A 56,551-nucleotide genomic window follows, 5' to 3' on the forward strand; every position below is an offset into this window, starting at 1 on the left:
GATCGTTTTCAACAAATCTGCGACGGGACGAAACTTTTCTGAAAAGCCGCCAAACCCCGGCCCTGCAGGGGTTGCTGCCGTCACCTCGCCGTCACCCCCGCCGAGAACCGCGTTTTCATGACCGCCTCAGAGGCGATTTCGTCAGCGATTTCAAGCTGAAGGAATGCGCATCCCGTGCGTATTCCCCGTGCATTCTGCGCGTCCAGAAGGCAGCATTACGCCCGTGCCATCGGACCCTCTCGGCCGTGGGGGCCCGCTGAACACAGCGGGCCCCCACTCCTTCACGCATTCTTACTGGCCCGTAGGTCGCTTCGGCCGCCTGTCTCTCTCTACAGCCAGCCGCCGCCCTATCAGACCAGCTTTGCGTCGAGCGAGATCTCGATCGCGCCGAGCGCCTTCGACAGCGGGCAGCTGTCCTTGGCGGCCGCGGCCAGCTTCTGGAACGCCGCGTCGTCGAGCCCGGGAACGTCGGCTTCCAACGTCAGCTTGCTCGAGCTGATGGCAAAGCCCCCACCGGCGGGGTCGACGGTCACGACGCCCTTGGCGGTAAGCGTCGTCGCCGGCGTGCCGTGCTTGGCCAGCATGTGAGAGAGCTGCATGGCGAAGCAGCCGGCATGGGCGGCGGCGAGGAGTTCCTCGGGATTGGTCCCCGACTTCCCCGACTCATCCTCGAAGCGGCCCTTGAAGGAGTAGCCGTGGTGCTCGAGGGCGCCCGACTGGGTGGTGATCTCGCCCTTTCCGTCGGACAGGGCGCCTTGCCAGATGGCGGTTGCGTGACGTTTCATGGCGGTGATCCTTTCAGGGCGGCCGAAGCCGCTGTCTCGCCCGGCAGATCCGGGCATGGCCTCTCAGCTAGGGGCCGGACGGACGATTCCGAGGGGCGCCCGCCTTCGCCGCGCCCGGCGGCCCGGGACCAGCTTGCCGTCGCCGTTCTCTCCGGTAACCTCCTGGAGACGACGATCGGCGATGCTGCCGGAAGGCCGGCGCGTGCCGGTGCCGCCCGCCCCCGGAGATCTGCCGCATGTCCCTCCTCGTCTTCGCCTCCCCGGCCGTGCTCGCGGAGAAGGCCGGCTGGCTGACGGTGCTGGCGGACGAGCGTCGGTCGGCCGAGAACACGCTCGAGGCCTATGAGCGCGATGTCCGACAGTTCCTGTCCTTCCTCACCGCCTATCACGGGCGCCCGGCGCAGCTTGCCGACCTCGAAGACCTCCGGCCTGCCGACCTCCGCGCCTTCCTCGCCACCCGGCGGCGCGACGGCGCGGGCGCCAAGACGATGGGCCGGGCCCTTGCGGGACTTCGCTCCTTCCTGCGCCATCTCGAGCGCAAGGGCCTCGCCTCCACCGCCGGCGCCAAGGCGATGCGCGCGCCGAAACAGGCGAAGAACCTGCCGCGGCCGCTCAGCGTGCCCGACGCCTTGTCGGTCGCGGAAGACGGCGGCGCGCTCGGCACCTTGCCCTGGATCTCCGCCCGCAATGTCGCGGTGCTGACGCTCCTCTACGGCTGCGGGCTGCGCATCTCCGAGGCGCTGGATCTGCCGGGCGATGCGCTCGGCGATCCCGGCGCCCGCTCGATGCCGGTGAGCGGCAAGGGCGGCAAGACGCGGCTGGTGCCGCTGCTGCCGGCGGTGCTCGCCGCCGCCGCCGAATACCGCCGCCTCTGTCCCTATGCGCTCTCCGCCGAGGCGCCGCTGTTCCGCGGCCACCGCGGCGGGCCGCTCCGCCCGCAGATCATCCAGCGCGAGATGCAGAAGCTGCGCGGCGCGCTCGGCCTGCCGGACACGGCGACGCCGCATGCGCTGCGCCATTCCTTCGCGACGCACCTCCTGGCCGCCGGTGGGGACCTGCGAACCATCCAGGACCTCCTCGGCCATGCCAGCCTCTCGACCACCCAGCACTATACCGCGGTCGACCGGGCGCGGCTGATGACGGTCTACGAGAGCGCCCATCCGCGCGCGCGCCGCGGCTGAGCTCTCAGGCGCTGGCGGACGGGACGGTCGCGTCGATCCCGCGGTTGCCTTTGCTCGGCCTCCCACCTCCCACTCCTCCCACGCCTTCCCGCGGTCGCTTTCGCGCGGTAGGTCTCAGGCGAATGGCGCCCTTTCCAAGACGTCCCGCCGATGGAGCCCGACATGTCCGCTTGCCCTCCCCCGTCGGCGCAGGCCGCCCTGTCGACGCTCTGGCGGGCGCTGGTGCCCGCGGCGTTCGCAGTGCTCCTCCTCGCCGGGACACCCGCATCGGCGGCGCCGGACGGCGATCCCGCCTGCACGGCGACGAGCCTCCTGCCGGGCTTTCGCGCCTCGGGCGTCTATGACGAACAGGCGAGGATCGCCGCCGCGGTACCGAACGGCGAGGGCCGGGTCTACCGGCTGATGAAGGACGGCATCGCCGACTCGACGCTGTTCGGCACCATGCATCTCAGCGACCCCCGCATCCTCGCCCTCCCGGCCCCGGCGAAGGCCGGCTTCGATGCGGCGGGAACGCTGGTGATCGAGACCACCGACATCCTCGGCGGCGCGGCGGCGCAGCTCGCGATGCTCGCGCGCACCGATCTCATCAACCTGCCGGCCGGCAAGACGCTCGGCGACTACATCAGCCCGGCCCAGCGGGTGACGTTGACCGCCGCCCTCGACACGGCCGGGATCCCGCTGCAGGCCATCGAGACGCTGCAGCCCTGGTTCTTCGCCGCCGGCATCATGATGCCCGCCTGCGAGACCGCGCGGCTGGCGGCGGGCGGTGCGCCGCTCGACCTCAGCCTGGCTGAACAGGCGAAGGCCGCCGGCAAGCCGGTGCTCGGGCTGGAAAAGGCGAGCGAGCAGCTGGAGGCGATGGCCTCGCTGCCGATCGGGCTGCAGGTCGACAACCTCCTCGCGACGCTCGCGGTGAAGGACCAGCTGCCGGCGATCTTCGAGACCATGACCGAGCTCTATCTCGCCGGTCACATCGCCCTCATCACGCCGCTGTCGGACGCCGCGATGCCGGAAGGCAGCATGACGGCCGAGATGATCGCCGGCAACACGGCGTTCGAGGAGCGCATCGTCACCCGGCGCAACCATGTGATGGCCGAGCGGCTGCAGCCGATCCTCGCCAAGGGCGGCGCGATGGTGGCGGTGGGGGCCTTGCACCTGCCGGGCGAGCAAGGCCTCGTCGCGCTGCTGCGGCAGGCCGGCTTCACCGTCGAGCGGCTCGACTGACCTGCAACGCCCCGTAGCGCAGAGGATTGCCGGGAGCCCTAAAGAAGCGCGCGGCGCGTGCACCAGATCGTGACCCGGTGCCGATTGCGCTGCGGCAGCACGCGTTCATACTCGCTGGCGTAACGGCAACAGGAGAGACGCGATGAAATCCCTCGTATCCGCCGCTCTGGCCCTCGGCCTCACGGCAAGCCTTGCCGGCGCGGCCTTCGCCGACTGCCCCGGGCACAACACGGCCTCGACCGCCAAGCCCGTCACCACCGCCTCGAGCAGCGTAGCGACCCCGGACAAGGGCTGAGCGAAAGCGCACGGCGCTCTACGGCCAATCGCCAGACGCCGACCACCCCCGAAACGTGAAAAGGCCCGGGATCGCCTCCCGGGCCTTTTTCGCTATCAGCGGAACCCCAGAGGGTTCAGGCGTGGATCGGCTTGCCGGAGAAGGCGGCGAAGGCCGCCTCGCGCACCGCTTCCGACAGCGTCGGGTGGGCATGGCTGGTGCGTGCGAGATCCTCGGACGAGCCGCCGAACTCCATCAGCACCGCCGCCTCGTGGATCATGTCGCCGGCGCTGAAGCCGAGGATGTGGACGCCCAGCACCTTGTCGGTGGCCTTGTCGGCGAGCACCTTCACGAAGCCGTCGGTGTGCTGCATGGCGCGGGCGCGGCCATTGGCGGTGAAGGAGAACTTGCCGACCTTGTAGTCGACGCCGTCGGCCTTCAGCTCCTCCTCGGTGCGCCCGATCGAGGCGACTTCCGGCGCCGTGTAGACCACGGCCGGGATGACGCCGTAGTTCACGTGGCCGGCCTGGCCGACGAGAATCTCGGCGAGCGCGACGCCCTCGTCCTCGGCCTTGTGCGCCAGCATCGGCCCCTTCACCACGTCGCCGATGGCATAGATGCCGGGCACGTTGGTGCGGAAATGCGCGTCGATCTCGACGCGGCCCGCCTTGTCCACAGCGACGCCGACCGCCTCGAGGCCAAGCCCCTCGGTGAACGGCTTGCGACCGGTCGCCACCAGCACGACGTCGGCCTCGATCGTCTCGGCCGCGCCGCCGGCTACCGGCTCGAAGGTCACGCGGGCGCCGTTCCCGGTCTTCTCGACGGCGGTGACCTTCGCCCCCATCCTGAAGGCCATGCCCTGCTTGGCCAGGAGCTTCTGAAACTGGTTGGAGATTTCGCCGTCCATCGAGCCGAGGAGCTTGCCGAGATACTCGACCACCGTCACCTCCGCGCCGAGCCGCGACCAGACCGAGCCGAGCTCGACGCCGATCACGCCGCCGCCGACGACGACCATCTTCGCCGGCACCTTTTCGAGCGCGATGGCATGGTCGGAGGAGACGATGGTCGTGGTGTCGAAGGCGACGTCGACGCCGGGAATGCCCGCGACCGTCGAGCCCGTGGCGATGCAGATCGCCTTGGTGGCGAGGGTCTGCTTCGCGCCGTCCTCGGCGGTCACCTCGACGCTGCCGGCATCGACGATGCGCCCGGTGCCGAAGATGCCGTCGATCTTGTTCTTCTTGAACAGGAAGGCGATGCCGTCGACATTGGCCTTTACCGTCTTGTCCTTGTGGCTGAGCATGGTCGGCAGGTCGAGCACCGGCGAGACCTGGATGCCGAGCGAGGCGAAGGAGTGGCCGGCCTCCTCGAACATCTCCGAGGCGTGCAGCAAGGCCTTCGACGGAATGCAGCCGACGTTGAGGCAGGTGCCGCCATAGGTCTTGCGCTTCTCGACGACCGCGACCTTCAGGCCGAGCTGGGCCGCCTTGATCGCCGCGACGTAGCCGCCGGGGCCCGAGCCGATGACGACGAGGTCGTAGAGGGTGTCAGACATGATGTTCTCTTCAGTTCGCGATGATGGACGGGATATGGGGAGCTCAGAGGAGTTCCGCGAGGACGAGGAGGATGCCGACGGCCGAGGCGACCCAGGCGAGGCTGCGGATATAGGGAATTCCGGCGAGATAGAGCGGGATATAGCCGAGCCGCGCGACGAGCCAGAGCCAGACGCCGAATTCCGACCAGCCGCCGGTGCGCCCGGAGAAGACGACGACGAGCACCGCGGCGATGAAGGCCGGGTAGGTCTCGTTGAAGTTCGACAGCGCCCGCTCGGCGCGGCCCGCCAGCGGGCTGAGTTTCGGCATCTCGCCGTCGCGCGGCCCGGCGTTCCAGGCGCTGCCGCGCTCGCGCGTCGCCAGCATGCCCTGCAGGCCGATGTGGACGAAGAGCAGCAGCACCGAGAGCGCGAGGATCACGAGTTCGATCGGCAGGGGCGTGGTCATGGCAGGATCCTTCGGGTGAGGCGGGCCGGCAGTGCCGTGTGGCGTGTCATTCTAGCCCGTCCGCGGCGCATTTTCCGCGCGCGTCGGCAAACGACGCCGTCGTCTCCGACAGCTTGCCCTTGACGATGCCGAGCGGCTGGAACGGCGGCAGGGCCTGGACCGCTGGCTGGACGAGGCGGAGCTCGTAGCAGCCGGTGAAGACGGTCGCCTTCCCCGCGGTCGAGACCGACTCCACCACCACCGGCAGTGCGTAGAAGATCGAGCCGGCCGCGCCGTCGCCGGTGGCCTTGCCCGGGCGAACGCGAACGCGGGCGGTATCGGCATAACCCATGGCGAAGGCCTCCAGCGGCGCCACTTCGGCATTGGCCTGGAAATAGGAATGCGCCCGCAGGAATTCCTTGCGCGTGACGGCGTTGTAGAGCGATTCGACGACGGACGCGGCGGTCGAGCGGTCGTCGCGGTAGTCCGGTTCGTCCTGGGCCAAGGCCGGCACGGCGGCGCCGAGGATGAGCGCGGCCGCAGTGATCCGCTGAAGGCTCTGCAACAAGGCCGCTCTTCGGTCGCTGCGCATCCGTCTTCCCTTCATTGCCCCGACCGTCAGTTGCGCTGCGCGGCCACCGCTTGCCCCTCTCATGGCAGCACCGCGCGGCCGCCGGAGACGTCGAGGATCGCGCCGGTCGAATAGGAGGCGTCGTCGGAGAGCAGCCAGATCACCGCCTTGGCGACCTCCTCGGCCGTTCCCGGCCGTTTCATCGGCAGCTGCGGCGTCAACTCGGCCACGCGGTCGGGCGTGCCGCCGGAAACATGGATGTCGGTTTCGATGATGCCCGGCCGCACCGCGTTGACCCGCACCCCGTCCGCCGCGAGCTCACGGGCGAGCCCGACCGTGAACGTGTCGATCGCGCCCTTGGCGGCGGCATAGTCGACGAAGTGGCCGGGAGCACCGAGCTTGGCGGCGGCCGAGGAGAGGTTGACGATCGCGCCGCCCTTCCCGCCCCGCGACAGCGACATGCGCCGTGCCGCCTCGCGGGCGCAGAGGAAACTGCCGATGACGTTGATCCGGAACATCCGCTCCAGCCGTGCCAGCGGCATGTCGGCGACCGCTGAAGGAAGGTCGACGACGCCGGCATTGTTGACCAGCGCCGTGAGCGGCCCGAGCGCATCGGCCGCGGCGAAGATCGCCAGCACGTCGGCCTCGACCCCGACATCGCCCGCGACCGCCACGGCCCGCCCGCCCGCCGCCTCGATCTCGGCGACCACGGTATCGGCGGCGTCCCGGCGGCTCGCATAGTTCACCACGACGGCATAGCCGGCAGCACCCGCAAGCCGGCAGACCGCCGCGCCGATGCCCCGCGAACCGCCGGTGACGATGAGGACGCCCCGGTCATCCACTCGGTCAACCATGCATCTTCTCCGTCGCAAGCTTCAGCCCGAGGCCTATGAAGACAAAGCCGGTGACGCGCATGATCCAGCGCCCGGCCCGCAGGAAACGATCGCGAACGGCGGGGATGGTGAAGAACAGCGAGACGCCAATGAACCAGAGCACCAAGGCGCTTGCCATCACCAGTCCGTAGCCCGCCTTCACCGCGATCGGCGTCTGAAGGCTGATCAGCGACGAGAACAGCGACAGGAAGAACACGACGGCCTTCGGGTTCAGCGCATTTGTCACGAAGCCCATCGCGAAGGCTCTGACATCGGAGATCGGCTCGCGCGCCTCTGCACCCCCGTCGACGGCGGCGATCGGCTGGTTCGCATCCTTCAGCGAGCGATAGCCGAGGTAGAGGAGGTAGGCGGCGCCGCACCATTTCACGACGTTGAAGGCGATAATCGACTGCGAGACGATGAGGCCGATCCCGAGGATCGTGTAGGTCACATGGAACAGCAGCGAGGCGCCTAGGCCGAAGCTCGTGAGGATCGCCGCCCGCCGCCCGTGGGTGATCGACTGGCGCATGACGAGTGCGAGGTCGGCGCCGGGCACCACGATGACCACGGAGAACACGGCCATCAGCGTGGCGAGTTCGACGATATAGGGGCTCAACGCGGTTCCTTCAGCTCACAGGCGGGCCAGCTCACAGGCGGGCGAGATCACCGGCGGACCAGCTTACAGGTGGACCAGCTCGCAGGCGGACGATGCCCATGCTCGCCGCCACCCCCAGGCGAAAAGGCCGGCCAGACGAAAATCGGGCCGCGGTCCACTGGACCACGGCCCGATGGGGCGATCAGAGGTCGAGGACGAGCCGCTCGGGATCTTCCAGGCTGTCCTTGACGCGGACGAGGAAGGTCACCGCCTCCTTGCCGTCGACGATGCGGTGGTCGTAGCTAAGCGCCAGGTACATCATCGGCCGGATCACCACCTGGCCGTTGATGGCCACCGGGCGCTCCTGGATCTTGTGCATGCCGAGGATACCCGACTGCGGCGCGTTGAGGATCGGCGTCGACATCAGCGAGCCGTAGACGCCGCCGTTCGAGATGGTGAACGTGCCGCCCTGCATGTCGGAGACGCCGAGCTTGCCGTCGCGGGCCATCAGGCCGAGGCGGCCGATTTCCTTCTCGATCTCGGCGATCGTCATCTGGTCGGCATCGCGCACCACCGGCACGACGAGGCCCTTCTCGGTGCCGACGGCGACGCCGATGTGGGCGTACTGCTTGTAGATGAGATCGGTGCCGTCGATCTCGGCGTTGACGGCCGGGATTTCCTTCAGCGCATGGCAGACCGCCTTGGTGAAGAAGCCCATGAAGCCGAGCTTCACGCCGTGCTTCTTCTCGAACAGGTCCTTGTACTTCTTGCGCAGCTCCATCACCGCGGTCATGTCGACCTCGTTGAAGGTGGTGAGCATGGCCGCCGTGTCCTGCGCGTCCTTCAGGCGGCGCGCGATGGTCTGGCGGAGGCGGGTCATCTTCACCCGCTCCTCCCGGCTCTCCTCGCTCGCCGAAGAGGCGGCACGCGGCGCGGCGGGGGCCTTCTCGGCGGCAGCGGCCGGGCCGCGGGCGATGGCGGCGAGGACGTCGCCCTTCAGCACCTGGCCGCGCTTGCCCGAGCCGTCGACCTCGGTGAGGTTGTTCTCGGTCATCAGCTTCTGCGCCGACGGGGCGGCCGGCATGCCGCCGGCGGCCGGAGCGGCAGGGGCGGGCGATGCGGCAGGGGCCGCCGGAGCCGATACGGCAGGGGCTGCGGCCGGGGCGGCAGCGGCCGCAGCGGCAGGCTTGGCCTCGGCGGGCGCGGGCGCGGCGCCGGTGCCCTCGCCGATCGAGCCGAGCACGCCGCCGACGGCGACGGTCTCGCCCTCGGCGACCGCGATGTTCTCGAGAATGCCGGCGGCGGGCGCCGGCACTTCGATCGTCACCTTGTCGGTTTCGAGCTCGGCGATCGTCTCGTCCTGCGCCACGCTGTCGCCGACCTTCTTGAACCACTGGCCGATCGTGGCCTCGGTGACGGACTCGCCCAGCGTCGGGACTTTGATTTCGGTGCTCATCGGTGTTCGATCTCTCGAGATTTTGGCGGGAGGGTTCCGCGGTAGACGGTGAGGGAGAGCGGCGCCCGGCTCAGTTGCCGAGCGCGTCTTCCAGGAAGGCTTCGAGCTGCGATAGGTGCTTCGACATCGTGCCGGCGGCTGGCGACGCGGCCGCCGGGCGACCGGCATAGCGTGCCCGGCGCTTGTCGGCGCCGATGTGCTCCAGCACCCATTCGAGGTACGGGTCGACGAAGGACCAGGCGCCCATGTTCTTGGGCTCCTCCTGGCACCAGACGATCTCCGCTTGCTTGAAACGCGAGAGCTCGCCGATCAGCGCCTTGGCCGGGAACGGGTAGAGCTGCTCGAGCCGGAGCAGGTAGATGTCGTCGATGCCGCGCTTCTCGCGCTCCTCGAACAGGTCGTAGTAGACCTTGCCCGTGGAGATCACGACGCGCCGCATCTTGGCGTCCTTGACGAGCTTGATCGGCCCGTCCTTCTTCATCTCCGCATCGTCCCAGAGCAGGCGGTGGAACGAGGTCTCGCCCGACATTTCCGACAGGTCCGACACCGCCCGCTTATGCCGCAGCAGCGACTTCGGCGTCATCAGGATCAGCGGCTTGCGGAAGTCGCGCTTCATCTGGCGGCGCAGGATGTGGAAGTAGTTCGCCGGCGTCGTGACGTTGGCGACCTGCATGTTGTCCTGCGCGCACTGCTGCAGGAACCGCTCGAGCCGGGCGGAGGAGTGCTCCGGTCCCTGGCCCTCGTAGCCGTGCGGCAGGAGCATCACGAGGCCCGACATGCGCAGCCACTTTGCCTCGCCGGACGAGATGAACTGGTCGATGACCACCTGGGCGCCGTTCACAAAGTCGCCGAACTGCGCTTCCCAGAGCGTCAGCGCGTTCGGCTCGGCAAGCGAGTAGCCGTATTCGAAGCCGAGCACGGCCTCTTCCGAGAGCATCGAGTTGATGACCTCGTAGATCGCCTGGCCCTTGGCAAGGTTCGCCAGCGGCACGTAGCGCGTCTCGTCGTTCTGGTCGTAGAGCACCGAATGGCGTTGGCTGAACGTGCCGCGCTCGGAGTCCTGGCCGGACAGCCGGACCGGCGAGCCGTCGGTCACCAGCGTGCCGAAGGCCAGCGCCTCGGCGGTCGCCCAGTCGATGCCCTCGCCCGACTCGATCGCCTTGGAGCGGTTGTCGAGGAAGCGCTGGATGGTCTTGTGGACGTTGAAGTTCTCGGGAACCTCGGACAGCTTCTTGCCGATGTCCTTCAGCGTCTTCAGCGGCACGCCGGTGACGCCGCGGCGCGGCTCGTCTTCCTGCTCGGCGCGGCGAAGACCCGCCCAGGCGCCGTCCAGCCAGTCGGCCTTGTTCGGGTTGTAGCTCTGGCCGGCCTCGTGCTCCTCCTCGAGGTGCTGGCGCCACTCGGCCTTGCGGGCGTCGACGTCCTCCTGGCTGAGCACGCCTTCTTCCACGAGCTTCTTGGCGTAGATCTCGAGCGTCGTCGCGTGGCCGCGGATCGACTTGTACATGATCGGCTGGGTGAAGCCCGGCTCGTCGCCCTCGTTGTGGCCGAAGCGGCGGTAGCAGAACATGTCCACCACCACCGGCTTGTGGAACTGCATGCGGAATTCGGTCGCGACCTTGGCGGCGTAGACCACCGCCTCCGGATCGTCGCCGTTGACGTGGAAGATCGGCGCCTCGACCATCTTCGCGACGTCGGACGGATAGGGCGACGAGCGCGACAGGCGCGGGTTCGTCGTGAAGCCGATCTGGTTGTTGATGATGAAGTGCACGGAGCCGCCGACGCGGTGGCCGCGCAGGCCCGACAGGCCGAAGCACTCGGCGACGACGCCCTGGCCGGCAAAGGCCGCATCGCCGTGGATCAGCAGCGGCATCACCTGGCGGCGCACTTCCAGCGGCACGATCTCGGTCCGGGTACGACCGACCAGCGCGTCCTGCTTTGCGCGCGCCTTGCCGAGCACCACCGGGTTGACGATCTCGAGATGCGAGGGGTTCGCCGTCAGCGACAGATGCACCTTGTTCTGGTCGAACTCGCGGTCCGACGAGGCACCGAGATGGTACTTCACGTCGCCCGAACCCTCGACGTCCTCGGGCTTGTAGGAGCCGCCGGAGAATTCGTGGAAGATGGCGCGGTGCGGCTTTGCCATCACCTGGGAGAGCACGTTCAGCCGGCCGCGATGGGCCATGCCGAGGATGATCTCCTTCATGCCCAGCTGGCCGCCGCGCTTGATGATCTGCTCGAGCGCCGGGATCAGCGATTCACCACCGTCGAGGCCGAAGCGCTTGGTGCCCTTGTACTTGACGTCGATGAACTTCTCGAAGCCCTCGGCCTCGATCAGCTTGTTGAGGATGGCGCGCTTGCCCTCGGGCGTGAACGCGACGCCCTTGTCCGGTCCCTCGATGCGCTCCTGCAGCCAGGCCTTCTCGACCGGGTTGGAGATGTGCATGAACTCGAAACCGAGCGTCGAGCAGTAGGTGCGCGTCAGGATGTCGACGATCTGCCGGAGCGTGGCGAACTCCATGCCCAGCACGTTGTCGATGAAGATCTTGCGGTCGTAGTCCGCCTCGGTGAAGCCGTAGGCCTTCGGCGACAGCTCGTTGTAGTCGTCGTCAAGCGGGGCGGCGATGCCGAGCGGATCGAGCTTGGCGTGCAGATGGCCGCGCACGCGGTAGGCGCGAATCAGCATCAGCGCGCGGGTCGAGTCGCGCGTCGCCTGTAGCACCGCGGCCTGGCTGAGGCCGGCTTCTGCCGCCGGCGCGGCCTTTTCAGCAGCTTTGGCAGGCGCTGGCTTGGCGCCCTTGGCAGGCGGCGTCGCCGGCCAGTTGCCGTCGAGCGCCGAGACCAGCTCGCCATTGGCGGCGATCGGCCAGTTGGCCTTGGTCCAGGAGGCGCCCTCGGCGTTCTTCAGGACGGTCGCCTTGTCTTCCTTCAGCGAACCGAAGAAATCCGACCATTCCGGCGGCACGGACGCCGCATCGTTCTCGTAGCGGGCGTAGAGGTCCTCGATATAGTCGGCGTTGCCGCCGTAGAGGAAGGACGTCAGCGCGAGAGTTTCGTTCGCTTCGTTGCGTGCCATCTGTGCCGCGGCGCCCGAAAGCGCCGTCTCCTTGGATTTGACCCGTCATCGGAGACGGGGAGGATTTGACCGTCATCGCGGACGGGGATCGGCCCATTGCCTCCCACGCTCCGCCGTTCACTCATGCGCCGGCTCTGATCGACCCGGCGCCCTACACGTGTCTGTCGCCCGACAATCGGGCGTTTTGACGGGCTTTCGCGGAAAACGTGCACCGCTTCTGCCGCACCCTCCTTTTGCTGGACTGACCTAGGGTCAGGCCAGTCCGAAAGCCTCAGCCCCGGAGCAGCTCGACCAGCGTCGTGCCGAGACGCGCCGGCGACGGCGAAACGCGGATGCCCGCCGCTTCCATCGCCGCGATCTTGTCCTCGGCGCCGCCCTTGCCACCGGAAACCACGGCACCGGCATGGCCCATGGTGCGGCCGGCAGGTGCGGTGCGGCCGGCGATGAAGCCGACCATCGGCTTCTTGCGGCCCTTCTTGGCCTCGTCGGCGATGAACTGCGCCGCTTCTTCCTCGGCCGAGCCGCCGATCTCGCCGATCATGATGATCGACTGCGTCTCGTCGTCGGCGAGGAACATTTCCAGCATGTCGATGAACTCGGTGCCCTTCACCGGGTCGCCGCCGATGCCGACGGCCGTGGTCTGGCCAAGACCGGCATTGGTGGTCTGGAAGACCGCCTCATAGGTAAGCGTTCCCGAGCGGGAAACGATGCCCACATTGCCCTTCTTGAAGATATTGCCCGGCATGATGCCGATCTTGCACTGGTCGGGGGTCATCACACCCGGGCAGTTCGGGCCGATCAGCCGCGACGACGAGGCGTCGAGCCGCGCCTTGACCTTGACCATGTCCATCACCGGGATGCCCTCGGTGATGCAGACGATCAGCGGGATCTCCGCCTGGATCGCCTCGAGGATCGCCGCGGCGGCGCCGGCCGGCGGCACGTAGATCACCGAGGCGTTGGCGCCGGTCTTGTCGCGGGCCTCGGCGACCGAGGTGAAGATCGGCAGCGTCTCGCCCTTCGATCCCGTCCAGGTCTCGCCGCCCTTCTTTGGGTGCGTGCCGCCGACCATCTGCGTGCCGTGATAGGCCAGCGCCTGCTCGGTGTGGAAGGTACCGGTCTTGCCGGTCAGGCCCTGGACGATGACCTTGGTGTTCTTGTCGACGAGAATGGACATGAGTCAGATGGCTCCGTCGCGCAGTGTTGCGCTGGATAAGGAACCCTCGGTCGCCCTAGCGATCGAGGAAGGGATTGATGACGCGGACAGTGCCGTAGAACTGCCCGTGATTGAGGTCTTCGGTGTAAAGCGTTCCGGCTCCGAGACGCGCAGCCGATGCGATGATGGCCGCGTCCCAGTATGAAATCTTGTAACGTTGCGAGAGCGCGATACCCTCGATGACGATGTCTGTGTCGACCGCGACAACAGGCATGAATGCCAACCGCCGGATCCATTCATAAGCCTCGCCCGGTGTGAGCCGACCTTTCCGGGTGCTGTTGGCGTAAAACTCGGCCAGCACCTGCCCGGACAGACCGTTGCCGCCTGCGGCAAGAAGGTCATGGGCAATCTCCCAGAACCGGGGATATTCATGTCTCCCCGTCGCCGCGTAGATCAGAACGTTCGTGTCGAGGAAGCAGTCGCTCTGCATAGATGCCCTCTCGATCGAACCGGTAGTCCGGCCCCAGCCGGGCCGTGGTCGTTTCGCTCATCGCGCGCAGTTCGCGCATTGCCTGGGCGAGACGTTCCTCGTTTTCGCCCAGGCTCTCCAGATGCTGACGCACGAGAGCGTTGATGGTCGTACCGCGCTTGACCGCATAAGCCCGGGCCCGGTCGAGAACTTCTTCGTCGATGGCAAGCGTGACGTTCTTCATGCAATCAGCCTCCACAGGATTACACAGTAATCATATGTGCGATCCTGTGCGTCACCTCAACCCTTGACGGCCGCGACGATCTTCTTGGCCGCATCGTCGAGATCGTCTGCCGCCGTGATGGCAAGGCCGCTCTCGTTGAGGATCTTCTTGCCGAGCTCGACATTCGTGCCCTCGAGGCGGACCACCAGCGGGACCTTTAGGCCGACTTCCTTCACCGCGGCGACGACGCCCTCGGCGATGACGTCGCACTTCATGATGCCGCCGAAGATGTTGACCAGGATACCCTTCACGTTCGGATCGGCGGTGATGATCTTGAAGGCGTTGGTCACCTTCTCCTTGTTGGCGCCGCCGCCGACGTCGAGGAAGTTCGCCGGCTCGGCGCCGTAGAGCTTGATGATGTCCATGGTCGCCATGGCGAGGCCCGCGCCGTTGACCATGCAGCCGATGTCGCCGTCGAGCGCGACGTAGGCGAGGTCGTACTTGGAGGCCTCGATCTCCTTGGCGTCCTCCTCGGTCTCGTCGCGCAGCGCCTTGATGTCGTCGTGGCGGTACAGCGCGTTGCCGTCGAACGAGACCTTGGCGTCGAGTACGCGCAGCCGGCCGTCGGTCATGACGATCAGCGGGTTGATCTCGAGCATCGCCATGTCCTTCTGGGTGAAGGCGTCATAGAGGATCGGGAACAGCATCATGCCGTCGGTGCGCGCCTGGCCTTCGAGCTTCAGCGCGTCGCAGAGATGGGCCGCGTTCTCGTCGGTGACGCCGGCGGCCGGATCGATCGCGATGGTGACGATCTTCTCCGGCGTGTCGTGCGCGACGGTCTCGATGTCCATGCCGCCCTCGGTGGACACCACGAAGGCGACCTGGCCGACGGCGCGGTCGACGAGGATCGAGAGGTACAGCTCGCGGTCGATGTCGGCGCCGTCCTCGATGTAGAGGCGGTTCACCTGCTTGCCGGCGTCGCCGGTCTGCTTGGTGACCAGCGTGTTGCCGAGCATCTCCTTGGCGTTAGCGACGACTTCCTCGATCGAGCGCGACAGGCGGACGCCGCCCTTGGCGTCCGGGCCGAGCTCGGTGAACTTGCCCTTGCCGCGGCCGCCGGCATGGATCTGGCTCTTCACCACGTAGAGCGGGCCCGGCAGCTGCCGGGCGGCGGCCTCGGCCTCGGAAGCCGAGGTGATCGCGACGCCGGCGGCAACCGGGGCACCGAAGCTCTTGAGGACTTCCTTGGCCTGGTATTCGTGAATGTTCATCGGGAACCCTTATCGGTTAAGCTGGTTTGCGCCTCAAATTCTTGAAAACGCTGTCTGTCAGGAATATGCCAAAGACCAAAGTTCCCAAAAACTATCGGAAGCTTCAGAAACTCATTCGCTGGCGAGCCCAAAAACACATTGTGGGCATGTTCATCGAAGGCAAAAGCTAGATTATCTTGCCCAAGGACACTTCTTGCATGTTTAGTAAATACGAACTCACTAAGTTCTTTCCCGGCGTATAGAACTTCAGATCTCAGCTCCTGAAATAAGGGAACGCTAAGAGACTCTATAATACGAACATCGCAGCACTTAGATAAAATGTAATCTTTCAGCATCACGGAAATTGGATTTGCCTCGTCGTGAAACAATGCAACAGTTCGACCATTCCTTAAATCAAATCCACCAATTTTTGCATAACCACTGGCCAGGCTGACATAAACCGAACGAATAACCTCAACGCTTTTCCAAAAGTCGAGTATCCCACCAATGCGGTAGTCACCGTGTATCTGAACCGTCCATGACTCCCCAGTCGTTACATAGCCTTTCTTCCGATTGGTTTTTTTAGTCTCAATGTATGAGTTTGGTTTTAGGCCAGGGCCATCCCAGAATTCTCCTTCAAGCGAAGCATACTCTACTGCATGCTCTCGAAAGTCTCTTACTTGAGTAACCAAAGGTCGCAATGCAACTAATGAGGCAACGGCGTCTTTACTTATCAAACCAAGCTTTACGCCGCGACTGACCCATCCAATGCTTTTAGAAAGATAGGATACAAACAGATCCTCGTCGACCTTATGCTCAACATCCATATCACGCGCCATATCGAAGTCTTTCTTAAATAGATCGACTTCAGACGTATAGAATGATCTCCTACTGTCTTGCTTAGACCCAATCCGCTTAGCAAGCATCAAAGAACCATACAAATGTCGCACCACGAAAGACATAAACTGTCTCTGATTTAGTGCTCCACCTGCCGGTGAAGCACTCTCAGTGTCTTCGTGGAGCGACTTTGCCACTACGCCAGGTGCGGCGCGATGGTTTGGCAGGCGTCCATCAGGCCACGCACCGAGGCGACCGACTTCTCGAACTGCGCCTTCTCGTCGCCGATCAGCTCGATCTCGATCACCCGCTCGACACCGCCGGCGCCGATGACGCAGGGCACGCCGACATAGAGGTCCTTCTGGCCGTATTCGCCGGACAGGGCGACGGCGCAGGGCAGGACCCGCTTCTTGTCCTTGAGGTAGCTCTCGGCCATCTCGATCGCCGAGGAGGCCGGGGCGTAGAAGGCCGAGCCGGTCTTCAACAGGCCGACAATCTCGGCGCCGCCATCACGGGTGCGCTGGACGATTTCTTCCAGGCGCTCGGCCGAGATCCAGCCCATCTTGACGAGATCGGTCAGCGGAATGCCGGCCACCGTCGAATATCGGGTCAGCGGCACCATGGTGTCGCCGTGGCCGCCGAGCACGAAGGCGGTGACGTCGTTGACCGACACCTTGAACTCTTCGGCGAGGAAGGTCCGGAAACGACCGGAATCCAGCACGCCGGCCATACCGACGACCTTGTTCTTCGGCAGGCCGGAGAACTTCTGCAGCGCCCAGACCATCGCGTCGAGCGGGTTGGTGATGCAGATCACGAAGGCGTCGGGCGCATGCTTGGCAATGCCGGCGCCGACCTGCTCCATCACCTTCAGGTTGATGCCGAGCAGGTCGTCGCGGCTCATGCCGGGCTTGCGCGGCACGCCGGCGGTGACGATGCAGACGTCCGCGCCGGCGATGCCGGCATAGTCGTTGACGCCGGAGAGATTGGCATCGAAGCCTTCGACCGGGCCGGACTGCGAGATGTCGAGCGCCTTGCCCTGCGGCGTGCCTTCCGCGATGTCGAACATCACGATGTCGCCGAGTTCCTTGAGCGAGGCGAGATGGGCGAGCGTGCCGCCGATCATGCCGGAGCCGATGAGTGCGATCTTGTTGCGGGCCATGTTGTCCTTCGTCGTCCTGGTTTGGCCGGGTCCGGAACCGAGGCGCCGGGCTCACGCGGGGACCGTTCGACGCGGAGGACGAGAGTGTCCGGCGTGCCGAAAGGCGATAGGTCTCTCGGGAAAGGCGCGCCGCCGGGCCTGCCGCTGTGGCATTCCCGATCCGGCGCACAGCAATCCTACTCCCGTACACGCGGAAGGGCATAAAGCTGTCGCCGCCATTTTTCAACTCTTCGCAGTGCACTATAGCATTTTCAAACGGTTAGAACCTCCGGCACTTACGTAAACGGAAGAGTGTTTCGTGAGGGAGATCAATGCCAACGCGCGTCCCGTCGCTGAAAAGAAAAATTCATCAACATGACCGATCGGGCGATAGGTATTTTTGTGCAAGGGACGGGTGTGTGACCGGGGTGTTAACCTCGTCCCGCTAATGTCATCGGCCATGAGGCTGCCTGAAGCGTGCAGGGCCTGGACGCGTGCAAGACCCGAAAGCGCAGAGGGCCCGGTAGCGTAGAGGATCCGGAAGCGCCGCGAGCAATGCAGCGCGTCCGGCAACGGCCGGCCGGTAACCGTCGACGCCTCCTGCGCCTTCCGGAGACGCCACCTGCGCCTTCCGGACACGAGGGACAAGCCCAGTGATCACAGCCTATTCGGTCTCGCTGACCATGATCAACGGTCTCGGGCAACTGGCGCTGGTGGCCGTGCTCTACGGCATCATCCGGCGGCTCGACATCGGTCGGCACGTCCAGTGGGTTGCGCTGGGGGCGCTGTTCGGCAGCGGCGCCATTCTCGCCATGCTCACCAGCGCCCCGGTCGCGCCCGGGGTGATCATCGATACCAGGGCCATCATGGTCGGCCTCGCCGGCGCCTTCGCCGGGACGATGGCGGGGCTTTTGGCCGGGATAATCGGCATTCTCTTCCGCCTCTGGCTCGGCGGCGTCGGCGTGCCGCTCGGCAGCGCCAGCATCGCCATCGCCATGATCGCCGGCATCGCCTGGGCAAAACTCCTGCCGCGCCGGCGGCGCGACGGGCTTTTCGGGCTGGTTCTCCTCGGCATCGCCATCGCGCTGCATTCGCTGGTGGCACTGCTATCGCCGCGTCTCGGCGCCGACTTCCTCACCCTCTTCTTCCCGCTGATTTGGTCGACCTCGCTGTTCGCAACGCTGGCGCTCGGCTGGATGATGCAGCGGGAGAACGAGCTGATCCTGCGCGAGAAGTCGCTTGCGGACTTCGCCTACACCGACGCCCTTACCGGCATCGCCAACCGCCGCGCCTTCGACCGGCGGCTGGTGCTCGATGAAATTCTCGGCCGCAAGGGACCGCTCGGCGTGATCATCGCCGACATCGACCATTTCAAATCGATCAACGACCGTTTCGGCCATGATGCCGGCGACGCCGTGCTGATCGCCGTCGCCCAGCTGATCCAGAACGAGTTGCGTGAGACCGACCTCGTGGCGCGGCACGGCGGGGAGGAATTCGCCATCCTCCTGCCGGCGACCGACCTTGCCGCCACCCGGATGACCGCCGAGCGCATCCGCGCCAAAGTCGCGGCGATGGCCATCGGCTTCGCCGGTGAGAGGATCGCGGTCACCGCCAGTTTTGGGCTTGCCGTCGGCGGCGATGGGCTGGGCCGCAGGCCGCTGATCACCGCGGCGGACATGGCGCTTTATCGGGCGAAAAGCCTTGGCCGCAACCGCGTCGAAGTGGCGGATACGCAGGCCGTGCCGGGTGCCATCCTGCGTCAGGCGCCGGCGGTCCCGGCTGCTTCCGCGCCAGCACCCGCCAGATAATCGGCCGAGCGCATCTCGGTCAGCCGCGAAATGGTGCGGGCGAACTCGAAAGCCTCGGTCCCCCGCAAAGCCGTGTAGAGCGCCTCGACCGGCGCCTCGGCCGAGATCACCACGCGCCGGCCGGAATCGTAGAGCGCGTCGATCAGCGTGATGAAGCGCTTGGCCTCGTTGCGCTCGGCCTCCGCCATCACCGGCACCCGGTCGAGCATCACCGTGTGGAACCGCTTGGCGATCGCGAGATAGTCCTGTGCGCCGAGCGGCAGCCGCAGCAGCTGGTCGAAGCCGAAGCGCGCGGCCCCGTTGCCCGCCGCCGGCACCGGAACGATCCGCCCCTTCACCGACAGCGAGGCCGGTGCAGGCTTCTGCCCGGCGAGCAGCACCTGCCAGGCGGCGTCCATCCGCGCATCCGTCTCGGGCCCGAGCGGCGTGATGTAGAGGTTCTCCTCGCCGATCGCCGCCAGCCGGTAGTCCTCGGCGGCATCGAGGCGGACGATGTCGACATGCAGCTTCAGCTCGTCGACGAAGGGCAGGAAGAGGCCCCGGTTCAGGCCGTCGCGGTAGAGATCGTCCGGTGCGACGTTGGAGGTGGCGACCAGCACCACCCCTTCGGCGAACATCGCCTTGAACAGCCGCGACAGGATCATCGCGTCGGCGACGTCGGTCACCGAGAATTCGTCGAAGCAGAGCAGCCTTGCGGTCTTGGCGAGGTCGCCGGCCACCGGCGGCATCGGGTCGTCGCCCTTGGCCGTGCCCGCCTTCACCGCGTCGCGGTGCGCGCCGATCCGCTCGTGCACCTCGGCCATGAAGGCATGGAAATGCACCCGCCGTTTCGGCGCGACGGTGGCCGAGCGGAAGAACATGTCCATGATCATCGTCTTGCCGCGGCCGACCTCGCCGTGGATGTAGACGCCGCGCACCGCCTCCGCCGGCTTCGACTTGCCGAACAGCCAGCCGAGCGCGCTCTGCTTGGAGGCGAGCGTCGTCGCCGACAGCGCCTTCTCCAGCCCGTCGAGCCGGTTCGCCAGCGCCGTCTGCGCCGGGTCCGCCTCGATCTCGCCGGTCTCGATCATCCGGTCGAGCGCCGCCCTGACCGGACTGGGACGCTGGCGGGTCGGTGCGGAGGCTGGGGTCATGATGGAACTCGAATGCTGGAAGGGGGCGAGGAAACGCTTGAAGGGGAGACAAACCCCTGAAACGAAGCCGCCTCGCTCAATGTCGTCATCCCAGGCCTGACCCGGGATGACGAGGTCTCGGCGGCGCAGCAAGCCGGCGAGACTCATTTCAAGCGCCGGCGGAGCGAAGGGAGTCTTTTCGCAAGACCCCGCGCAACCCTTCGGCTTACCGGTAAAGGCGGCTTACCGGTAAAGGCTGATCGACTGGCCGCCCGTGGTCGAGCCGTCGTAGCGCGTGCCGCCGGAATTGTTCAGGCTGGCGACGGTCGAGCCGCTGGAGTCCTTGAGGACGACCTGGCTGCCGGAGACGTCCCAGGCGGAGACGTCGGCGACCTGGCCGGGGCAGCCGCGGGAAGCCGCGCGGTAGCCGCCGGTCCACTTGGTCAGCGCCATGAAGATCTGGCAGTTGCCGCCGCCCGACGACACCTTCCAGGCGCCGACGAGGCCTTCGCGCGTCACCGGTCCGGCCGAGGCGGTCTGGACCGGGGCCGTCGCGGCGGGCGTTCCAGGCGTCGATGCCGGCGGGGTCTCGGCCGGCATGGTGTTGGAAACCGGCGGCGGCGGGGCCGGCGGCGGCGGCAGCTGGCTCGAGGCCACCTGGCCGGTCGGCGCAGGTCGCAATGGCGACGGGCCGCTATTGTCGCTCACCGGCGACATCGAGCGCGTGCAGCCCGAGGCTGCCAGCAGCACGGCGAGCACGGCTCCGGTCTTGATAATCGGCGTCATCTTATGGCTTTCCCCTGGCATGGACCCGCCGCCTCGGCCGGCCCATCATGCCCCTAACCCAATTCGCCGCAATGAGATCCCGAGCGGACCGCCTGTCCCGACACTTTGGACCTGCCATCCCTCGCGACGGATGCGGCACTGGCCCCGCCCGCCGCTGACGGCGGAAAGGAGCCGCTATTTTCAGTTAAAGCGGAGCTTTGCCGGGCTTCGCAAGCCGAAATGCGTTCCGCCGGCACGCAATTCAGGCGCGCTGTGGCTTTGTCGACAAGTTTAAGCACTTCGCCGCCGGCCGAGGGATAGAGCCGGCACCGGGGATCTCCCGTGCTATTCCGGGATCACGTCGACCATCGGGCGCTGGAAATCGCCGGTCTCGTCGTCCATCGCCCAGAGCTCGCCGGTCGAGATGTCGAACCAGGCGCCGTGCAGCGTCAGCGAGCCATCGGCCTCGCCCGCCGCGACATAGGGGAAGCTGCGCAAGTTCTGCAGCGAGAAGCGGATCGAGATCCGCTCCAGCGCGGTCTGGCGCTCGCCGGCGGTCATCAGCCCGTTGGCCATCACCACCCGCGCGGGCTCCTCGACCATGCTCATCCACTTGCCGATGAAGTCGCCCGGCGAGAGCGGCGTCATGTCCGGCGTCAGCGCCGCCTTGATGCCGCCGCAGCGGCCGTGGCCGAGCACGACGATGTGCTTCACCTTCAGCGCCTGCACGCCGAACTCGAGCGCCGCGGAGGTCGCGTGGTAGTCGCCGTCGGGCGCATAGGGCGGCACGAGGTTGGCGACGTTGCGGATGACGAAGAGCTCGCCCGGTGCGGCGTCGAAGATCGTTTCCGGCGCGGCGCGCGAATCGCAGCAGGCGATCACCAGCGTCTCCGGCACCTGGCCCTCGCGGGCAAGGCTGCGATAGCGCTGCTCCTCGGACTGGTAGCGCCCGGTCATGAAGGCCTTGTGGCCGGCGAGGAGGTGGTCGGGAATAAGGCTCATGGGGGTTTCCTACCGCATTGCACTTTCGCCTTCAACGGATCGGCTGCGTCACCGTCATCAAGGCTCCAAGGTTCACCATGAGCCGGTCGGATCTTTTGCTTCTCCGGTCCCGGTTTGGCTTTTTCGTGAACCGGGCCGTTGCGGCAGTTTCAGAAGCACCACGCCGCCGCCGGGCGTGCAACCGGCTGCCCGGCATCAGACCCAGATCGCGATCGGCAGGTTCCTTGCATCGCGCTCCGGCGGATCCGGATGCGGCTCGGCCTCGCCGCGCGCGCGCCGCTCGGCGACCAGCAACAGCACGGCGGCATCGAGAAAATCGTCCTGCGCCGCCCCTGCCGGCGCCGGCTCGTACAGAAAGCCCCGCGGCAGGCCAGCGGCGATCAGCAGCCGCCGCCGATCCTCCATGCCCACCGGGTTCACCCGGCCTTGCAGCTTCTTCGGGCTCGCCAGCGCCGCGCCGCCGTTCAGCCGGGCGAAGGCGAGTTCCGGATGGCTCTCGATCACCGTTTCGGCCCTTTTTGGTTCCGCCGCGAGCCGCCGGTCGATCTCGAGGATCCGCGGGAACAGCGAAAAGCCCTGGATCGAGATCCGGCGCGGCGGGTGCGACAGCCGGGCGGCGATGGTGCAGGCCGCCTGGTGTGCCTCGCGGCGGTGCAGCTCGGAGCGGAACGGCCCGCCGCCCGCCTCGACCGCCGCCCGCGCGGGGATGGAGAACACGCTCGCCTGCCGCTCGCCCAGCAGCGGCCGCACCGCCTTCTCCGCCGCGCGGCCCGCGCCCTCGATCCGCTCCGGCAGGCCGATCGGCATGTCCACCGCGATCACCGCATCGACCGGCAAGGCGTCGAGGAGAAAGTCGAAGCGCGGAAACACCCGCGCCGACAGCTGCAGCCAGCGCGCCTCGGCCGGGTCGGCATCCCCCGGCAGGCGGGCGACGACCGCGATCCAGCCAGCCCGGCAGGCGTCGACGCCGGCGATGCAGCGGGCCCCGCCTCCAGCCGCCGCGGGACTGGCGCCGGAAGCGCCGGGCACGGCCGGCATCAGGCGCGCCGGTCGCTCGACGGCAGCACCAGCCGGCGCATCTGCACCATCGCCATCGGGTGCTTCAGGCTTTCGGCGTCGGTCTCCAGCGTCAGCTCGTCCGCGCCGCGCTTGGTGGTCCGGGCGAGGATCTCGTAGACCGCCGCCGTCGCCGTCTGCAGCGCCTTCTCCGAGGTCGAGCCGGACAGGATGCGCGCCAAAAAGACCGCGCCGGTGAGGTCGCCGAGCCCGTTCGGCACGTTGGCGATCTCGCGGTGCTCGGCGAGCAGCGCCTGGTAGCCGTCGACCATCAGGTTGCCGATGCCGCCCTTCAGCAGCGGAAAGGCCGAAGTGACCACCACGATCGCCGGCCCGAGCGCGCTCGCCGCCTCGATGAGGTGCGCATTACTGCCGAACTCCATGCCGGTGAGGAATTCCAGCTCGAAGCGGTTGGGCGTCGCGATGTCGGCGAGCGGCATCAGCCGGTCGCGGATGCCGGCGAGCGTCGCTTCCGGCTGATAAAGCCGCCCGCCATCGCCGGTGACGGGGTCGAGCAGGTAGGTCGCCTGCGGATTGGCCTTCTTCACCGCCTCGATCAGCCGTGCCACCGGCTCGATCTGCTGGGGATCGCCGAAATAGCCGGTGATGACGGCACCGACCTCGGCGATCCAGGGCGAGCCGGCGAGATCGTCGACCATCCCAGCGAAATCCTCCGGCGACGCCACGATGCGGGTCGAGGGACCGTGCCCGGGATGCCAGGGCAGCGTCACCGTCGGCACCGCCCACACAGGAAAGCCGAGCAGTTCCAGCGCCAGCACCACGGCGCGGTTGCCGACGGTGCCGCGCGCCACATGGCTCGAGATCGAGATGACGGCCGGCCGGTCCTGGCGGGCGTTGGAAGTCTGGCTCATGGTGATCAGCCTGCCAGGAAGGTGAAGACGAGCCAGGCGGCCATCGCGACGAAGGCGACGAGCCCGAGGGTCCGCCCGATCCGGGTGCCCAGCACCTCGATCGGGTCCGCGGGATCGGCGTCGACCGCCGAGAGATGGGCGGAGACGTTGGTCAAGAGCCGGTTGGCGCCCGCGCCGATCTGCGGCTCGGTCTCTTGCGACACCCGCCGCAGGATGGTTTCGGCCTCGCGCTGGCGGGCGGCGTCGCGCGGGTCGTCTCGGGTCTGGCTCATGCCGGGAGCGTGACCGAAAAGCCCGCCGAGGACAAGCCGCACCGCGAGAGCTGCGGGCGCATCTCTTGCGCTGCAACCTGTCCGTCATCACGGCCGCGTGCTACAGCGGGAAAACCACGCTCCGGAGCCGATGATGAAGATCCTTGCCAAGACCCTTGCCGTGCTGGCGCTCCTCTTGCCGATCCTCGCCGGCTGCGGCGTCAACAACATCCCGACCTATGAGGAACAGGCCAAGGCCGCCTGGAGCCAGGTGCAGAACCAGTACCAGCGCCGCGCCGACCTGATCCCGAACCTCGTCGAGACCGTCAAGGGCTTCGCCGCGCAGGAAAAGGAAGTGCTGACCGCGGTGGTCGAGGCGCGCGCCAAGGCGACTGCGACCAATATCGACGCCAGCCAGCTCACCGACCCCGCTGCCGTGCAGAAGTTCCAGGCCGCCCAAGGCGAGCTCTCCGGCGCGCTGTCGCGCCTCCTCGTCACCGTCGAGGCCTATCCGGACCTCAAGTCCAACGCGAACTTTCTCGCCTTACAGAGCCAGCTCGAAGGCACCGAGAACCGCATCTCGGTCGCCCGGCGCGACTACATCGAGGCCGTCCGGGTCTACAACACCGAGCTGAAGACCGTCCCAGGTTCCTGGTTCGCCAGCTGGTTCTACCCGGAGTCGAAGCCGATGGAGACGTTTGCGGCAGAGCCCGCCGCCAGCCAGCCGCCGACGGTCAAGTTCAACTGAGATGACGGCGGTCGGCGCGCACACCGGGGCTTTCCGCCCCGCGACAGCGAGCGTCAGGGCGGTCGGCTGGACATCCGTCCGCGCCCGGCTGGCGCCGTTGCCGCTCCTGCTGCTTCTCCTTGCCCTCGCGGTCGCGGCAATGCTCTCGCCCGCCTCCGCCCAGACCTTGCCGCCGCTCACCGGCCGCGTCGTCGATACCGCTGGCCTCCTCGATGCCACCACCCGGAGCGCGCTCGACGCGGAACTCGCCGCCTTCGAGCGCACCTCCTCCGACCAGGTCGTCGTCGCCACCGTGCCGGACCTCCAGGGCGAGGCGATCGAGGAGTTCGGCGTCAAGCTCGCCCGCGCCTGGAAGCTCGGCCAGGCCGGCGAGGACAATGGCGTGCTGCTGCTGGTCTCGAAGGATGACCGCAAGGTGCGCATCGAGGTCGGCTACGGCCTCGAGGGCACGCTCACCGACGCACTGAGCCAGGTGATCATCCAGGACGACATTCTCCCCGCCTTCCGCGCCGGCGATTATCCTGGTGGCATCCGGAAAGGCGCCAGCGCCATCCTGAAAGTGCTTTCGGGCGACGCCGCCGAACTGCAGGCGCGCGCAGAACGCAATGCGCAGGGCGCCGAGGACGGCAGCTCGACCGAGACCGCCCTGTTCATGGGCATCTTCGTGCTCGTCTGGCTGGTCGTTCTCGGCGGCGGCGTGATGGTCATGCTCGCCCGCCGCTTCGGCCAGAAGGTCGGCCCTAACCGCTGGCGCTGGCTCGGCATGGTCTGGACGATCGCCGCCGCCAGCCGCTCCTCCGGCAGGGGCGGCCTCGGCGGCGGCATCGGGGGCGGTGGCTTCGGCGGTGGCGGTGGTTTCGGCGGCGGATCGTCGGGTGGCGGCTTTTCCGGCGGCGGTGGTTCCTTCGGCGGCGGGGGCTCGTCCGGTTCATGGTAGGCTTCACCCCGGCGGAACACGCCCGCATCGCCGCCGCCATCGGCCGCGCCGAGACCGAGACCTCCGGCGAGATCTTCGCCGTGCTCGCCCAAGAGAGCGACGGCTACTTCTTTCCCTCGGCCTTCGCCGCCCTCGCCCTCTCGCTGTTCGCCGGCCTCCTCACCAGCCTCGCCGCGCTCCTCGCCGGCGTGCATCTCCCGGCCTTCGCGCTGGAAGCGGTGCAGGCCCTCGGTGCCGTAGCGATCCTCCTCGCCCTCGGCGTCTTTCCGGCGCTCCGCCTGGCGCTGGTGCCCGCCGGCCTCAAGACCGAGCGCAGCCACAGGATGGCGATGGCGCAGTTCATGGCGCATAACCTGCAGGCCACCGAAGCCCGCACCGGCATCCTGATCTTCGTCTCCGCCGCCGAGCACCATGCCGAGGTCGTCGCCGACGCCGGCATCCACGCCAAGGTGCCGCAAGCCGAATGGGACGCGATCGTCGTGATCCTCACCGACGCCGCGCGCGCCGACAGGCTGGCAGACGGCTTCATCGAGGCGATCGCCGCCGCCGGCCGGCTTCTCGCCGCGCACTTCCCCGCCGGGATGGAGAACCCCAACGAGCTGCCAGACCGGCTGGTCGAGCTCTAGCAAGCCTCCCTCGCCGGCTTCCGTGGCGGACATCGCCCAACACCGCCAACGGCGCGCCTGCCCCAAGAGCGCCAACGGCGCGCCCGTCGGCAAAAGCTTGAGCGCCACCGGCGCGCCCGTCGGCGAAAGCCACAGCGCCAGACCGGCACGTCCGTTGGCGAAAGCCTGAGCGCCACAGGCGCGTCCGTCGGCGAAAGCCCGAGCGCCAGACCGGCGCGTCCGTCGGCGAAAGTATGAGCCTGCCTCGGCTGGACCCTTCGCCGGCTTGCTCCTAAGTTGGCCGCAAACGCACCGGCCCGTCACGCCGGCGCACCACGGCCGCCGACGGCCGGGAACAGGCGGGGAGGCCATCATGACGACGATCGCGGTCAAGGACGAGTGGAAACAAGGCGCCCTCCTGTCGGATGCCGACTACCAGGCCTGGTACGCCCAGAGCATCAGCGACCCCGACGGCTTCTGGGGCGAGAAGGCGCGGGCGATCGACTGGATCACCCCCTTCACCAAGGTGAAGAACACCTCGTTCGAGCCCGGAAACGTCTCGATCAAATGGTTCGAGGACGGCACGCTCAACGTCTCCGCCAACTGCCTCGACCGCCATCTCGCTGATCGTGCCGACCAGACCGCGATCCTCTTCGAGGGCGACGACCCCGCGGACTCGCGCGCCATCACCTACCGGGAGGCGCATGCCGAAGTTTGCCGCATGGCGAACGTCCTCAAGGCCCGCGGCGTCGTGAAGGGCGACCGCGTCACCCTCTACATGCCGATGATCCCCGAGGCCGCCTTCGCCATGCTCGCCTGCGCCCGGATCGGCGCGATCCATTCCGTCGTCTTCGGCGGCTTCTCGCCCGATGCGCTCGGCGGCCGCCTTGCCGGCGCCGGCTCCTCGGTGCTGATCACCGCCGACGAGGGCAAGCGCGGCGGCAAGACCGTGCCGCTGAAGAAGAACGCCGACCGCGCCGTCGCGATCGCCGAGAAGGCGGGGCAGAAGGTCGAGACCGTGCTGGTGGTCCGGCGCACCGGCGGCGAGGTCGCCATGCAGGACGGCCGCGACATCTGGTGGGACGAGATCCGCGACACCGTCGGGCCCGACTGCTCGCCCGAGCCGATGGGTGCCGAGGACCCGCTGTTCATCCTCTACACATCCGGCTCGACCGGCCAGCCGAAGGGCGTGCTGCACACCTCCGGCGGCTATCTCGTCTATGCCGCGATGACCCACAGATACGTCTTCGACCTCAGAGAAGGCGAGGTCTACTGGTGCACCGCGGATGTCGGCTGGGTCACCGGCCACAGCTACATCGTCTACGGCCCGCTCGCCAACGGTGCGACGACCCTGATGTTCGAGGGCGTGCCGAACTACCCCGACGCCTCGCGCTTCTGGCAGGTGATCGACAAGCACCAGGTCAACATCTTCTACACCGCCCCCACCGCCATCCGCGCTCTGATGGGCGCCGGCGACGGCCCGGTGACGAAGACCTCGCGCAAAAGCCTCAGGGTTCTCGGTTCGGTCGGCGAGCCGATCAACCCGGAAGCCTGGAACTGGTACTACAAGGTCGTCGGCGAGGAGCGCTGCCCGATCGTCGACACCTGGTGGCAGACCGAGACCGGCGGCATCCTGATCACCCCGCTGCCCGGCGCCACCGCGCTGAAGCCAGGCTCGGCCACCCGCCCGTTCTTCGGCGTCGTCCCCGAGCTCGTCGACAACGAGGGCGCGGTGCTCGAGGGCGCGACCGAGGGCAATCTCTGCTTGACCACCAGCTGGCCCGGCCAGATGCGCACGGTCTTCGGCGACCACGAACGCTTCGAGCAGACCTATTTCTCGACCTATCCCGGCAAGTATTTCACCGGCGACGGCGCAAGGCGGGACTCGGACGGCTACTTCTGGATCACCGGCCGCGTCGACGACGTCATCAACGTCTCCGGCCACCGCATGGGCACGGCGGAAGTCGAATCGGCCCTCGTCGCCCACCCGAAGGTCTCGGAAGCCGCCGTCGTCGGCTATCCGCACGACATCAAGGGCCAGGGCATCTACGCCTATGTCACGTTGATGTCGGGCATCGAACCTTCCGAGGAGCTGCGCAAGGAGCTCGTCGCGCATGTGCGCAACGAGATCGGCCCGATCGCCTCGCCCGACCGCATCCAGTTCTCCCCCGGCCTGCCCAAAACCCGCTCCGGCAAGATCATGCGCCGCATCCTCCGCAAGATCGCCGAAGACGATTTCTCCGCGCTCGGCGATACCTCGACCCTTGCCGACCCCGCGGTGGTCGACGACCTCATCGACAACCGCCAGAACAAGAAGGGCTAGTCGGTATGGCGGAAACCAAAGGCGCCTGCCGCTGCGGCAAGGTCCAGCGTCGCCTCCAAGGCAAGCCTCTCATGACCATGGCCTGCCACTGCACCGGCTGCCAGAAGATGACCGCCAGCGCCTTTTAGCTGAGTTCCATGTTTCCCGCCGAGGCCTTTTCGGTCACGGCGGGCGAGCCGGTGATCGGCGCCCTGCACGGCGAGCACCTGCACATGTTCTGCCCGCACTGCCTCAGCTGGATGTTCACCCGCCCGGCCGGCATGGACGCCTTCGTCCTCGTCCGCGCGACCATCCTGGACGACGCCGCCGGCTACCGCCCCTTCATCGAAACCTGCACCGCCGAGAAACTCCCCTGGGCGGCGACGCCAGCCGCCCACAGCTTCGACGGCTACCCGCCGCCGGAGCGGTATCCGGCGTTGATGGCGGAGTTCGCGGAGAAGGGCTGATCGAGCGCGGAGAGGAAGGGAAAGACTGGATCAACCTGCCAGACGGTAGTCCCGCGAAAGGGAGCCGAAAACCTCTCCGGTTCGTCATCCCGGACTTGATCCGGGATCCATTCCAAGCCGTTGAACAGGCTCTGTCCGGTGGACATTCCCGTTCTGACACGGACCATTTGGCCGTGCGCAGAGGAATGGATCCCGGGTCAAGCCCGGGATGACGAAACTGAGGCGTTGTGCCGTTACTCCTGAACGCACAATCAAAAAATTACTGCTTGAAACAGTTCTCGCGGTGCCACTGGAGGAAATGCGGATAGGGGCGATCCGCGGGCCGTAGTGGCATGAGCATCTCCCGCTTCTGTTGAGCATCGAGCGCACGCCGTCGGGGTCGTTGACCTGACGCGAAACGAGGATCTGCAAGTCATCCGACAGACTGATCAAGCCCCGGTCGAACATCCAGTGCGCCGTGCCACACAGAGCGATGCCGTTGTTGACGCTATCGGGACCGCTCTTCTCGACCGGCCAGATATGGGCGGCCTCCACCTCCGCACGTCCCCCGCCATTGATCAGCTTCAGGCCTGTCATGGCACAGCGTTCGTCATAGGCCCGCAGAACCACCCGCCGAAAGATCCGATCCCGAACGATCCGTGATCCGAGATAGCTAATGCGGTCTCGTTCCTCGTACACGAAGGACGCCTGCTCTTCCGCAAAGCCGGGAAGGGGAAGATCGGTGTCCGATCGTGGCAGGAGTGCGATATCGAGGGCTGTTCCGCGTTCGACGATCCGATCGAAGTCGCTTGCCGAGATCGACCGAACCGCGGCCTGGGCACGCCCGGAGATTTTTCCACCTTCGTTCAGAACACCGCTCTCCAGCAGGCCATCTTCGTCGCGAAAAGGAACAGGGTTGGCAAACTCCAGGTAGCTGCCGGCTTCGATCACCGCGATATACATTCTCGGCACTGCGGGATCGGCGACAACCTCCTGCACCTTCGCGATGGCAAAATAGCCCCGAGTGGCCACGATCTTGCTCGGCTCGTAATAGATGATCCAACTGCCGACACAGGCTTGAACGCGACCAAGATACTGACGGGGAAACTGATACTGTTCCGCCGGGCGGTCGTTGTAGATCGAATCCGAGCGGTGAATAAAAACGCCTAAGGCCATGCGAGACCGGTAGCGCAAAAGCTCAGCTGAGCACAACTTCCGGCAACGAAGGGGGAATGGGCCAATACCATTCGTCGTCCCTGTGACATTTCGCCTTTCGGCTCAATCCCTTGCCTCAGTCTGACGTTTTTACCGGCAGCCTCTTGCCGTGCCGCAATTCCGGTCCCATACTTTCTCTCGTGTTCAACGCAGTGAAAGGAGGTGATCCAATGTCGAGTGATTTCCAAATGCCGGCTGGGTCTTTGTATCGCGGTGTTTCGGTGGAGCAGTCTCCTTCTCACGCCTAAGATATGCGGGCAGGGTCCGACGACCCCCGGCATGAAAGACTTCACGGGGCCGTTTCTCTCACGAGAAACGGCCTTTTGTGTTTACGGCTTTGGCACTGTCCACCTTGTACGGCTGCGGTGGTGACGGTGAGACATGCGGATCGTATGCCAGCTCGTCTTTCGGCTGATTGACCGTCACCGGCGACTGGCGCATGTTTTTGAAGAACCCGTCAGGAGGCTTGGCATGCGCATTTCGCTGGCTGAAGCAGAGGGCAAATGGGCCGAACTCGTTCGCCAGGCCGAGGCGGGCAACGAGGTGATACTTACGCGCGACGGCGAGGCGGCGGTGCGGCTCGTGCCGGTCACACCTCCCCCTGTTCTCGATGCCGAAGCACGTGAACGGCGCCGGCTCGAACGCCGCAGTCTGATGGAGGCGGTTGCAAGGGACGGCGCGGCGAAGGCCTCACCGGGGCCGAGTGCCGCCCGCAGCCAGGACTTTCTCTATGATGACGACGGGTTACCGGCTTGATCGTGGTCGACACCAGTACCTTGATGGCCATCGTGCTGCGGGAAGCGGACGCGGCGGCTTGCATGGCTGCTCTGGAAGGCGCGGACGAGATCGTTATCTCCGCTGCGACGCTCGCCGAAACCCTCGTCGTGGCAGGCCGTCGTCAGGTCTTGGACGAAGTCTACCGGCTGATCGAGGGACTACCGCTGACCGTCGTTTCCGTCACGCGGGAAGCAGCCGATGACGTGGGCGCGGCCTACCGATACTGGGGCAAGGGCCAGCATCCCGCGCGGCTGAACCTCGGCGATTGCTTCGCCTACGCCTTGGCGAAAACCTTGTCGGCCCGTCTCCTGTTCATCGGCAACGATTTCGCCCAGACTGACATCGCCACCGCCATTCCGGCCTAAGCTCTCCTCGCCTAACTCCTCCCCGTCACCGGTAAAGGTCCGCCCGCGTCGGCGGCAGGCCCGACGGCCCGCGCTTGCGCCGGGTGGCCAGCGTCTGGTGGATCGACACGGTGCCGCGCTCGAAGGCGATCGAGCAGCCGGCGAGGTAGACCAGCCAGAGCCGCGTCTTCGCCTCGCCGACCTCCGCCACCGCGTCGTCGTAGCGGGCGAGCAGCCGGTCATGCCAATGCCGGCAGGTGCGCTGGTAGTGCTCGCGCAGGCCCTCGACGTCGGCGATCTCGAAGCCGTGCTGCTCCATCTGCCGCACCGTGTTGCCGATGTTGTCGAGTTCGCCGCCGGGAAATATGTACTTCGTCAGCAATGCAAATTCCGGCCGCTTGCGCTTGAACACCTTGTCGCTGCGCTTGGCCGGCCGGGTGATGGCGTGGTTGAGGAACAACCCGTCCTTCGCCAGCACCTTGCGCACGGTCCTGTAGTAGGTCGCCATGTTGTCGAGGCCGACATGCTCCTGGAAGCCGACCGAGACGACCTTGTCGAACTTGCCCTCGACGGTGGAATAGTCGCGCAGCTGGACCGAGACCCGGTCCTCCAGCCCCAGCCGCCTGACCTTCGCCTGGGCGAGCGCCACCTGCTCCTCCGACAGCGAGACGCCGGTGGCGGTGACCCCGTAATGCGTCGCGGCGTAGCAGACGAGCGCGCCCCAGCCGCAGCCGATGTCGAGCAGGCGATCGCCGGGCTTCAGGCGCAGCTTGCGGCAGATCAGCTCCAGCTTGTCCTGCTGCATCTGTTCGAGGTCGTTGTCCCAGTCGGTGGCATAGCCGCAGGAATAGAGCATCTCGCGATCGAGGAAGAGCGCGTAGAAGGCGTTGGAGACGTCGTAGTGATAGGCGATGTTCTGCTTGTTCTCGGCGGGGCTGCCATCGCTCGGCCGCTCGTCCTTCACCGTCTCCAGCGGCCAGGGCCCGCCACGCGGCAGCAGCAGGAATTTCAGCGCCAGCTTCACCGCGGCGCCCTTGTCCAGCGTCTTGCGGAAATCGCGCGTCTTCACCGTCGGCTTCTGTTGGACAAGGTCGAACAGGGTGCCGCCGGCGATGTCGATGCGCTTGGCGACCCAGAGGTTGGCGAGGGTGTCGAGCGTCGGCCGGCGGGCGAGAGCGGCCACCGCGTTCTCGTCGGCGATCACCACGGCGAGGCTGTTGGGGCCAAGATCCTCCGGCACGGTCGAGCCGTCCCAGAGCCGGAAGCCGAGCGTCAGCCCGAGCTTCTCCCGGGCATGCGCGATGAACCCGCGGAACGCCCGCACCCGCCTCTCTCTGGCATCCATTTCCGGCTCCTTGCTTCAACCAACGAGGCTACGACGTCCACGCCGCCCCTGTCACGGCGCGCCGGCCGAAAACCGCTGGGGCGTGTCTCACGTGAAACATTCCAGATGCCGAAGGGTTGTCTCTTCAGACAATTTGCCGCAAAGCGACGCTTTGCCGGCCAGACAAGGACGATCTCGTGCGCGTCTCGACCCTCTTCCTCGCTTCGCTGCTGATCGCCGGCCCCGCCGCCGCGCATGGCACGGATCCCGCGGTTCCGCCGCTCGACGGCGGCGTGACCCTCGATGGCGGCGTGTCGCCTGTCCCGGGCACCGCCGGCGCAGCGCTGCCGCCGGACCTTGCCCAGCCCAACCTTGCCCAGACCGGCCTTGCCCAGCCTGACCTGGCGCCGCAGACCGACGGCACCGCCATCGACGGCGGCGCCTCGCAAGGGACGATGCCGGCCAACCGCATGCCCTCGGGTCCGGAGCTGCTGCCCGGCATGCTCGATAGCCAGATCCAGAAGTGCTGGTCGATGCCGGTGATGAAGGGCGATCCCGGCGAGGGCGGCATCGCCCGCATCAGGGTCAAGCTTCTGCCCGACGGCAATCTCGAGGGGCAGCCGATGATGATGGACAAGCCGGCCGGGCCGAAGGGGCTCGTGTTTGCCGAAAGCGCTGCGCGCGCCATCGTCAAATGCGCGCCCTACAAGCTGCCGCCCGAGCAATACGAGGCGTGGAAGGACATCACGCTCTACTTCGACACGCTGGACTTCTGAATACCGCGCGCCCGTCAGGCGCCGGTGCACCAATCGCGCCGCGCCTTGCCCTGATAGGGCGCGACAAGGCCCTCGCGCAGCAGGACGGCGGCGACGTCGGCATGGCCCGCCGCCGACATCTCGGCGAGCACGCGGCCGAAGTACTTGTCGCCGGAGACATTGCGGATCGTCACCGCGCCCCTCGCCAGAAGCGAAGCCAGCCGTGCCTTGGCGACTTCAGCCGCCTGTTTCTCCGCGTCGCATTTGCCGGACATCTCCGGCGCATCGATGCCGCGCAGCCGCACCGCGACGGCTACCGTCTGCTGCGGCCAGATGTGGGCCGTCACCTCCACCGTGTCGCCGTCCCGCACCTTGACGACCTCCGCTGCGATCGGGCCACCGATCGCATTCTCGCGGGCACGGCCGGCAGAACCTGCGGCCAGGAGCAGCGCGAGAGCAGGAAGAAGGCGGAGCATGGACATAAAGGGCACCTGGGTAGACGTAAGATCATTTTCCTATCACGGCGATCCCGTGAGGTCAATGTTCCCTATAGCAGGCGCATCACACCGCAGCCTGTCCGCGAACCATTGCCGGTTCGTGGGTTGAGGCCAGCTTGGGGCGGTGGGGTCCCGGGCAGAGGGCTCCGCCCTCCACAGGACGAAATGGCAAGCAAGCGCCGCGCTGCAGGTCCTCGCCTTCCGCGCGGATGCCACAGACGGCGGTCGCGTCAAACTTCCGCCGCGGTGTGCCAGCAAGCGGCCTCCCGTCTCGACCCGGAGTTTCCCAACGTGCCTGTTCACCTCCGCCCTCTCCGCCTCGGCCTCGCCGCAGCGCTTGTCCTCGCGCTCGGCGCCTGCGCCAGCCGTCCACCCGCGGGCCCGACGACCGCGATCGCCATCGACCGCAGCGCCGCGCTGGCCTCGGTCAACGCCTTCCGCGCCGAGCACAGGCTCGCAGCGCTGAAGACCGACGAGCGGCTGATGCGCGTGGCCGCACGCCAATCGGCCGCGATGGCGGCACGCGACACCATGGACCACGCGGTGGACGGCCGGCTGGACGGCCGGATCGAGTCCGAGGGCTATCGATGGTCGACGATCGCCGAGAACATCGGCAAGATCTACGCGGACTATCCCCGCGCCATGGCCGGCTGGATCGCCTCGCCACACCACCGTGCCAACCTCCTCAACCCCGCGATGACCGAGATCGGCTTCGCCGGCGCCCGCACCAGCAACGGCCGCACCTACTGGACCCAGGTCTTCGCCGCCCCGAGCGACGCCGGACGCTAGCCTCGCCAAGCCTAGAGCCAACCCAAAAGGCCTGCGCCGACCCTCATCCCGCTGCCGCGACCTTCTCCCCGGAGGGGAGAAGAAAGCAGCGTCGGCGTGGTGCATCTTCGCAAGCACAGCTCCTTCGCCCCTCCGGGGAGAAGTGGCCGGCAGGCCGATGAGGGGAGCGCCGACGGCGGAACAGGCCATGGTCCGCATGCCCCCAAGGCCTGCGCCGACCCTCATCCCGCTGCCGCGACCTTCTCCCCGGGAGGGGAGAAGACGGCGGCGGCCGCGTGGTGCATCCTGGAAGGGATTGAGTTCTTCGCCCCTCCGGGGAGAAGTGGCCGGCAGGCCGATGAGGGGAGCGCCGACGGCGGAGCAGGCCATGGTCCGCCTGCCTTGAAGAGCCTGCGCTACGCCGCCCGCCTCAAAAATCCGAGATAATGCCGTTCTTTTCCCAGTCGCCGTAGCGGACAGGCTCCGGCCCGCCGCGGCCGCCTTGTTCCGGCGGCAGAGTGGCAGCCTCGGCCGCGCGGCGGCGCGCCGCGGCCTCGGCAAGGGCGCGTTCGGCGGCGGGCGTCAGCGGGCGGGCGGCGGTCACTTCCGCTTCCGTCGGGGCCACGACGGCAGAGGGTTCGGCAGTTTCGTCTCGCATGGATCGTCTCGCAAAGGGCAGATCGGCCGGGCGGCAGCCCGCACGATGTGCTATGGCCGGTGATGTAGCGATTTTTCCGCCGATTGGCAGGCCTGCGGCAATCGGAGCCCGGCCAACCCCGGTGGCAGCGCGCTGCCGCCCGTTGCCGCCCACTGCAGCCCACTGCCGCGCGGGGCTGGAAGATTGAACGACACGACGATCATCCCCACGTCGCAGGGGATGCGCTGCGGTGGGCGGCGGGATGCGAGGAGCGCGGGAGAACCGATGAACACGATGAAGACGGCGATGCTGATCGCCTTCATGACCGCCCTGTTCATGGGCATCGGCCTCCTCCTCGGCGGCAAAGGCGGCATGCTGATTGCGCTGGGCGTCGCGGTGGTGATGAACCTCTGGTCCTACTGGAACGCCGACAAGATGGTCCTGCGCATGAACAATGCGCAGCAGGTCGACGCCCGCACGGCGCCGGAATTCTACCATCTGGTGGAGCGGCTCGCCGCCAATGCCGGCCTGCCGATGCCGAAAGTCTACCTGATCGACGAGGACCAGCCGAACGCTTTCGCCACCGGGCGCAACCCGCAGAACGCCGCGGTCGCCGCGACCACCGGCCTTTTGCGCCGCCTCAGCCAGGACGAGGTCGCCGGCGTGATGGCGCACGAACTCGCGCATGTCGAAAACCGCGACACGCTGATCATGACGATCACCGCGACGCTCGCCGGCGCGATCTCCATGCTGGGCAATTTCGCGATGTTCTCCGGCGGCAGCGGCGAGAACCGCAATCCGCTCGGCTTCATCGGCGTCATCGCGGCGATGATCGTCGCGCCGTTCGCCGCCATGCTGGTGCAGATGGCGATCTCGCGCACCCGCGAATACGCCGCCGACCGGCGCGGCGCCGAAATTTCCGGCGCGCCCCTGTCGCTCGCCGCGGCGCTGCAGAAGATCGCCAGTAATCACAGCGTCAACGAGCCGGCCGAGCGCAATCCGGCGATGGCGCACATGTTCATCATCAATCCTCTGAGTGGCCAACGCATGGATAGCCTTTTCTCGACCCACCCCGACACGGCGAACCGCATCGCCGCGCTGCAGGCGATGACCGACATCGGCACCGGCCCGCGCGTCGGCCAGCCGGCCCGCGCCGAGCGCGTCACCGAAAGCGCCGCCCCCGGCCCCTGGTCGCGCAGCGCCGATCGTCGCGCGCCCGGTGCCGGCAAGGCCAAGGGGCCATGGGGTTGACCGGCCAGCGCCGCGGCGGCAATTTCGACGCAACCCGGTCCGCCCCCCGCAAGAAGCCCCTGCCGGGCAAGGGCCCGAGCACCTACCAGAATCCGCTGACCAACGGCCCCGGCGGCGGCTTCACGCCCGACGGCTATTCCGCCGGCGACCGCCCGGGCCTCGGCGCGCGGCTGGTGGCGGCCAAGCTGCTGTCGGCCATCGTCGACCAGAAGACCTCGGCCGACGGCGTGCTGGACCCGCGCGGCGGGCATCCGGGCTTCCGGGCGCTGGAGGTCCGCGACCAGGGCCTCGTCAAGGCGATCATCCTCACGGCGCTGCGTTTTCGCGGCACCATCGAGCGCGCGCTCGACCGCTGCCTCGACCGGCCGCTGCCGCCGAACGCCGCTTCGCTGCGCCATATCCTGCATGTCGGCGCCGCGCAGATCCTCTTCCTCGACGTGCCGGACTCGGCCGCCGTCGATCTCGCGGTCGCCGCCGCCAACGTCGATTCCCGCAGCCAGCGTTTCGGCGGCATGGTCAATGCCGTGCTGCGCCGCCTGTCGCGCGAGAAGGAAGCGATGGCCGTGGTGTCGAAGCCCGGCGAGAACATGCCGGACTGGCTGATGGCGCGGCTCGTCGAGGCTTACGGCAAGGAGACCGCGCAGGCGATCGCCCTCTCCCACCTCACCCCGCCGCCGCTCGATCTGACGGTGAAGGGCGACCCGTCCGCCTGGGCCGAGAAGCTCGGCGGCACGGCTCTCCCGTCCGGCACGGTCCGGCTCGGCGATTTCGACGGCCCGGTGACGGGCATGCCCGGCTTCGAGACTGGCGAGTGGTGGGTGCAGGACGCCGCTGCAGCGCTCCCTGCCAAACTCCTCGGCGACCTCACCGGGCTTCGCGTCGCCGACGTCTGCGCCGCCCCGGGCGGCAAGACGGCGCAGCTGATCATGGCCGGCGCCAAGGTCACGGCGCTCGACATCAACGCCAACCGGATGAAGCGGCTGAAGGACAATCTCTTCCGGCTAGGCCTCGAGGCGGAAACCGAGGTCGTCGACCTCGCGGCCTATTCGCCGGCGGAGCCCTTCGATGCCATCCTCGTCGATGCGCCTTGCTCGTCCACCGGCACCATCCGCCGGCATCCCGACGTCGCCTACACCAAGGACGCCGCCGAGGTGGAGAAGCTTGCCGGCGTCCAGGCCCGCCTGCTGCGCGCCGCCGCCGAGCTGTTGAAGCCGGGCGGCCGCCTGGTGTTCTCCAACTGCTCGCTCGATCCGCTGGAAGGCGAGGCCGTGGTCGCCGCCTTCCTCGCGGAAACGACAGGGTTTGCCGTCGACCCGATCCTGCCCGCGGAAATGCCGGGGCTGGAAACCGCGATCGACGCCAGCGGCATGCTGCGCACCACGCCCGCCATGCTGCCGAACCCGGTCGCCAAACTCGCCGGCCTCGACGGCTTCTTCGCCGCCCGCCTGCGCAAGATGTGAGGCCGATTGGCGGGAGCCGATCTGCGGCAGAGGGTCGGCACGCTTGTCGAGGGGAGCGCTGCCCGCCTCCGACGTTTCGTGATCCTCGCGCTTAGCGCGGGGATCTATGCCGAGCCGCTGAATATGCGCCGTCCGGCGGGCGCTTTCGTTCTGCAGCGATTTGGCAGCGATAGCGCTGAGGAATGGATCCCGGATCAAGTCCGGGATGACGAAGCCGCTGGGGTGAATGCCAATCTCCAACCTAGCTGCGGCTGACAGTACGGCGCCAATTTCTCAGTTTCGTCATCCCGGACTTGATCCGGGATCCATGCCAAGCCGTTGAACATGCCCAGTCCGGCGGACATTCCTATTCTGTACCGATCTGACAGCAACAACGCTGACAATTTGTCGAGGCGAAATCAGGGGTGTCGCGATGATCACGTTCGGAATGACAAAGCACAGTGTCGTCGGTTGCCCACCAAACCAAAAGGCCCCCGCCCCTCCCGATGGAGACGCGAGGGCCTTATCCAGCCGCACCGGACGGCTGGAGACAGCTCAAATAAGCCGGCTTACTTCTTTTTGTCGGTGCCGCTCTGCGGGGCCGCGAACTTGCCGGGCACCGTCATTGGCGCCGCTGCCTTGGTCTTGTCGGCCTTCGGCTTGCGGGTTTCCTTGTTGCTGCGCATCTGACCTTTGGCCATGACCGTTTCCTCTCGGTTGTCGATGGCCGAGCCTACAGCATTGGCTGGACGAGCGGAATTGATTTCAGCCGGCCTGCGGACCCGGCAGGGCGGCCTTTCCCGGCCGAGCACCCGCGCCAGCGGCGGCGCCTCCGTCCCTCCGGACGAACCGGTGAAACTTACTTCCCCGACGGCCCGCCGCGGATCGCGGACAGGGCGACGGCGAGTCTCTGGCGCGCGGCAGCGCTTTTTCCGGCACAAGCCGAGCCCACCGCCCCGCCGGATGTTCTAGGGTCGCGCCGATCTGCCGCGATGCCAACCTGCAAGAGAACCGCCATGTCCCCGCAACAAACTCCTTTCGCGTCACCGCTCCGGCAGAAGGCGATCTGGGGCTGGATGATGTTCGACGTCGCCGCCCAGCCCTTCTTCACCGTCGTCATCACCTTCGTGTTCGGGCCCTATCTCGTCTCCCAGATGGCGCGCGATCCGGCCGAGGGACAGGCGGCCTGGGGCCTTGCCGCAGCGGCCGCCGCAATTCTCGTCGCGCTGTTCTCGCCGTTTCTCGGCGCCGTCGCCGACCGGGCCGGGCGGCGCAAGCCCTGGATCGCGGGCTTTGCGCTGGTGAAGATCCTCGCCCTTCTGGCGCTCTGGACGGCGGCGCCCGGAACCAGCCTCCTCGCCGCGCTCGCGCTGCTGGTCGTCGCGCAGGTCGCCGCGGAGTTCTCGATCGTCTTCAACGATGCGATGATCCCGCGCCTCGTCCCCGCCGCCTCGATCGGCCGCGTCTCCAACGTCGCCTGGGGCCTCGGCTATCTCGGCGGCATGGTGTTTCTGGCGCTGACGCTGGCGCTCCTCGCCGCCAGCCCCGAGACCGGGCTGACGCTGGCCGGCATCCCGCCGCTGTTCGGCCTCGACCCGGCGCTCGGCGAAGGCGCCCGCGCCACGGCGCCGCTCGCCGGGCTCTGGTATCTCGTTTTCATCCTGCCGATGTTCCTGTTCACCCCGGACGCCGCGGCGCGGGAGAAGATCGGCCCGGCCATCCGCGCCGCGCTCGGCGATCTCGTCGGCACCTTCAAGGAAGCCCGCACGCGCAAGCCGCTGTTCCGCTTCCTCGTCGCGCGGATGGCCTACCAGGACGGCGTCAACGCCCTCCTCGTACTCGGCGGGGCTTTCGCCGCCGGCATGTTCGGCTGGTCGGTCACCGAGACCGGCCTCTTCGGCATCCTCCTCAACGTCGCCGCCATCATCGGCTGCCTCGCCGCAGGGCGCTTCGAGGCGCGGCTCGGCTCGAAGCGGGTGATCGTCGCCTCGGTCCTTTGCCTGACGCTGGCGACGCTCGGCATCGTCTCGACCGGACGGGATGAGGCGCTGTTCGGCCTCCTCGCCTGGCCGGCGGCAGACGGCGGCACCGGGCTATTCGCCAGTCCTGCCGAGCACGCCTATCTCGGCTGGGGCGTCCTGATCGGGCTGGCCTTCGGCCCGGTCCAGGCTTCCTCGCGGGCCTGGCTCGCGCAGTCCGTCAGCCCGGAGGAGGCCGGCCGCTATTTCGGCCTCTACTCCCTGACAGGCCGCGCGACGTCGTTCCTCGCAACGCTCGCAGTCGCTGGGTTGACGCTGCTCGCGGCGCAATGGACCGCCCCCGAAAACGCTGCCCGCATCGGCATGTCGGCGCTCCTGGTCTTCTTCGCCATCGGACTGGCACTGCTTTGGAAAACGCCGGGGCCGGGCCGCGCCGACTGACAGACTATAAACTACGAAGCTTAAAGGCGTGATCACCATACGTAAGTCGTCGTGACGATAGCGGGCAGGCAAGCATCGATACCGTAAGGGTCGGAGAGTTATTTAACCTCCATAGGATAATAGCCACCTACCGTTAGGATTCTCTGGCAATAGGTGAACCGTGCTCTCCCGTCACATCAGCTTGAATAAGAAAATTATTATCACCTTCGTGCCGATCCTTGTGGCGTTGGGGGCGATGGCCGCCGTCGTCTGGATCAACATCGCCAACGTGCAGACCGCCAATGGCTGGGACATGCATACCACCACCGTCCTAACGGTGGCCGAGGAGGCGCGGGCGGCGTTCAAGGAGCAGCGGGCCAGCACGCGCGGCTTCATCATCACCGCCGACAAGAAGTACGATGAATCCTTCGATGCCGCCTATGCCCTGTTCAACGCCAAGCTGGAATCGCTCGCCACGCTGACCGCCGACAACCCCGCCCAGCAGGCAAGGATCGTTGAGCTTCGGAGGGTCGGCCAGGAATACAAGGTCCTCGGCGACACGCAGATCACCCTCGCATCGACACCCGCAACTGTCTCCAAGGCCGTCGACATCGTCAAGAGTGGGGTCGCCGGCGCCAAGAACGCCGAGCTGGACCAGGTCCTCAACGACCTCATTAAGGCGGAGAACGACCTTCTGGTCGTCCGTCGCGCCTCGGCCAAGAGCTCCTTCGACATGGCCTACACGGTCCTGGCCTCCGGCGCTGCGGCCGCCATCGCCCTCGCTCTGATCATGGGCTGGATGCTGTCGCGCGCCGTCGCCCGTCCGATCGCCGCGATGACCTCGGCGATGAGCGATCTCGCCCGCGGCAATCTCGCGATCACCGTCCCCGAGCTCGATCGCCGCGACGAGGTCGGCGCGATGGCGATGGCGGTGCAGGTGTTCAAGGACGCCGCCAACGAGAACAAGCGCCTGGAAGTCGAGGCGACGGCAGCCCGCGAGACGCAGGCCTCGCAGCGCGATCGCCAGTCCGCGGTCGACAATGCCAAGGCCGAGGATCTGAAGCTCTTCGTCCACGCCGTCGAGGCCGGCTTCGACGAGCTCTCCGCCGGCAACCTCACCGTCCGCATGGACCAGGCCGTAGCGCCCGAGTTCGAACCGATCCGTCAAAAGTTCAACGACAGCGTGACCGCGCTGGAAGAGACGCTCGGCTCGGTCGTTGACGCCGTCGGCTCGATGCGCGTCGGCCTCAACGAGATCACGGTTGCGGCCGGCGATCTCTCGCAGCGCACCGAGCAGCAGGCGGCGAGCCTCGAGGAAACCGTCGCAGCGCTGTCGGAGGTGATGCGCGCCGTTACCGGCACGGCGAACGAGGCCGGCACCGCCCAGACCTCGGCGACCACGGCCCTCAGCAATGCCGAGAAGGGCGGCGTCATCGTTGCGCAGGCGGTGGAGGCGATGAGCCAGATCGAGCAGTCCTCGGACGCCATCGGCAAGATCATCGGCGTCATCGACGAGATCGCCTTCCAGACCAACTTGCTGGCGCTCAACGCCGGCGTCGAGGCGGCACGGGCGGGCGAGGCGGGCCGCGGCTTTGCCGTCGTCGCCCAGGAAGTGCGCGGGCTCGCCCAGCGCTCTGCCGAGGCTGCGAAAGAGATCAAGGATCTGATCTCGACCTCGTCGACCCAGGTCGAACGCGGCGTCAACCTCGTCACCGCGTCCGGCCGGGCGCTGGAGGAGATCGTCTCCACCGTCGGCGAGATGTCCTCGACCGTCACGGGCATCGCCGGCTCGGCGCGTGAGCAGGCGACGAGCCTGAAGGAAGTCGCCATCGCCGCCGACCAGATGGACAAGGTGACCCAGCAGAACGCCGCGATGGTCGAGGAGACCACCGCTGCCGCGCAGACTCTCCTCGGCGAGACCGAGCAGCTGGCAACGCTGATGGACCGCTTCCGCACCAGCGCCAAGCGCACCGCCGCTCCGGCCCCGAAAGCCGCCCAGCGCTCCCGCCCCGCCGCCGCTCCCGCCCGGCGCCCGTCGCCGAGCCAGGCCGCCATCCCGCAGATGCGCCACACCGGCACCGGCGGCGCCGCCGTCAAGACCGCCGCCGCGGAGGACGGCTGGGAGGAGTTCTGATCCCCAGCGCCACACCGGCAACACCGACGGCTGCGGCGCTCCCTTGCGAACGGACTGTTCACCAGTCCCGCCGAGCACGCGTATCTCGGCTGGGGCGTCCTGATCGGGCTGGCCTTCGGCCCGGTCCAGGCTTCCTCGCAAGCCTGGACCGAGCAGTCCGTCAGCCCGGAGGAGGCAGGCCGCTATTTTGGCCTCTCCTCCCTGACGGGCCGCGCGACGTCGTTCCTCGCAACGCTCGCAGTCGCTGGGTTGACGCTGCTGGCGGCGCAATGAACCGCCCCCGAAAACGCCGCCCGCATCGGCATGTCGACGCTCCTCGTCTTCTTCGTCATCGGGCTGGCACTGCTTTGGAAACGGAGGTCGCCTCTAAGTTGGTAGTCTGCATAAATTCAACTAATTCGATATACTGCTAGTCAGATAATATTAGTGGGCTATTGATAGTCTCGGGAACCAGAGCCGCTCCTGTCGGAGCGACCGGGTCCAGAGGGCGCCGAAGCGCAAACCGACATGCTTAAGCATCTAAAAATTTCGACCAAAATCATCGGGACGGTTGTTGCCGTCAGCCTCGTGGGCCTCGTTCTATCCAGCTATGCCTCCACTCAGATGAAGGTAATTGATGACGCCTATTCCGATCTGATCGCCAATCGGGATGCCGCAGTTGTCAAGCTGGCGCGGGCTGGAAGAAACGTCAGTGAGGCTGGTTACAGCTCCTACAAATCCTTGGTCTACGACGGGTCTAGCGCCGAAGCACAGCAATCTGCCGCCGCCCGCGAGGATGCCATGGCCAAGGCAGTTCCTCTTTTGGCCGACGCAAAAGCTGCCTTCCCTCTGTTCTCTGACGATTTTGCGGACCTTTCCCGCGAGCTTACGGCGATTGAAGACTTTGGAAAGCGTGCATCGGTTTTCAGCCTTGCGAACAACGATAATGCAGCGAAGCCGCTCTTGTCGGAGATGGATGAGCAAGCAAGGCAATTCACCGTCGGGTACCAGTCGCTGCGCGACAAGCTGCTCGCCTCGACTGCCGCCGAGTCTGACGCGCTGACGGATCAGACCTGGTCCACCATCAAGGAGCTCCTTGCGGGGACTTTGATGGCGATGCTGCTGGGGATTGGTGGTGCTCTTGCGATTTCATCCAAGGGCATCACCGGTCCGCTCAACCGGCTGGGCCAGCGGATGAGCGAACTGGCATCCGGACGCCTGGATGTCGAGGTCGATGGACAGGATCGCCGCGACGAGGTCGGGGCGATGGCGAAGGCGGTGCAGGTGTTCAAGGACGCCGCCAACGAGAACAAGCGCCTGGAAGGCGAGGCTACGGCCGCCCGCGAGACGCAGGCCTCGCAACGCGATCGCCAGTCGGCGGTCGACAACGCCAAGGCCGAGGATCTGAAGCTCTTCGTCCACGCCGTCGAGGCCGGCTTCGACGAGTTGTCCGCCGGCAACCTCACCGTCCGCATGGACCAGGCCGTCGCGCCGGAGTTCGAACCGATCCGTCAAAAGTTCAACGACAGCGTGACCGCGCTGGAAGAGACGCTCGGCTCCGTCGTCGACGCCGTCGGCTCGATGCGCGTCGGCCTCAACGAGATCACGGTTGCGGCCGGCGATCTTTCGCAGCGCACCGAGCAGCAGGCGGCGAGCCTCGAAGAGACCGTCGCGGCACTGTCGGAAGTCATGCGCGCCGTCACCGACACCGCGAGCGAGGCGGGCACCGCCCAGACCTCGGCGACCACGGCCCTCAGCAATGCCGAGAAGGGTGGCGTCATCGTCGCGCAGGCGGTGGAGGCGATGAGCCAGATCGAGCAGTCCTCGGATGCCATCGGCAAGATCATCGGCGTCATCGACGAGATCGCCTTCCAGACCAACTTGCTGGCGCTCAACGCCGGCGTCGAGGCGGCACGGGCCGGCGAAGCGGGCCGCGGCTTTGCGGTCGTCGCCCAGGAAGTGCGCGGGCTCGCCCAGCGCTCTGCCGAGGCTGCCAAGGAGATCAAGGACCTGATCTCGACCTCGTCCACCCAGGTCGAGCGGGGCGTCAACCTCGTCACCGCGTCCGGCCGGGCACTGGAGGAGATCGTCTCGACCGTCGGCGAGATGTCCTCGACCGTGACGGGCATCGCCGGCTCGGCCCGCGAGCAGGCCACGAGCCTCAAGGAAGTCGCCATCGCCGCCGACCAGATGGACAAGGTCACCCAGCAGAACGCCGCGATGGTCGAGGAAACCACGGCTGCCGCCCAGACCCTCCTCGGCGAGACCGAGCAGCTGGCAACGCTGATGGACCGCTTCCGCACCAGCGCCAAGCGCACCGCCGCCCCGGCGCCCGCTGCCCGCACCGCCCAGCGCTCCCGCCCCGCCGCCGCTCCCGCCCGGCGCCCGTCGCCGAGCCAGGCCGCCATCCCGCAGATGCGCCACACCGGCACCGGCGGCGCCGCCGTCAAGACCGCGGCGAAGGAGGACAGCTGGGAGGAGTTTTGATCCCCAGCGAACCCAGACCGGCGGCAGCGCTGATCCGATAAAGACAGACGGCTGCGGCGTCCCCATCATGGAGGGCGCCGCAGCCGTTTTCGTCAGGACTTCAAAGACGTCGCCTGCCTCCGCGCGATCCGCGCACCGGACCGGGCGACCGCCGACCGAGCGGCGCCCTCAGTGCCGGAAGTGGCGCATGCCGGTGAACACCATGGCGATACCGTGCGCGTCGGCTGCGGCGATCACCTCGGCATCGCGCATCGAGCCGCCGGGCTGGATCACCGCCGTGGCCCCCGCCTCGATCGCCGAGATCAGGCCGTCGGCGAAGGGGAAGAAGGCGTCGGAGGCGACGACCGAGCCGTGCGTCAGCGGCACGATGCCGTGCGTCCCGGCATGCCCGGCGGCAAGGCCGGCCACCTGCTCGGCGCCGACGCGCGCGGTCATCAGCGCCGTCGCCGCGTCCTCGGCCTTGCGCGCGGCGATGCGCGAGGAATCGATGCGGCTCATCTGGCCCGCGCCGATGCCGACCGCGGCAAGGTTCTTGGCATAGACGATGGCGTTCGACTTCACGTGCTTGGCGATGCGGAAGGCAAATTTCAGGTCCGCCATCTCCGCCTCGCTCGGCGCGCGCTTGGTCACCACCCGCAACTCGATGTCGTCGATCACGCCGTTGTCGCGCGACTGCACCAGGAGCCCGCCGGCGACCGACTTCACCATCGTGCCGCGGGCACGCGGATCGGGCAGGCCGCCGGTGAGGAGGAGCCGGAGGTTCTTCTTGCCCGCGACGATGGCGATCGCCGCCTCGTCCGCGTCGGGCGCGATGATCACCTCGGTGAACACCTCGACCATCGCCCGCGCCGCCTCGGCGTCGAGCGTGCGGTTCATCGCGACGATGCCGCCGAAGGCCGAGACCGGGTCGCAGGCGAGCGCCGCGCCATAGGCCTCGGCAAGGCTCGCGCCTTCCGCCACGCCGCACGGGTTGGCGTGCTTGATGATGGCGACCGCCGCGGTGCGCGCCGGGTCGAACTCGGCGACCAGCTCGAAGGCCGCATCGGTGTCGTTGAGGTTATTGTAGGAGAGTTCCTTGCCCTGCAGCTGCCGGGCGGTGGAAACGCCCGGACGCTCGTCCGAGGTGCGGTAGAAGGCCGCCGTCTGGTGCGGGTTCTCGCCATAGCGCAGCGTCTGCGCCAGCGTTCCGGCAAAGCTTGCCTGGCGCGGTGCGGCATCCTTCAGCGTCTCCGCGAACCAGGTCGAGATCGCGCTGTCGTAGGCGGCGGTCCGGGCAAAGGCCTTCGCCGCCAATTGCTGGCGCAGCGCGAACGGCGTCTCGCCCGCGCCGTCCGTCAGCGCCTCGAGGATCGCCGGATAGTCGGCGGGGTCGGTCGCGACGGTGAGATAGGCGTGGTTCTTCGCCGCCGCCCGGATCATCGCGGGGCCACCGATGTCGATGTTCTCGACCGCCGAGGCGTAGTCGGCGCCGGCCTTCACCGTCGCCTCGAACGGGTAGAGGTTGACCACCAGGAGATCGATCCCGGCAATGCCGTGCGCTGTCATCGCCTCGGCATGGGCGGGATCGGCGCGCACCGCCAGCAGCCCGCCATGGACGCCCGGATGCAGCGTCTTCACCCGCCCGTCCATGATCTCGGGAAAGCCGGTGAGCTCGGCGACGTCGCGCACCGCAAGGCCCTCCGCCTGAAGCGCCTTGCGCGTGCCGCCGGTCGAGACCAGCTCGACGCCGGCCGCCGCCAGCGCGCGGGCGAAATCGGCAATGCCGGTCTTGTCGGACACCGAGAGCAGCGCCCGCTTCAAGGGCAGGCGGTCGGGCGCGGGATAGGCGTTGGCGGTGACGGCCATGGGGCGGATCCTTCAAGGGCTCTCCGGGGCTCCCGCCCCGCTCATCTCGCCCTGATACCGCCCACCGCCAGCCCTGACAACGCCGCGGGATCATGCGCGCCCAGCCTGGTGGGCTGCGGCCGCGGCAACTCACCGTCGGCGCTCCCCTCATCGGCCTGCCGGCCACTTCTCCCCGGAGGGGCGAAGGAGCTGTGCTTGCGAAGATGCACCACGCCGACGCCGCCGTCTTCTCCCCTCCCGGGGAGAAGGTCGCGGCAGCGGGATGAGGGTCGGCGCGGGCCTTGCAGGTATCCGGGCCAACGCGTCCCTTTCGCCGTCGGCTCTCCCCTCATCGGCCTGCCGGCCACTTCTCCCCGGAGGGGCGAAGAACGCGGTGCCTTCAATCCCGCACCACGCCGACACTGCCGTCTTCTCCCCTCCCGGGGAGAAGGTCGCGGCAGCGGGATGAGGGTCGGCACGGGCCTTCGCACGACGACGCACCAGACCTATCCGTCGCGCCCGCCCCGCAGGCGGGAGCTGCTCCCGGGTCAGCCCGCCGGCGGCACGCCCGGCGCCGGCGGCGCTTCGCCACGGGCGGCGGCGCGCTTGGCGGCGAGGTCGTCGAAGGTGTTCGGGAGGACGCCGACCGCGCGGTTCATGCCGCCGCAGCCGGCGAGGAGAAGGGCGAGGCAGAGGAGAGCGAGCTTGGCCATGGAAAGAGTGTAGCCGGGCTTTCCGCGTTTGTCAGGCCAGAGCGGGCGCCGGCACCCTCACCCCGGAATGCGGGCGATAACCTTGATCTCGAAATCGAAACCGGCGAGCCAGGTGCCCCCGACCGCGGTCCAGTTCGGATAAGGGGCGGCTGGGAAAACCTCACCCTTCACCGCCATGACCGCGGGGAACTGGCGCTCGGGATCGGTGTGGAACGTCGTCACGTCGACGAGGTCGGCCATCGTGCAGCCGGCCGCGGCGAGGACCGCTGCGAGATTGTCGAAGGCGAGACGGACCTGGCGCTCAAAGTCAGGCTCCGGCGTGCCGTCGCTGCGGCTGCCGACCTGGCCGGAAACGAAGAGCAGGTCGCCCGACCGGATGGCGGCGGAATAGCCGTGCTGTTCGTAGAGAGCATGGCGGTCGGGAGGAAAAATCGTGTCGCGCGGGATCATGGCAAGGTCCGATGTCAGGCCGGCGGCCACCTCAGACAGAAGCGATGGGAAGGCCGGGAAGCTACAGAAAGGCGCCGAAGTCTGATATACGACGCGTATCCAAATAGAACGACATACGCCTCGTATGTCAATTCACATCCACTGCGTATCCCGGAGGAGGGCTCGCCATGCCGCCCAGGCGCCGTCTTGAGACCATGGAGGAAAACCGCGCCAGGCTGCTGGCGGCGGCGCGCCTTGCCTTTGCGGAAAAGGGTTTTGCCGCTGCGTCGATGGACGAGCTGACCGCCGATGCCGGGCTGACGCGCGGGGCCCTCTACCACAACTTCGGCGACAAGAAGGGGCTGCTGGTCGCCGTGGTGGCCGCCATCGACGGCGAGATGGCAGCGGCGGCCCACAAGGCCGCGGCGGCAGCGCCGACCGCCTGGGAAGGCCTTCTGGCGGAGGGATCGGCCTATATCGGGATGGCGCTCGATCCGGAGGTTCGCCGCATCGTGCTGCTCGACGGGCCTGCCTTCCTCGGCGATCCCTCGCAATGGCCGAGCCAGAACGCCTGCCTTGCCCTGACGCGGGAGGCCGTTGCCGGGCTGATCGCGGACGGGATCGTCAGGCCGGTCGATACAGAGGCGGCCGCCAGGCTGCTCAGCGGCGCGGCGATGAACGCAGCCCTGTGGGTGGCCGCGAGCGAGACGCCGAGCGCCGTGCTGCCGGTCGCGGTCGAGGTGTTTTGCCTGATGGCGGCGGGGCTTCTGATGGAAGACCCGGCATCGGCTGCAACCGGAACCGCCCCTAGCGCTTGACGAAGCGCCAGGCGATGTCCGTGCGCTCGGCGGGGTCGAAGGTCACGACGATCTGCGCCGTGCGGCGGGCGCCGGCGCTGTCGGCGAAGAAGATGCTGTCCTCGAGCTCGACGTCGGCATCGCAGTGGAACTGCCAGACCTCCTTGCGCGCGGTGAGGATCACCCCGTCCGCCGTGCGCTCGGCGGAAACGCCGGGGTGAAGGTGGAAGCGGATCGCCGCCGGCATGCGGGGCCGCGGCGACTTGGCGCTCGCCGCGAACAGCCGGTCGGTGCCCTCGATCACCCGGCCGTCGCGGGCGAGGAACAGCGAGCGCTCGTGCACGAGCCCGTAGCGCTGGCGGTAGCCGTCATGCGCGGCGGTAAAGCGCTGGCCGGCATCGCTGTCCTCGCGCGTCGTCGGCACCCGCGTCGGCCCGGCGATCAGCGGCGCGCCGAGAAACCGCTCGACGAGGCCCGATTGCGAGAACCGCGCGGAGGAATGGTCGGCGACCGTCAGCGTCGAGTGCGCCGCGGTGGTGCGGGCGAGCCGGCGCCAGTCCTCGTCCTGCCGCGCCGGGGCACCGCAGTTCACCACCAGGCGGCTCGATCCGGAGGAGAACTCGAAGGCGAGCGTGCCGGCATGCGCCTCGCCGGAGAGGTTGGAGGCCGGCGGCAGGCCGGTATCGGCGATCAGCACCGTGCCGGCGGCCGACAGACGCTGGTAGCCGGACTGGCGGGCATGGCTGATCGGATCGCCGAGCGTCTCGTCATGGCGCAGGAGCGCGGTGATCAGCTGGCCCTCGGACACCCCGGCGCCGTTGAACAGCGCCACCGCGCCATCGGCGTGGCGGAAGAAGCGCAGCGCCGGCAGCATGCGGTCGATGGCGCGGATCAGGCCTTTCGGCACCGGCTGGTTCTGCTCGGCGAAGGTCTGGCGCAGCGGCAGCAGCTCGGCGAGAATCTCGATATTGGCAGCGGGATTGCGCGAGACATGGCCGCCATCGGCGAAGATCTGCCGGTCGAGCTCGTCGGAGAGGTTGCGCGCGGCGACCCGCATGTGGCCGCCGCCGGTCGGCATGCACAGCGACAGGAAGGCCAGCGCTATGCGTGCCCGAAGCCGCGGCAAGCCGTCCGGCGCCTCGGCGGCGATCGAGCGGAGATAGCGCATCTCGCGCGACAGGCTGCGCAGGAACTTCCGGTAGAAGGCGAAGTCGGCGTCGACGAGGATGAGGTTGGAATGCGTCAGCCAGGCGATCACCCGGCGCGCGGTGACGTCGACCTCGTGGGTGCGCGGTCCGAGCGAAAAGCCGGTCTCGCGCTGCCAGTCGGCGATGAGGGCGCGCGCATTGGCAGCGGCGAGCGCATCGCCGGCCTCGCTGAGATGGCGCAGCCAGCCGAAGGAATGCAGCTCGGCCGCCCAGCCGCGCGAGGGCGGCGTCACCTGGAACGGCGAGCCGGTGTCGATTTCGACCAGCTGTCCGGCCAAGTAGAACTTGCCGGCATAGATGTCGGCCGCGATGATCGGGTCGCCGCGCCGCAGCTCGGGCGGGGTGACCAGCAGACGATCGGGCGCGCTGCCGGCGAACCGCCAGCGGTGCAAGGGCCCGATGCGCAGCCGCCGGCGGACCCGCCGCCAGGCTTCCGAGATCATCAATGCCGCTAGGCGCGGTCGATCCGCCAATTCCGCTGCCACTCCCGAATCCTGCCCATGCCGGTTCCCGTGCGCAGGCGAGCTGCGGGCGAACACGGCTGCATCCACCATGAAGACCTTTCGCAGATCAAGGTAAACGCAATGATAAGATCGGGCTCCGGACCGTCCGCAGGCTTCCCGGATAGCGGCATCACCCGCCGGACAACCGGCACTGCAAAGGCGCCGGTAAGCCGGCGCAATGCCTTTCTCGACGGGTCAAAAAAAGCTGTGCGCCAGACGGTAATACCATCTCCAGGGCTACGGCGGCCGACCGGCGACGCATGTTGTCCTGTGTCGTCCTGCTGCCTCAGCTCTGGCTGTCGGACCTAGCCCTGGAGGTCCGACAGCAGCCCCGCGGCGACGGTCAGGCGGGCGACCGACGTGTCGCCGCTGCCGGCGAGCGCCGAGATCTGCGCGACGATGCGCGAGACCACGGCCTGGCGGCTCTCGGCCCAGGCGGCAACCGGATCCTCCGCCGCGCCAAAATCGGCCAGTGCCCGTGTGGTCAGCCGCCGCCTCGCACCGGCGATCTGGCTGCCAGCACGCTCCAGCGCCAGGATCTCGTAGTAGTCCGTCGGCTCCAGCCGGTGCAGCGCCATCTCGAGCCGGCCGATGTCGAACAGCCGGGTGATGCCGAAATAGCTGGCGACGGCAACCTCCAGCGGCGTCGATGTTTCACGTGAAACATCGGCAATGTCGGGCACCAGCGCCACCAATGGTAGCAAGGTGACGTCGGCGGCCAGCGCCTCGGGCACCGCGGCCTCGGTCCATTTCAGCTGCCGCTCGGTGGCGATCTCACGCGCCCGCTCGCTGGCGAGGCCGAGGAGTTTTGGCCGCAGCATCGCTACCGTGTCACGGATCCCCTCGACCGCCGCCGTCAGGCCGCGGCCGGCGGCACCGTTCTGGACGTACCAGCGCGTCGTCGCCTGCAGGAACTGCCCGACAGCCTCGTAGAGCGCGTTCTGGGTGTCGCCGTGGATCTCTCCGTCCAGCGCATCGATGCGGGTGTACAGCGCGTCGGCGCCGAGCCCGTCATGTGCCGCGACGAAGGCCGCGACGATCTCGGCGGGCGAGGCGCCCGTCGCCTCGCGCACCGCCGTCACATAGGTCGGCCCGAGCCGGTTGATCGCGGCATTGGCGAGGATCGTCGCGACGATCTCGCGCGCCAGCCGGTGACCCTCGATGTCCGCCGCATGGCCGCCCCGCATCGGCTCTGGGAAGTAGCCGAACAGCCGCTCGCGGAGATAGGGATCGTCCGGCAGGTCGCTGGCGATCAGCTGGTCGAACAGCATGATCTTGGAATAGGCGACGAGGACGGCGATCTCCGGCCGGGTCAGCCCGCTGCCAGAGGCGCGCAAGTCCGCGAGCCCCGCCTCGGTCGGCAGCGTCTCGACCTCGCGGCTGAGCAGGCCGGCCTCCTCCAGCACGGTCATGAAGCGCGACTGCAGCGGCAGCGCCGAGACGCCGCGGCGCTGCTCGAGCGACAGCGCCAGCGACTGCTCGTAATTGTTGGCAAGTACCAGCTCGGCGACCTCGGCCGTCATCGACGCCAGCAGCACGTTGCGCGCCTCGCGCGTCAGCCGCCCCTCGGCCATGGCGCTCTTCAGCGCGATCTTGATGTTCACCTCGACGTCGGAGGTGTTGACGCCGGCCGAGTTGTCGATCGCGTCGGTGTTGATCCGCCCGCCGGCCCGCGCGAACTCGATGCGGCCGCGCTGGGTGACGCCGAGATTGGCGCCCTCGCCCACCACCTTCGCCCGCACCTGCGCCCCGGTGATGCGCACCGCGTCATTGGCGCGGTCGCCGACGTCGGCATTGGTCTCAGTGGTCGCGCGAATATAGGTGCCGATGCCGCCGAACCAGAGAAGGTCCGCCGGCGCCTTGAGGATCGCGGTGATGATCTCCTGCGGGGTGCCGGACGTCTTGTCCCAGCCGATCGCCGCGGCCGCCTCCTTCGACAGCCGGATCAGCTTCTCACGCCGCGAGAATACCCCGCCGCCGGCCGAGATCAAGGTCTTGTCGAAATCCGCCCAGGACGAGCGCGGCAGGGCGAACAGGCGCTGGCGCTCGGCAAGCGTCGCCGCTGCATCCGGGCTCGGATCGATGAAGATGTCGCGGTGGTCGAAGGCGGCGACAAGCCTGGTTTCGGGCGAGAGCAGCATGCCATTGCCGAACACGTCGCCCGACATGTCGCCGCAGCCGACGACGGTGAACGGCGTCGTCTGGATGTCGCGGTCCATCTCGCGGAAATGGCGCTTCACCGTCTCCCAGGCGCCGCGTGCCGTGATGCCCATCGCCTTGTGGTCGTAGCCGACGGAACCGCCCGACGCGAAGGCGTCGTCGAGCCAGAAGCCGGCGGACTGCGCGATCGCATTGGCGGTGTCGGAGAAGGTGGCGGTGCCCTTGTCGGCGGCGACGACGAAGTACGGGTCCTCCGCGTCGAAGCGCTTCACCCTGTCCGGGGTCACGATCTCGGCGCCGTCGATGTTGTCGGTGACCGACAGCAGCGAGGCGATGAACACGACATAGGCGGAGCGGCCGGCCTCGAACCAGACGTCGCGGGCGGCGGGATCGCCGAGGCGTTTCGGGAAGAAGCCGCCCTTGGCGCCGACCGGCACGATGACGGCGTTCTTCACCTGCTGCGCCTTGACGAGGCCGAGCACCTCGGTGCGGTAGTCCTGGCTGCGGTCGGACCAGCGCAGGCCGCCGCGCGCCACCCGGCCGAAGCGCAGGTGCACGCCTTCGACGCGGGCGTCGAAGACGAAGATCTCGCGGAACGGCACCGGCGCCGGCAGGCCTTCGACGAGGTGCGAGTCCAGCTTGAAGGCGAGCGCCGGCTGGACATGGCCGGGCTTCGACCCCTCCTCCGCCGAGGTACCATCGACCGCGTAGAAATTGGTCCTGAGCGTCGCGAGGATGGTCGAGACGAAACGCCGGAGGATGCGGTCGTCGTCGAGGCTCTCCACCGCGTCGAGCGCCGCGGTGATGGCGGTGAAGGCGGGCAGCGTCCCGCGCGCCGCAGCCAACTGCTTCTGCCGGTCCTCGGGTTCGGCCGGGGCCCCCTCGCCTGCTTCGACCGGCGTCTCGGCGGCGGGGATCGGACGTGCCGGGTCGAAGGCGGTGTCGAACAGCTGCCAGAGCAGTTTCGCGATCCCGGGATGGCGCAGCAGCGTCGCGGCGATGAAGTCCTGGCCGAAGGCGATGCCGGCCTGGCGCAGATAGCGCGAATAGGCGCGCAGCACGTTGGCTTGGCGGTAGGCGAGGCCCGCCTCCAGCACCAGCGCGTTCAGCGCGTCGTTCTCGATCTCGCCGGCCGAGACGGCGGCGAAGGTCAGCTGCAGCGCGTCACCCTCGTCATCGAGCGCGATATCGCCGCCGCTCTGGCGCACCAGGTCCATGTCGTGCAGGTGCACCGAGGCGCCGTCCGGCCGCAGGATCTCGAAGGTCCGCTCGGAGACGACGCCGAAGCCCATGTTTTCGAGGATCGGCACGCGGGTCGACAGCGGCACGGCGTTGCCGAGATGGTAGATCTTCAGCCGCAGCATCGTGCGGGGGTCGCCGGGGCGGCGGTAGAAATCGATGCCGAGCGCGTCGTCAGTGCCAAGCTTCGCCATCCGGCGGGTGTCGGTCACCGCCTCGGCGGGTGCTACTGCGTCGCGGTAGCTCTCCGGCAGGCCGGGGGCGAAGCGGATCAGATCGGCGGTACCGCCGGCATCCTGCACGGCCCGGACGAACCCATCCTCCCAAGCCTTCGCCATCTCGGCGATCTCGGCCTCGAGCCGGGCGACATCGACGACCGGCGTCTGGCCGGACTTGCGGCCGATGATGAAATGGATGCGCGCAAGCGATCCTTCCGGGAAGCCCGGATAAACCGCCGAGACATGGCCGTCATAGGCTTCGGCCAGCAGGTGGCCGATCCGTTCGCCGAGGCGCGAATCGTAGCGGTCCCGCGGCACGAAGACGAGGATCGAGACGAAGCGGTCGAAGCGGTCGATGCGCGGCAGGACGCGCACGCGCGGCCGCTCGCCGAGCTCCAGCACCGTGCCGGCAAAACGCTCGAGGCTGTCGACGTCGATCTGGAACACCTCGTCGCGCGGATAGGCCTCGAGCACGTTGAGCAGCGCCTTGGCGCTGTGCGAGCCGGCCGCGAGGTCGAAGCGCTGGATCACCGTCTCGGCCTTCAGCCGGAGATAGGGGATGGTCAGGATCGAGCGCGTGTAGGCGGTGGAGGTGAACAGGCCGACGATGCGCAGCTCGCCGGCGAAGTTCCCGGCGGCGTCGTACTGCTTTACGCCGATGTAATCCAGGTAGGCGCGGCGGTGCACCGTGGTGCGGCTGTTCGCCTTGGTGACGATCAGCGGGTTCGGCGCCTGCAGGAAGGCGCGGATTTCCGGCGTCACCGTCTGCGGCTGGCCGGCGCGGCCGAGCACCCGCACGTCGGGATCGGCGAGGATGCCGAGCGCCGGCTCGTCGCTGCGTTCCAGCGCCTCCTCGTTCTCGGCACCGACATAGACGAACTCGCGCGCGCCGAGGAAGATGAAGTTGTCGGCCAGCAGCCAGTCCAGCAGCTTCGCCGCCTCCGCCACCCGCACCGCCTCGGTGCCGTCGAGCATGGCCGCGCGGGCTTCCAGCGCGAGCTTGGCGGTGCCGACGCGGGCGCGCATCGCCTTGAAGTCGCCGACCGCAAGCCCGACCTGGCGCAGGATCTTGAGGATCGCGGCGACGAGGTCGGCATTGCTGTGCGGGCCGCGCTCGATCGCGACCTGGATCAGGCTGACCCGCTCCGCCCGTTCGGAGCCAGTTGCCGCCCCCGGCCCCGCCCCTGGCCGCGTGGCGGCAAAACCCTTGATGCCGCCCTCCACGTCACGGACGATGTCGAGGATCGGATGCGAGATGTAGAGGATTTCCGGCGCGCGCTCGGCGATCTCGGCCATCACCGAGTCGAACAGGAAGGGCATGTCGTCGTTGACGACGGTGATGAGGTCCATCGCGCCGAGCCCCTGCAACGGCTCGATGGTGACCACCGGCATCGCCGGGCGGTGCGCGTCGAGCGCCACCGCAGCGCGCTCGGCGGCCAGCGCCAGTGTCTTCGGCGAGAACACCGCGAGGTCTTCCGCGGGCGGGCGGGCAAACAGCAATGGCGCAAGGCTCGCCGCAGGACTGCCGCCGGCCAGCGTGCCGAGAATTGCCGTCAGAATGTCTGCCTTCGCCTGGCCCATGTCGTCTCTCCCGAAAAGTGCCCGGCCGCACGGAGTGGCGACCTTGATGAAACACGAAGGCCCGCCACCCGGCGGCGAATCGCCATGGTTGTGCCGGACGAAGATGACGAGAGGATGCTGGATGGCGCTTGCATGCAAGCTGCGCGCTGTCGGCCGGTACTGGCGGCCGGCCGGAAACGGCCCGGTTCCGCGGGCCGCCGTCGCCTTCAGCCGGCGGCGTGACCATAATCGCGGGCGCCGAAAATCGCCGATCCGACGCGCACGCCCGTCGCACCCTCCGCCACCGCGACGGCGTAGTCGCCCGACATACCCATCGAGAGCTTCGCGACGCCCGCCGCGCTCGCCAGATCCGCCAGCTTGCGGAAATGCGGCGCAGGGTCCTCGTCCGCCGGCGGGATGCACATCAGGCCCTCGATGACGAGGCCGTGCACCTCGCGGCAGCGGGCGACGAAGGCCACCGCCTCGTCCGGCGCGATGCCGGCCTTCTGCGGCTCCTCGCCGGTGTTCACCTGGACGTAGAGCCGCAGCGCCTTGCCTTGCTTGGCGATCTCGCCGGCCAGGGCTTTTGCGATCTTCTCGCGGTCGACGGTCTCGATCACGTCGAAGGTTGCCACCGCCTCGGCGGCCTTGTTCGACTGCAGCGGGCCGATGAGGTGCACCTCGATCCCCTCGAATCGCTCGCGCAGTTCCGGCCACTTCGCCATCGCCTCCTGCACCCGGTTCTCCCCGAACACCCGCTGCCCGGCCTCCAGCACCGGGGCGATCGCCTCGGCCGCATAGGTCTTCGACACCGCGACGAGGGTCACCGACCCCGGCGCGCGACCGGCTGCGTTCTCGGCGTCGCGGATGGCGGCGGTGACGGCTTGGTATTGCTGGACGGACATGGTGG

General features: G+C 67.7%; 48 protein-coding genes and 2 pseudogenes. 19 read left to right on the plus strand and 31 right to left on the minus strand.

Annotation, left to right across the window (positions count from 1 at the left end; all coding sequences use genetic code 11):
* Positions 1-350: 350 nt before the first annotated feature.
* Positions 351-785: an OsmC family peroxiredoxin gene (locus tag ACZL02_RS15220; protein ID WP_472939116.1), complete on the minus strand. Its 435-nt coding sequence runs from the start codon at positions 783-785 to the stop codon at positions 351-353.
* Between the two features lie 236 nt (positions 786-1,021).
* Here ACZL02_RS15220 and ACZL02_RS15225 point away from each other — a divergent pair, with 236 nt between their 5' ends.
* From ACZL02_RS15225 to ACZL02_RS15235, 3 genes are all read left to right on the plus strand, one after another.
* Positions 1,022-1,966: a tyrosine recombinase XerC gene (locus ACZL02_RS15225; RefSeq protein WP_472939117.1), complete on the plus strand. Its 945-nt coding sequence runs from the start codon at positions 1,022-1,024 to the stop codon at positions 1,964-1,966.
* A 162-nt stretch (positions 1,967-2,128) separates the two neighbouring features.
* Positions 2,129-3,190: a TraB/GumN family protein gene (locus ACZL02_RS15230; protein WP_472939118.1), complete on the plus strand. Its 1,062-nt coding sequence runs from the start codon at positions 2,129-2,131 to the stop codon at positions 3,188-3,190.
* 142 nt (positions 3,191-3,332) lie between these two features.
* Positions 3,333-3,485 carry a hypothetical protein gene (locus ACZL02_RS15235; RefSeq protein WP_472936333.1) on the plus strand — a complete coding sequence of 51 codons (153 nt, stop codon included), beginning with the start codon at positions 3,333-3,335 and terminating at the stop codon, positions 3,483-3,485.
* A gap of 115 nt (positions 3,486-3,600) precedes the next feature.
* Here the strand turns inward: ACZL02_RS15235 and lpdA are convergent, their stop codons facing one another.
* The 13 genes from lpdA to mdh form a co-directional block, all read right to left on the minus strand.
* A complete protein-coding gene (gene lpdA, locus ACZL02_RS15240; protein WP_472939119.1) occupies positions 3,601-5,016 on the minus strand; it encodes a dihydrolipoyl dehydrogenase in 1,416 nt (471 codons plus the stop codon).
* 43 nt (positions 5,017-5,059) lie between these two features.
* Positions 5,060-5,461 carry an MAPEG family protein gene (locus ACZL02_RS15245; protein ID WP_472939120.1) on the minus strand — a complete coding sequence of 134 codons (402 nt, stop codon included), beginning with the start codon at positions 5,459-5,461 and terminating at the stop codon, positions 5,060-5,062.
* Between the two features lie 46 nt (positions 5,462-5,507).
* The gene (locus tag ACZL02_RS15250) at positions 5,508-6,008 is read right to left on the minus strand and encodes a hypothetical protein (RefSeq protein ID WP_472939121.1); all 501 of its coding nucleotides are present in this window, start codon (positions 6,006-6,008) and stop codon (positions 5,508-5,510) included.
* Positions 6,009-6,091: 83 nt separating this feature from the next.
* Positions 6,092-6,865 carry an SDR family oxidoreductase gene (locus ACZL02_RS15255; protein ID WP_472939122.1) on the minus strand — a complete coding sequence of 258 codons (774 nt, stop codon included), beginning with the start codon at positions 6,863-6,865 and terminating at the stop codon, positions 6,092-6,094.
* Positions 6,858-7,466: a LysE family transporter gene (locus tag ACZL02_RS15260; RefSeq protein ID WP_472939592.1), complete on the minus strand. Its 609-nt coding sequence runs from the start codon at positions 7,464-7,466 to the stop codon at positions 6,858-6,860. The genes ACZL02_RS15255 and ACZL02_RS15260 overlap by 8 nt, the downstream gene beginning before the upstream one ends.
* A gap of 214 nt (positions 7,467-7,680) precedes the next feature.
* Complete coding sequence (gene odhB, locus ACZL02_RS15265) at positions 7,681-8,934, minus strand: 2-oxoglutarate dehydrogenase complex dihydrolipoyllysine-residue succinyltransferase (protein ID WP_472939123.1); 1,254 nt, start codon at positions 8,932-8,934, stop codon at positions 7,681-7,683.
* A 70-nt stretch (positions 8,935-9,004) separates the two neighbouring features.
* Positions 9,005-12,010, minus strand: coding sequence for a 2-oxoglutarate dehydrogenase E1 component (locus ACZL02_RS15270; protein ID WP_472939124.1), 3,006 nt, complete (start codon positions 12,008-12,010; stop codon positions 9,005-9,007).
* Between the two features lie 271 nt (positions 12,011-12,281).
* Complete coding sequence (sucD, locus tag ACZL02_RS15275) at positions 12,282-13,184, minus strand: succinate--CoA ligase subunit alpha (protein WP_472939125.1); 903 nt, start codon at positions 13,182-13,184, stop codon at positions 12,282-12,284.
* Positions 13,185-13,239: 55 nt separating this feature from the next.
* On the minus strand, positions 13,240-13,653 hold the full coding sequence (locus ACZL02_RS15280) for a PIN domain-containing protein (protein WP_472939126.1): 414 nt from the start codon (positions 13,651-13,653) through the stop codon (positions 13,240-13,242).
* Positions 13,592-13,876, minus strand: coding sequence for a DUF6364 family protein (locus tag ACZL02_RS15285; RefSeq protein ID WP_472939127.1), 285 nt, complete (start codon positions 13,874-13,876; stop codon positions 13,592-13,594). Before ACZL02_RS15285 ends, ACZL02_RS15280 begins: the two co-directional genes overlap by 62 nt.
* Positions 13,877-13,932: 56 nt before the next feature.
* Positions 13,933-15,126: an ADP-forming succinate--CoA ligase subunit beta gene (sucC, locus tag ACZL02_RS15290; RefSeq protein ID WP_472939128.1), complete on the minus strand. Its 1,194-nt coding sequence runs from the start codon at positions 15,124-15,126 to the stop codon at positions 13,933-13,935.
* Positions 15,123-16,067, minus strand: a complete 945-nt coding sequence (locus tag ACZL02_RS15295; RefSeq protein ID WP_472939129.1) for a hypothetical protein — start codon at positions 16,065-16,067, stop codon at positions 15,123-15,125. Before ACZL02_RS15295 ends, sucC begins: the two co-directional genes overlap by 4 nt.
* Positions 16,068-16,138: 71 nt before the next feature.
* Complete coding sequence (mdh, locus tag ACZL02_RS15300; protein WP_472939130.1) at positions 16,139-17,101, minus strand: malate dehydrogenase; 963 nt, start codon at positions 17,099-17,101, stop codon at positions 16,139-16,141.
* A 632-nt stretch (positions 17,102-17,733) separates the two neighbouring features.
* Here mdh and ACZL02_RS15305 point away from each other — a divergent pair.
* Entirely contained in the window at positions 17,734-18,888 is a 1,155-nt protein-coding gene (locus tag ACZL02_RS15305; protein WP_472939131.1) for a diguanylate cyclase, read from the plus strand.
* On the opposite strand, the gene zapE is transcribed toward ACZL02_RS15305, so the two are convergent.
* From zapE to ACZL02_RS15335, 6 genes are all read right to left on the minus strand, one after another.
* A complete protein-coding gene (gene zapE, locus ACZL02_RS15310) occupies positions 18,840-20,021 on the minus strand; it encodes a cell division protein ZapE (RefSeq protein ID WP_472939132.1) in 1,182 nt (393 codons plus the stop codon). The genes ACZL02_RS15305 and zapE overlap by 49 nt on opposite strands.
* A gap of 222 nt (positions 20,022-20,243) precedes the next feature.
* Positions 20,244-20,786 carry a protease inhibitor Inh/omp19 family protein gene (locus ACZL02_RS15315; RefSeq protein ID WP_472939133.1) on the minus strand — a complete coding sequence of 181 codons (543 nt, stop codon included), beginning with the start codon at positions 20,784-20,786 and terminating at the stop codon, positions 20,244-20,246.
* Positions 20,787-21,110: 324 nt separating this feature from the next.
* Positions 21,111-21,767, minus strand: coding sequence for a carbonic anhydrase (locus ACZL02_RS15320; RefSeq protein WP_472939134.1), 657 nt, complete (start codon positions 21,765-21,767; stop codon positions 21,111-21,113).
* 195 nt (positions 21,768-21,962) lie between these two features.
* Positions 21,963-22,805, minus strand: a complete 843-nt coding sequence (locus ACZL02_RS15325; protein ID WP_472939135.1) for a DUF429 domain-containing protein — start codon at positions 22,803-22,805, stop codon at positions 21,963-21,965.
* Complete coding sequence (gene pdxY / locus ACZL02_RS15330; protein WP_472939136.1) at positions 22,805-23,695, minus strand: pyridoxal kinase PdxY; 891 nt, start codon at positions 23,693-23,695, stop codon at positions 22,805-22,807. The genes ACZL02_RS15325 and pdxY overlap by 1 nt, the downstream gene beginning before the upstream one ends.
* 5 nt (positions 23,696-23,700) lie before the next feature.
* Positions 23,701-23,967 (minus strand): hypothetical protein, encoded by a 267-nt coding sequence (locus ACZL02_RS15335; protein WP_472939137.1) that lies wholly within the window; start codon positions 23,965-23,967, stop codon positions 23,701-23,703.
* A 130-nt stretch (positions 23,968-24,097) separates the two neighbouring features.
* Here ACZL02_RS15335 and ACZL02_RS15340 point away from each other — a divergent pair, with 130 nt between their 5' ends.
* The 5 genes and pseudogenes from ACZL02_RS15340 (at position 24,098) to ACZL02_RS15360 (ending at position 29,005) form a co-directional block, all read left to right on the plus strand.
* Positions 24,098-24,694, plus strand: a complete 597-nt coding sequence (locus ACZL02_RS15340) for a LemA family protein (RefSeq protein WP_472939138.1) — start codon at positions 24,098-24,100, stop codon at positions 24,692-24,694.
* A 1-nt stretch (position 24,695) separates the two neighbouring features.
* On the plus strand, positions 24,696-25,631 hold the full coding sequence (locus ACZL02_RS15345; protein ID WP_472939139.1) for a TPM domain-containing protein: 936 nt from the start codon (positions 24,696-24,698) through the stop codon (positions 25,629-25,631).
* The gene (locus tag ACZL02_RS15350) at positions 25,625-26,257 is read left to right on the plus strand and encodes a TPM domain-containing protein (RefSeq protein WP_472939140.1); all 633 of its coding nucleotides are present in this window, start codon (positions 25,625-25,627) and stop codon (positions 26,255-26,257) included. Before ACZL02_RS15345 ends, ACZL02_RS15350 begins: the two co-directional genes overlap by 7 nt.
* A 352-nt stretch (positions 26,258-26,609) precedes the next feature.
* Entirely contained in the window at positions 26,610-28,559 is a 1,950-nt protein-coding gene (acs, locus tag ACZL02_RS15355; RefSeq protein ID WP_472939141.1) for an acetate--CoA ligase, read from the plus strand.
* 5 nt (positions 28,560-28,564) lie between these two features.
* Positions 28,565-29,005: pseudogene (locus ACZL02_RS15360) on the plus strand (GFA family protein).
* 259 nt (positions 29,006-29,264) lie between these two features.
* On the opposite strand, the pseudogene ACZL02_RS15365 reads toward ACZL02_RS15360, so the two are convergent.
* Positions 29,265-30,160: pseudogene (locus tag ACZL02_RS15365) on the minus strand (HNH endonuclease).
* Positions 30,161-30,670: 510 nt separating this feature from the next.
* Here ACZL02_RS15365 and ACZL02_RS15370 point away from each other — a divergent pair.
* Together ACZL02_RS15370 and ACZL02_RS15375 are read left to right on the plus strand one after the other, a co-directional pair.
* Positions 30,671-30,955: a type II toxin-antitoxin system Phd/YefM family antitoxin gene (locus tag ACZL02_RS15370; protein ID WP_472939142.1), complete on the plus strand. Its 285-nt coding sequence runs from the start codon at positions 30,671-30,673 to the stop codon at positions 30,953-30,955.
* Entirely contained in the window at positions 30,952-31,341 is a 390-nt protein-coding gene (locus ACZL02_RS15375; RefSeq protein WP_472939143.1) for a type II toxin-antitoxin system VapC family toxin, read from the plus strand. The genes ACZL02_RS15370 and ACZL02_RS15375 overlap by 4 nt, the downstream gene beginning before the upstream one ends.
* 25 nt (positions 31,342-31,366) lie before the next feature.
* Here the strand turns inward: ACZL02_RS15375 and ACZL02_RS15380 are convergent, their stop codons facing one another.
* Positions 31,367-32,665 (minus strand): class I SAM-dependent methyltransferase, encoded by a 1,299-nt coding sequence (locus tag ACZL02_RS15380; RefSeq protein WP_472939144.1) that lies wholly within the window; start codon positions 32,663-32,665, stop codon positions 31,367-31,369.
* A 176-nt stretch (positions 32,666-32,841) separates the two neighbouring features.
* Between ACZL02_RS15380 and tolA the strand changes: the two genes are divergently transcribed.
* On the plus strand, positions 32,842-33,420 hold the full coding sequence (tolA, locus tag ACZL02_RS15385; RefSeq protein WP_472939145.1) for a cell envelope integrity protein TolA: 579 nt from the start codon (positions 32,842-32,844) through the stop codon (positions 33,418-33,420).
* Between the two features lie 14 nt (positions 33,421-33,434).
* On the opposite strand, the gene ACZL02_RS15390 is transcribed toward tolA, so the two are convergent.
* Positions 33,435-33,881 carry a thermonuclease family protein gene (locus ACZL02_RS15390; RefSeq protein WP_472939146.1) on the minus strand — a complete coding sequence of 149 codons (447 nt, stop codon included), beginning with the start codon at positions 33,879-33,881 and terminating at the stop codon, positions 33,435-33,437.
* 306 nt (positions 33,882-34,187) lie between these two features.
* Between ACZL02_RS15390 and ACZL02_RS15395 the strand changes: the two genes are divergently transcribed.
* Complete coding sequence (locus ACZL02_RS15395; RefSeq protein WP_472939147.1) at positions 34,188-34,685, plus strand: CAP domain-containing protein; 498 nt, start codon at positions 34,188-34,190, stop codon at positions 34,683-34,685.
* A gap of 409 nt (positions 34,686-35,094) precedes the next feature.
* Here ACZL02_RS15395 and ACZL02_RS15400 read toward each other — a convergent pair whose 3' ends face one another.
* Positions 35,095-35,322 (minus strand): DUF1674 domain-containing protein, encoded by a 228-nt coding sequence (locus ACZL02_RS15400; RefSeq protein ID WP_472939148.1) that lies wholly within the window; start codon positions 35,320-35,322, stop codon positions 35,095-35,097.
* A gap of 264 nt (positions 35,323-35,586) precedes the next feature.
* On the opposite strand from ACZL02_RS15400, the gene htpX reads away from it, so the two are divergent.
* Together htpX and ACZL02_RS15410 are read left to right on the plus strand one after the other, a co-directional pair.
* Positions 35,587-36,552, plus strand: a complete 966-nt coding sequence (gene htpX / locus ACZL02_RS15405; RefSeq protein ID WP_472939149.1) for a zinc metalloprotease HtpX — start codon at positions 35,587-35,589, stop codon at positions 36,550-36,552.
* The gene (locus ACZL02_RS15410; RefSeq protein ID WP_472939150.1) at positions 36,543-38,012 is read left to right on the plus strand and encodes an RsmB/NOP family class I SAM-dependent RNA methyltransferase; all 1,470 of its coding nucleotides are present in this window, start codon (positions 36,543-36,545) and stop codon (positions 38,010-38,012) included. Before htpX ends, ACZL02_RS15410 begins: the two co-directional genes overlap by 10 nt.
* Before the next feature lie 548 nt (positions 38,013-38,560).
* Here ACZL02_RS15410 and ACZL02_RS15415 read toward each other — a convergent pair.
* Complete coding sequence (locus tag ACZL02_RS15415; protein WP_472936362.1) at positions 38,561-38,692, minus strand: hypothetical protein; 132 nt, start codon at positions 38,690-38,692, stop codon at positions 38,561-38,563.
* A 315-nt stretch (positions 38,693-39,007) separates the two neighbouring features.
* Between ACZL02_RS15415 and ACZL02_RS15420 the strand changes: the two genes are divergently transcribed.
* The 3 genes from ACZL02_RS15420 to ACZL02_RS15430 all read left to right on the plus strand — a co-directional run bounded on the left by ACZL02_RS15420 (position 39,008) and on the right by ACZL02_RS15430 (position 44,990).
* Entirely contained in the window at positions 39,008-40,411 is a 1,404-nt protein-coding gene (locus ACZL02_RS15420) for an MFS transporter (protein WP_472939151.1), read from the plus strand.
* Between the two features lie 208 nt (positions 40,412-40,619).
* The gene (locus ACZL02_RS15425) at positions 40,620-42,524 is read left to right on the plus strand and encodes a methyl-accepting chemotaxis protein (RefSeq protein WP_472939152.1); all 1,905 of its coding nucleotides are present in this window, start codon (positions 40,620-40,622) and stop codon (positions 42,522-42,524) included.
* Between the two features lie 951 nt (positions 42,525-43,475).
* The gene (locus tag ACZL02_RS15430) at positions 43,476-44,990 is read left to right on the plus strand and encodes a methyl-accepting chemotaxis protein (RefSeq protein ID WP_472939593.1); all 1,515 of its coding nucleotides are present in this window, start codon (positions 43,476-43,478) and stop codon (positions 44,988-44,990) included.
* A 168-nt stretch (positions 44,991-45,158) separates the two neighbouring features.
* On the opposite strand, the gene purH is transcribed toward ACZL02_RS15430, so the two are convergent.
* The 3 genes from purH to ACZL02_RS15445 form a co-directional block, all read right to left on the minus strand.
* Positions 45,159-46,835 (minus strand): bifunctional phosphoribosylaminoimidazolecarboxamide formyltransferase/IMP cyclohydrolase, encoded by a 1,677-nt coding sequence (purH, locus tag ACZL02_RS15435; RefSeq protein ID WP_472939153.1) that lies wholly within the window; start codon positions 46,833-46,835, stop codon positions 45,159-45,161.
* Positions 46,836-47,362: 527 nt separating this feature from the next.
* On the minus strand, positions 47,363-47,527 hold the full coding sequence (locus tag ACZL02_RS15440; protein WP_472939154.1) for a hypothetical protein: 165 nt from the start codon (positions 47,525-47,527) through the stop codon (positions 47,363-47,365).
* Positions 47,528-47,584: 57 nt separating this feature from the next.
* Positions 47,585-47,977 (minus strand): RidA family protein, encoded by a 393-nt coding sequence (locus ACZL02_RS15445; protein WP_472939155.1) that lies wholly within the window; start codon positions 47,975-47,977, stop codon positions 47,585-47,587.
* 167 nt (positions 47,978-48,144) lie between these two features.
* On the opposite strand from ACZL02_RS15445, the gene ACZL02_RS15450 reads away from it, so the two are divergent.
* Complete coding sequence (locus tag ACZL02_RS15450; protein WP_472939156.1) at positions 48,145-48,774, plus strand: TetR/AcrR family transcriptional regulator; 630 nt, start codon at positions 48,145-48,147, stop codon at positions 48,772-48,774.
* Here ACZL02_RS15450 and ACZL02_RS15455 read toward each other — a convergent pair.
* The 3 genes from ACZL02_RS15455 to ACZL02_RS15465 all read right to left on the minus strand — a co-directional run bounded on the left by ACZL02_RS15455 (position 48,764) and on the right by ACZL02_RS15465 (position 56,546).
* Complete coding sequence (locus ACZL02_RS15455) at positions 48,764-50,446, minus strand: heparinase II/III family protein (protein ID WP_472939157.1); 1,683 nt, start codon at positions 50,444-50,446, stop codon at positions 48,764-48,766. The two genes, ACZL02_RS15450 and ACZL02_RS15455, sit on opposite strands and share 11 nt — an antisense overlap.
* 323 nt (positions 50,447-50,769) lie before the next feature.
* Complete coding sequence (locus ACZL02_RS15460; protein ID WP_472939158.1) at positions 50,770-55,662, minus strand: NAD-glutamate dehydrogenase; 4,893 nt, start codon at positions 55,660-55,662, stop codon at positions 50,770-50,772.
* A gap of 206 nt (positions 55,663-55,868) precedes the next feature.
* The gene (locus ACZL02_RS15465) at positions 55,869-56,546 is read right to left on the minus strand and encodes a YggS family pyridoxal phosphate-dependent enzyme (RefSeq protein WP_472939159.1); all 678 of its coding nucleotides are present in this window, start codon (positions 56,544-56,546) and stop codon (positions 55,869-55,871) included.
* Between the last annotated feature and the right edge of the window lie 5 nt (positions 56,547-56,551).

Source organism: Mesocryomonas fontinalis (assembly GCF_055730125.2).

Bases quoted from the DNA above. Each gene is read 5' to 3' on its own strand.
- acs (WP_472939141.1), top strand. From the start codon at position 26,610: ATGACGACGATCGCGGTCAAGGACGAGTGGAAACAAGGCGCCCTCCTG.
- ACZL02_RS15370 (WP_472939142.1), top strand. From the start codon at position 30,671: ATGCGCATTTCGCTGGCTGAAGCAGAGGGCAAATGGGCCGAACTCGTT.
- lpdA (WP_472939119.1), bottom strand. From the start codon at position 5,016: ATGTCTGACACCCTCTACGACCTCGTCGTCATCGGCTCGGGCCCCGGC.
- ACZL02_RS15255 (WP_472939122.1), bottom strand. From the start codon at position 6,865: ATGGTTGACCGAGTGGATGACCGGGGCGTCCTCATCGTCACCGGCGGT.
- ACZL02_RS15340 (WP_472939138.1), top strand. From the start codon at position 24,098: ATGATGAAGATCCTTGCCAAGACCCTTGCCGTGCTGGCGCTCCTCTTG.
- ACZL02_RS15270 (WP_472939124.1), bottom strand. From the start codon at position 12,010: ATGGCACGCAACGAAGCGAACGAAACTCTCGCGCTGACGTCCTTCCTC.
- ACZL02_RS15430 (WP_472939593.1), top strand. From the start codon at position 43,476: ATGGATGAGCAAGCAAGGCAATTCACCGTCGGGTACCAGTCGCTGCGC.
- ACZL02_RS15450 (WP_472939156.1), top strand. From the start codon at position 48,145: ATGCCGCCCAGGCGCCGTCTTGAGACCATGGAGGAAAACCGCGCCAGG.
- ACZL02_RS15280 (WP_472939126.1), bottom strand. From the start codon at position 13,653: ATGCAGAGCGACTGCTTCCTCGACACGAACGTTCTGATCTACGCGGCG.
- ACZL02_RS15260 (WP_472939592.1), bottom strand. From the start codon at position 7,466: ATGGCCGTGTTCTCCGTGGTCATCGTGGTGCCCGGCGCCGACCTCGCA.
- ACZL02_RS15315 (WP_472939133.1), bottom strand. From the start codon at position 20,786: ATGACGCCGATTATCAAGACCGGAGCCGTGCTCGCCGTGCTGCTGGCA.
- ACZL02_RS15440 (WP_472939154.1), bottom strand. From the start codon at position 47,527: ATGGCCAAGCTCGCTCTCCTCTGCCTCGCCCTTCTCCTCGCCGGCTGC.
- ACZL02_RS15420 (WP_472939151.1), top strand. From the start codon at position 39,008: ATGTCCCCGCAACAAACTCCTTTCGCGTCACCGCTCCGGCAGAAGGCG.
- ACZL02_RS15335 (WP_472939137.1), bottom strand. From the start codon at position 23,967: ATGAGCCAGACCCGAGACGACCCGCGCGACGCCGCCCGCCAGCGCGAG.
- ACZL02_RS15410 (WP_472939150.1), top strand. From the start codon at position 36,543: ATGGGGTTGACCGGCCAGCGCCGCGGCGGCAATTTCGACGCAACCCGG.
- ACZL02_RS15390 (WP_472939146.1), bottom strand. From the start codon at position 33,881: ATGTCCATGCTCCGCCTTCTTCCTGCTCTCGCGCTGCTCCTGGCCGCA.
- ACZL02_RS15345 (WP_472939139.1), top strand. From the start codon at position 24,696: ATGACGGCGGTCGGCGCGCACACCGGGGCTTTCCGCCCCGCGACAGCG.
- odhB (WP_472939123.1), bottom strand. From the start codon at position 8,934: ATGAGCACCGAAATCAAAGTCCCGACGCTGGGCGAGTCCGTCACCGAG.
- ACZL02_RS15350 (WP_472939140.1), top strand. From the start codon at position 25,625: ATGGTAGGCTTCACCCCGGCGGAACACGCCCGCATCGCCGCCGCCATC.
- ACZL02_RS15445 (WP_472939155.1), bottom strand. From the start codon at position 47,977: ATGATCCCGCGCGACACGATTTTTCCTCCCGACCGCCATGCTCTCTAC.
- zapE (WP_472939132.1), bottom strand. From the start codon at position 20,021: ATGACCCCAGCCTCCGCACCGACCCGCCAGCGTCCCAGTCCGGTCAGG.
- mdh (WP_472939130.1), bottom strand. From the start codon at position 17,101: ATGGCCCGCAACAAGATCGCACTCATCGGCTCCGGCATGATCGGCGGC.
- ACZL02_RS15325 (WP_472939135.1), bottom strand. From the start codon at position 22,805: ATGCCGGCCGTGCCCGGCGCTTCCGGCGCCAGTCCCGCGGCGGCTGGA.
- ACZL02_RS15285 (WP_472939127.1), bottom strand. From the start codon at position 13,876: ATGAAGAACGTCACGCTTGCCATCGACGAAGAAGTTCTCGACCGGGCC.
- ACZL02_RS15320 (WP_472939134.1), bottom strand. From the start codon at position 21,767: ATGAGCCTTATTCCCGACCACCTCCTCGCCGGCCACAAGGCCTTCATG.
- ACZL02_RS15465 (WP_472939159.1), bottom strand. From the start codon at position 56,546: ATGTCCGTCCAGCAATACCAAGCCGTCACCGCCGCCATCCGCGACGCC.
- ACZL02_RS15415 (WP_472936362.1), bottom strand. From the start codon at position 38,692: ATGGCCAAAGGTCAGATGCGCAGCAACAAGGAAACCCGCAAGCCGAAG.
- ACZL02_RS15220 (WP_472939116.1), bottom strand. From the start codon at position 785: ATGAAACGTCACGCAACCGCCATCTGGCAAGGCGCCCTGTCCGACGGA.
- ACZL02_RS15235 (WP_472936333.1), top strand. From the start codon at position 3,333: ATGAAATCCCTCGTATCCGCCGCTCTGGCCCTCGGCCTCACGGCAAGC.
- ACZL02_RS15295 (WP_472939129.1), bottom strand. From the start codon at position 16,067: ATGTCTTTCGTGGTGCGACATTTGTATGGTTCTTTGATGCTTGCTAAG.
- ACZL02_RS15230 (WP_472939118.1), top strand. From the start codon at position 2,129: ATGTCCGCTTGCCCTCCCCCGTCGGCGCAGGCCGCCCTGTCGACGCTC.
- pdxY (WP_472939136.1), bottom strand. From the start codon at position 23,695: ATGAGCCAGACTTCCAACGCCCGCCAGGACCGGCCGGCCGTCATCTCG.
- ACZL02_RS15380 (WP_472939144.1), bottom strand. From the start codon at position 32,665: ATGGATGCCAGAGAGAGGCGGGTGCGGGCGTTCCGCGGGTTCATCGCG.
- sucD (WP_472939125.1), bottom strand. From the start codon at position 13,184: ATGTCCATTCTCGTCGACAAGAACACCAAGGTCATCGTCCAGGGCCTG.
- htpX (WP_472939149.1), top strand. From the start codon at position 35,587: ATGAACACGATGAAGACGGCGATGCTGATCGCCTTCATGACCGCCCTG.
- purH (WP_472939153.1), bottom strand. From the start codon at position 46,835: ATGGCCGTCACCGCCAACGCCTATCCCGCGCCCGACCGCCTGCCCTTG.
- ACZL02_RS15245 (WP_472939120.1), bottom strand. From the start codon at position 5,461: ATGACCACGCCCCTGCCGATCGAACTCGTGATCCTCGCGCTCTCGGTG.
- ACZL02_RS15460 (WP_472939158.1), bottom strand. From the start codon at position 55,662: ATGGGCCAGGCGAAGGCAGACATTCTGACGGCAATTCTCGGCACGCTG.
- sucC (WP_472939128.1), bottom strand. From the start codon at position 15,126: ATGAACATTCACGAATACCAGGCCAAGGAAGTCCTCAAGAGCTTCGGT.
- ACZL02_RS15225 (WP_472939117.1), top strand. From the start codon at position 1,022: ATGTCCCTCCTCGTCTTCGCCTCCCCGGCCGTGCTCGCGGAGAAGGCC.
- ACZL02_RS15400 (WP_472939148.1), bottom strand. From the start codon at position 35,322: ATGCGAGACGAAACTGCCGAACCCTCTGCCGTCGTGGCCCCGACGGAA.